This window comes from Pseudomonas sp. GM48, assembly GCF_000282335.1.
Lineage (GTDB): Bacteria > Pseudomonadota > Gammaproteobacteria > Pseudomonadales > Pseudomonadaceae > Aquipseudomonas.
In genome coordinates this window covers 1-51,902 of sequence record NZ_AKJM01000073.1, presented here as the reverse complement: position 1 = coordinate 51,902, position 51,902 = coordinate 1, and the positions used below count along the sequence as shown (strand labels likewise).

Annotated in this window: 47 protein-coding genes and 1 pseudogene; 17 read left to right on the top strand and 31 right to left on the bottom strand. The window is 58.0% G+C overall.

Features of this window, described 5'->3' with window-relative positions:
* Positions 1-114: 114 nt before the first annotated feature.
* The 13 genes and pseudogenes from PMI28_RS0128495 to PMI28_RS15425 all read right to left on the bottom strand — a co-directional run.
* Positions 115-344, bottom strand: a pseudogene (locus tag PMI28_RS0128495) (Lrp/AsnC ligand binding domain-containing protein); the annotation flags it as partial.
* A gap of 358 nt (positions 345-702) precedes the next feature.
* A complete protein-coding gene (locus PMI28_RS15370; protein WP_007986627.1) occupies positions 703-1,725 on the bottom strand; it encodes an ABC transporter permease in 1,023 nt (340 codons plus the stop codon).
* 160 nt (positions 1,726-1,885) lie between these two features.
* Positions 1,886-3,451, bottom strand: coding sequence for a sugar ABC transporter ATP-binding protein (locus tag PMI28_RS15375; protein WP_007986626.1), 1,566 nt, complete (start codon positions 3,449-3,451; stop codon positions 1,886-1,888).
* A 70-nt stretch (positions 3,452-3,521) separates the two neighbouring features.
* Entirely contained in the window at positions 3,522-4,448 is a 927-nt protein-coding gene (locus tag PMI28_RS15380) for a sugar ABC transporter substrate-binding protein (RefSeq protein ID WP_007986624.1), read from the bottom strand.
* 157 nt (positions 4,449-4,605) lie between these two features.
* Complete coding sequence (locus tag PMI28_RS15385; protein WP_007986622.1) at positions 4,606-5,658, bottom strand: Gfo/Idh/MocA family protein; 1,053 nt, start codon at positions 5,656-5,658, stop codon at positions 4,606-4,608.
* Positions 5,659-5,810: 152 nt separating this feature from the next.
* Positions 5,811-6,671, bottom strand: coding sequence for a sugar phosphate isomerase/epimerase family protein (locus PMI28_RS15390; protein ID WP_007986620.1), 861 nt, complete (start codon positions 6,669-6,671; stop codon positions 5,811-5,813).
* Positions 6,672-6,816: 145 nt separating this feature from the next.
* Entirely contained in the window at positions 6,817-7,842 is a 1,026-nt protein-coding gene (locus PMI28_RS15395) for a Gfo/Idh/MocA family protein (protein ID WP_007986618.1), read from the bottom strand.
* Positions 7,843-7,874: 32 nt separating this feature from the next.
* Positions 7,875-9,806 (bottom strand): 3D-(3,5/4)-trihydroxycyclohexane-1,2-dione acylhydrolase (decyclizing), encoded by a 1,932-nt coding sequence (gene iolD / locus PMI28_RS15400; protein WP_007986616.1) that lies wholly within the window; start codon positions 9,804-9,806, stop codon positions 7,875-7,877.
* A 172-nt stretch (positions 9,807-9,978) separates the two neighbouring features.
* Positions 9,979-10,800, bottom strand: a complete 822-nt coding sequence (locus PMI28_RS15405; RefSeq protein ID WP_007986614.1) for a TIM barrel protein — start codon at positions 10,798-10,800, stop codon at positions 9,979-9,981.
* Positions 10,801-10,825: 25 nt separating this feature from the next.
* Complete coding sequence (locus tag PMI28_RS15410; RefSeq protein ID WP_007986612.1) at positions 10,826-12,328, bottom strand: CoA-acylating methylmalonate-semialdehyde dehydrogenase; 1,503 nt, start codon at positions 12,326-12,328, stop codon at positions 10,826-10,828.
* 44 nt (positions 12,329-12,372) lie between these two features.
* On the bottom strand, positions 12,373-13,182 hold the full coding sequence (gene iolB, locus PMI28_RS15415; protein WP_007986609.1) for a 5-deoxy-glucuronate isomerase: 810 nt from the start codon (positions 13,180-13,182) through the stop codon (positions 12,373-12,375).
* Positions 13,179-14,072 carry a myo-inosose-2 dehydratase gene (iolE, locus tag PMI28_RS15420; RefSeq protein ID WP_007986606.1) on the bottom strand — a complete coding sequence of 298 codons (894 nt, stop codon included), beginning with the start codon at positions 14,070-14,072 and terminating at the stop codon, positions 13,179-13,181. Before iolE ends, iolB begins: the two co-directional genes overlap by 4 nt.
* A 160-nt stretch (positions 14,073-14,232) precedes the next feature.
* Positions 14,233-16,170: a bifunctional 5-dehydro-2-deoxygluconokinase/5-dehydro-2-deoxyphosphogluconate aldolase gene (locus tag PMI28_RS15425; protein ID WP_007986604.1), complete on the bottom strand. Its 1,938-nt coding sequence runs from the start codon at positions 16,168-16,170 to the stop codon at positions 14,233-14,235.
* Between the two features lie 311 nt (positions 16,171-16,481).
* Between PMI28_RS15425 and PMI28_RS15430 the strand changes: the two genes are divergently transcribed.
* Both PMI28_RS15430 and PMI28_RS15435 read left to right on the top strand, forming a co-directional pair.
* Entirely contained in the window at positions 16,482-17,402 is a 921-nt protein-coding gene (locus tag PMI28_RS15430) for a MurR/RpiR family transcriptional regulator (RefSeq protein WP_007986602.1), read from the top strand.
* Between the two features lie 135 nt (positions 17,403-17,537).
* A complete protein-coding gene (locus PMI28_RS15435; RefSeq protein WP_007986599.1) occupies positions 17,538-18,653 on the top strand; it encodes a Gfo/Idh/MocA family protein in 1,116 nt (371 codons plus the stop codon).
* A 43-nt stretch (positions 18,654-18,696) separates the two neighbouring features.
* Here PMI28_RS15435 and PMI28_RS15440 read toward each other — a convergent pair whose 3' ends face one another.
* A complete protein-coding gene (locus PMI28_RS15440) occupies positions 18,697-19,149 on the bottom strand; it encodes an Lrp/AsnC family transcriptional regulator (protein WP_007986598.1) in 453 nt (150 codons plus the stop codon).
* Positions 19,150-19,296: 147 nt separating this feature from the next.
* Between PMI28_RS15440 and PMI28_RS15445 the strand changes: the two genes are divergently transcribed.
* The 3 genes from PMI28_RS15445 to gfa all read left to right on the top strand — a co-directional run bounded on the left by PMI28_RS15445 (position 19,297) and on the right by gfa (position 21,460).
* A complete protein-coding gene (locus PMI28_RS15445) occupies positions 19,297-19,914 on the top strand; it encodes a LysE family translocator (protein ID WP_007986596.1) in 618 nt (205 codons plus the stop codon).
* Positions 19,915-20,015: 101 nt separating this feature from the next.
* The gene (locus PMI28_RS15450) at positions 20,016-20,489 is read left to right on the top strand and encodes a MaoC family dehydratase (RefSeq protein WP_007986594.1); all 474 of its coding nucleotides are present in this window, start codon (positions 20,016-20,018) and stop codon (positions 20,487-20,489) included.
* 392 nt (positions 20,490-20,881) lie between these two features.
* Positions 20,882-21,460, top strand: a complete 579-nt coding sequence (gene gfa, locus PMI28_RS15455) for an S-(hydroxymethyl)glutathione synthase (RefSeq protein ID WP_007986592.1) — start codon at positions 20,882-20,884, stop codon at positions 21,458-21,460.
* Between the two features lie 155 nt (positions 21,461-21,615).
* On the opposite strand, the gene PMI28_RS15460 is transcribed toward gfa, so the two are convergent.
* Together PMI28_RS15460 and PMI28_RS15465 are read right to left on the bottom strand one after the other, a co-directional pair.
* Positions 21,616-22,542, bottom strand: a complete 927-nt coding sequence (locus tag PMI28_RS15460; RefSeq protein WP_007986590.1) for a LysR family transcriptional regulator — start codon at positions 22,540-22,542, stop codon at positions 21,616-21,618.
* Positions 22,539-23,513 carry a quinone oxidoreductase family protein gene (locus PMI28_RS15465; RefSeq protein ID WP_007986588.1) on the bottom strand — a complete coding sequence of 325 codons (975 nt, stop codon included), beginning with the start codon at positions 23,511-23,513 and terminating at the stop codon, positions 22,539-22,541. The genes PMI28_RS15460 and PMI28_RS15465 overlap by 4 nt, the downstream gene beginning before the upstream one ends.
* Positions 23,514-24,280: 767 nt before the next feature.
* Between PMI28_RS15465 and PMI28_RS15470 the strand changes: the two genes are divergently transcribed.
* From PMI28_RS15470 to PMI28_RS15485, 4 genes are all read left to right on the top strand, one after another.
* Positions 24,281-24,559, top strand: a complete 279-nt coding sequence (locus tag PMI28_RS15470; RefSeq protein ID WP_007986586.1) for a DUF2790 domain-containing protein — start codon at positions 24,281-24,283, stop codon at positions 24,557-24,559.
* 278 nt (positions 24,560-24,837) lie between these two features.
* Entirely contained in the window at positions 24,838-25,488 is a 651-nt protein-coding gene (locus PMI28_RS15475; RefSeq protein ID WP_007986585.1) for a hypothetical protein, read from the top strand.
* Between the two features lie 86 nt (positions 25,489-25,574).
* Positions 25,575-25,781 (top strand): co-regulatory protein PtrA N-terminal domain-containing protein, encoded by a 207-nt coding sequence (locus PMI28_RS15480; RefSeq protein ID WP_007986583.1) that lies wholly within the window; start codon positions 25,575-25,577, stop codon positions 25,779-25,781.
* A gap of 131 nt (positions 25,782-25,912) precedes the next feature.
* The gene (locus PMI28_RS15485) at positions 25,913-26,377 is read left to right on the top strand and encodes a thiol-disulfide oxidoreductase DCC family protein (protein WP_007986581.1); all 465 of its coding nucleotides are present in this window, start codon (positions 25,913-25,915) and stop codon (positions 26,375-26,377) included.
* A gap of 37 nt (positions 26,378-26,414) precedes the next feature.
* Here the strand turns inward: PMI28_RS15485 and PMI28_RS15490 are convergent, their stop codons facing one another.
* The 3 genes from PMI28_RS15490 to PMI28_RS15500 all read right to left on the bottom strand — a co-directional run bounded on the left by PMI28_RS15490 (position 26,415) and on the right by PMI28_RS15500 (position 28,777).
* On the bottom strand, positions 26,415-27,413 hold the full coding sequence (locus PMI28_RS15490; protein WP_007986579.1) for an acyltransferase family protein: 999 nt from the start codon (positions 27,411-27,413) through the stop codon (positions 26,415-26,417).
* A gap of 219 nt (positions 27,414-27,632) precedes the next feature.
* Positions 27,633-27,848, bottom strand: coding sequence for a hypothetical protein (locus PMI28_RS15495; protein WP_007986577.1), 216 nt, complete (start codon positions 27,846-27,848; stop codon positions 27,633-27,635).
* 155 nt (positions 27,849-28,003) lie between these two features.
* On the bottom strand, positions 28,004-28,777 hold the full coding sequence (locus PMI28_RS15500; protein WP_007986574.1) for a ParA family protein: 774 nt from the start codon (positions 28,775-28,777) through the stop codon (positions 28,004-28,006).
* A gap of 320 nt (positions 28,778-29,097) precedes the next feature.
* On the opposite strand from PMI28_RS15500, the gene PMI28_RS15505 reads away from it, so the two are divergent.
* Positions 29,098-30,270 carry a DUF1624 domain-containing protein gene (locus PMI28_RS15505; protein ID WP_007986572.1) on the top strand — a complete coding sequence of 391 codons (1,173 nt, stop codon included), beginning with the start codon at positions 29,098-29,100 and terminating at the stop codon, positions 30,268-30,270.
* A 283-nt stretch (positions 30,271-30,553) separates the two neighbouring features.
* Here PMI28_RS15505 and PMI28_RS15510 read toward each other — a convergent pair whose 3' ends face one another.
* The 5 genes from PMI28_RS15510 to treP all read right to left on the bottom strand — a co-directional run bounded on the left by PMI28_RS15510 (position 30,554) and on the right by treP (position 37,990).
* Positions 30,554-30,865, bottom strand: coding sequence for a PTS transporter subunit EIIB (locus PMI28_RS15510; RefSeq protein WP_007986570.1), 312 nt, complete (start codon positions 30,863-30,865; stop codon positions 30,554-30,556).
* Positions 30,866-30,867: 2 nt separating this feature from the next.
* On the bottom strand, positions 30,868-33,402 hold the full coding sequence (ptsP, locus tag PMI28_RS15515) for a phosphoenolpyruvate--protein phosphotransferase (protein WP_007986568.1): 2,535 nt from the start codon (positions 33,400-33,402) through the stop codon (positions 30,868-30,870).
* Positions 33,403-33,463: 61 nt separating this feature from the next.
* Positions 33,464-34,687 (bottom strand): maltoporin, encoded by a 1,224-nt coding sequence (locus PMI28_RS15520; protein WP_007986565.1) that lies wholly within the window; start codon positions 34,685-34,687, stop codon positions 33,464-33,466.
* Positions 34,688-34,781: 94 nt separating this feature from the next.
* Positions 34,782-36,431 carry an alpha,alpha-phosphotrehalase gene (gene treC / locus PMI28_RS15525; protein WP_007986563.1) on the bottom strand — a complete coding sequence of 550 codons (1,650 nt, stop codon included), beginning with the start codon at positions 36,429-36,431 and terminating at the stop codon, positions 34,782-34,784.
* 116 nt (positions 36,432-36,547) lie between these two features.
* Complete coding sequence (gene treP, locus PMI28_RS15530; RefSeq protein ID WP_007986561.1) at positions 36,548-37,990, bottom strand: PTS system trehalose-specific EIIBC component; 1,443 nt, start codon at positions 37,988-37,990, stop codon at positions 36,548-36,550.
* A gap of 227 nt (positions 37,991-38,217) precedes the next feature.
* Between treP and treR the strand changes: the two genes are divergently transcribed.
* Entirely contained in the window at positions 38,218-38,922 is a 705-nt protein-coding gene (treR, locus tag PMI28_RS15535; RefSeq protein ID WP_007986558.1) for a trehalose operon repressor, read from the top strand.
* Between the two features lie 130 nt (positions 38,923-39,052).
* On the opposite strand, the gene PMI28_RS15540 is transcribed toward treR, so the two are convergent.
* Positions 39,053-39,805 carry a tetratricopeptide repeat protein gene (locus tag PMI28_RS15540; protein WP_033063307.1) on the bottom strand — a complete coding sequence of 251 codons (753 nt, stop codon included), beginning with the start codon at positions 39,803-39,805 and terminating at the stop codon, positions 39,053-39,055.
* 317 nt (positions 39,806-40,122) lie between these two features.
* Here PMI28_RS15540 and PMI28_RS31075 point away from each other — a divergent pair, with 317 nt between their 5' ends.
* The 3 genes from PMI28_RS31075 to PMI28_RS15550 all read left to right on the top strand — a co-directional run bounded on the left by PMI28_RS31075 (position 40,123) and on the right by PMI28_RS15550 (position 42,699).
* Positions 40,123-40,521, top strand: a complete 399-nt coding sequence (locus PMI28_RS31075) for a hypothetical protein (protein ID WP_238540689.1) — start codon at positions 40,123-40,125, stop codon at positions 40,519-40,521.
* A gap of 232 nt (positions 40,522-40,753) precedes the next feature.
* Positions 40,754-42,181, top strand: a complete 1,428-nt coding sequence (locus PMI28_RS15545; protein ID WP_007986555.1) for a GGDEF domain-containing protein — start codon at positions 40,754-40,756, stop codon at positions 42,179-42,181.
* 32 nt (positions 42,182-42,213) lie between these two features.
* Entirely contained in the window at positions 42,214-42,699 is a 486-nt protein-coding gene (locus tag PMI28_RS15550; protein WP_007986552.1) for a DUF6130 family protein, read from the top strand.
* Positions 42,700-42,706: 7 nt separating this feature from the next.
* Here the strand turns inward: PMI28_RS15550 and PMI28_RS15555 are convergent, their stop codons facing one another.
* Entirely contained in the window at positions 42,707-43,702 is a 996-nt protein-coding gene (locus tag PMI28_RS15555; RefSeq protein ID WP_007986549.1) for a carbon-nitrogen hydrolase family protein, read from the bottom strand.
* Positions 43,703-44,099: 397 nt separating this feature from the next.
* Between PMI28_RS15555 and PMI28_RS15560 the strand changes: the two genes are divergently transcribed.
* Both PMI28_RS15560 and puuE read left to right on the top strand, forming a co-directional pair.
* Positions 44,100-44,972: a GNAT family N-acetyltransferase gene (locus tag PMI28_RS15560; protein ID WP_007986548.1), complete on the top strand. Its 873-nt coding sequence runs from the start codon at positions 44,100-44,102 to the stop codon at positions 44,970-44,972.
* The gene (gene puuE, locus PMI28_RS15565) at positions 44,972-45,865 is read left to right on the top strand and encodes an allantoinase PuuE (RefSeq protein WP_007986547.1); all 894 of its coding nucleotides are present in this window, start codon (positions 44,972-44,974) and stop codon (positions 45,863-45,865) included. The genes PMI28_RS15560 and puuE overlap by 1 nt, the downstream gene beginning before the upstream one ends.
* A gap of 154 nt (positions 45,866-46,019) precedes the next feature.
* On the opposite strand, the gene PMI28_RS15570 is transcribed toward puuE, so the two are convergent.
* Positions 46,020-47,678 (bottom strand): arylsulfatase, encoded by a 1,659-nt coding sequence (locus tag PMI28_RS15570; protein WP_007986546.1) that lies wholly within the window; start codon positions 47,676-47,678, stop codon positions 46,020-46,022.
* Between the two features lie 390 nt (positions 47,679-48,068).
* Here PMI28_RS15570 and PMI28_RS15575 point away from each other — a divergent pair, with 390 nt between their 5' ends.
* Positions 48,069-48,848 carry a hypothetical protein gene (locus PMI28_RS15575; protein WP_086805305.1) on the top strand — a complete coding sequence of 260 codons (780 nt, stop codon included), beginning with the start codon at positions 48,069-48,071 and terminating at the stop codon, positions 48,846-48,848.
* Between the two features lie 102 nt (positions 48,849-48,950).
* On the opposite strand, the gene PMI28_RS15580 is transcribed toward PMI28_RS15575, so the two are convergent.
* From PMI28_RS15580 to PMI28_RS15595, 4 genes are all read right to left on the bottom strand, one after another.
* Entirely contained in the window at positions 48,951-49,841 is an 891-nt protein-coding gene (locus PMI28_RS15580) for an HAD family hydrolase (protein WP_238540687.1), read from the bottom strand.
* 251 nt (positions 49,842-50,092) lie between these two features.
* A complete protein-coding gene (locus PMI28_RS15585) occupies positions 50,093-50,551 on the bottom strand; it encodes a glycine zipper 2TM domain-containing protein (RefSeq protein WP_007986542.1) in 459 nt (152 codons plus the stop codon).
* Positions 50,552-50,565: 14 nt separating this feature from the next.
* On the bottom strand, positions 50,566-50,994 hold the full coding sequence (locus PMI28_RS15590) for a hypothetical protein (RefSeq protein WP_007986540.1): 429 nt from the start codon (positions 50,992-50,994) through the stop codon (positions 50,566-50,568).
* A 64-nt stretch (positions 50,995-51,058) separates the two neighbouring features.
* Entirely contained in the window at positions 51,059-51,736 is a 678-nt protein-coding gene (locus PMI28_RS15595; RefSeq protein WP_007986538.1) for a DUF3313 domain-containing protein, read from the bottom strand.
* Positions 51,737-51,902 lie beyond the last annotated feature (166 nt).

The following is a 51,902-nucleotide window of genomic DNA, read 5'->3' as shown; positions in this document are numbered from 1 at the left end:
GCCGAACGCAGCCTCGCGGGCTCGGCAGCTGCTACAAAGGGTGTCGCGGCTGAAATTGCTTAACTGACTGGCATTAGTCACAAGCCCCCCTATTTCTGGCGTTTACCACCGCCATCACAAAGGAAGAACTCTGTCCTGAATGACCCGTTTCATAACGAGGGTCGAGGTCAACCGTTGTACGTTGGGTAAGGTCGAAAGGCTCTCATCGTATAGCTGAGCTGTTGGAAGGCTGGCAAACCCTGAGTGATGACGCGCAGCGGGTAGTCCGGCTCCCCGAACACCCCTTGGGCATCGACCACTTGCGGGATCTCCAGGAGCGCCGTCTCGAAAGTTTCGACAGCTTGCGCAATGGGGATGAGTCTCGCGTTCAAACGACCGGTGTATGCGGGAGAACAGATCACTTGCCACTGGCTCATCGCTGACATCGATGAACGCGGTCAAGCAAAAGCCGACATCAGAATACTCAACGCAGAGGGAATCATAGTGCTGGAGGCGACTACGACCTGAGTGCTACCCGGAACTGAAGAACGTGAATGCCTTAAACAGATGATTGCTGGCAGAGATCCCGCCAACGGTGCTGCCGGATCCCCCAGTTGATAGCCTGGAATCGATGGCAAGCAGTTTGTAGGCTTATTTCAATGCATGATGGGGGGGTATTGCGAAGCGAGAGCCAGAACAGGCCCTCGCTGTTTGCAGTCAAACTCAGCGCTTGAGTTTGCGCTTGTTGCGGTATTGGTCGATGACCACCGCGACCACAATGATCAAACCTTTGATGATGTCCTGGATGTAGGCATCGACCCCGACGAAGGTGAATCCGCTGGCCATCACCCCAAGGATCAGTGCACCGATGACCGTGCCGGTGATGCGCCCCACCCCGCCCGCCAGGCTGGTACCGCCGATGACCGCGGCGGCAATCGCATCCAGTTCATAGGACATGCCCATCCCGGCCTGCCCGGTGGCGGCACGGGCCGAAGCCACCACGCCCGCCAGTCCCGCCAGCAACCCGGCGATGCTGTAGACAATGACCAGATGGCGTTTGACGTTAATACCGGACGTACGCGCCGCCTGCATGTTGCCGCCAATGGCGTAGGTGTATTTTCCGTACTTGGTGTAACGCAGCGCGATATGGAAGATCACCGCCACCACCAGAAAAATGATCACCGGCATCGCGCCGTGACCGATGGCCGTGTAGGAATCCGATAGCATGCTCACCGGCTGGCCTTCGGTGTAGTACCGTGCCAGGCCACGGGCCGAGACCATCATGCCCAAGGTAGCAATGAACGGTGGTATCCCGGTGATCGCAATGATGCTGCCGTTGATTGCCCCCGCCAGCAGCCCGACGCCGAGCCCGACAATCACTGGAATCCACACCGGCAAATCAGTCAGGGACGGGAACACCGCACGGGCGAAGTCCGAGGTCTGAGCCAGGCTGGCGGCAATCATTGCCGACAACGCCAGCACCGAGCCTGAGGAGAGGTCGATGCCAGTGGTGATGATCACCTGGGTCACGCCGATGGCCAGCAGGCCGATTATCGACACTTGCAGGATCATCAGCACCAGGCGTTGAGAGTTCATCAGGAAGCTCTGGTCGCGCACGATCCAGCCGAACACCTCGAACACCAGGCCGATGCCGATCAGCACCAGGAAAATACTCAGTTCAGTCGGAAAGCGCCGGCGACTCTTGACCGGTGCCGTTGCCGGTTTGTTTTCCAGTATCGCGTTCATAACCACTCACCCTTCAAATGAAATCCATGTGGCGAGGGAGCTTGCTCCCGCTCGAGTGCGCAGCGCTCGCCAGTTCGACGGTAAATCCGAGACCTTGGGGCCGCTTCGCAGCCCAGCGGGAGCAAGCTCCCTCGCCACAGAAACTGTGTTCATCCTTGCATTAGTGAACCGCGGACATGCCCGAGGCCAGTTGCATCACTCGCTCCTGAGTCGCTTCACTGCGGTCGAGGGTACCCATCAGGTCGCCCTCGTGCATGACCATGACCCGATCACTCATGCCGAGTACTTCCGGCAGCTCCGAGGAAATCATGATCACCGCCATGCCTTCGCTGGCGAGGTAGGAGATAAGCCGGTAGATCTCGGCCTTGGCGCCGACATCGATGCCGCGAGTCGGCTCGTCGAGAATCAGGATTCGTGGATTGGTCATCAGCCAGCGCGCCAACAATGCCTTCTGCTGATTACCGCCTGAAAGCGTGTCGATGCATTGCTCGAGCGACGGGGTTTTCACCCGCAGCTTCTTGCACATGTCTTCGCACAGGGCGCGCAGGGCTTTTTGCTGGATGAAACCGTGGCCGGCGAAGTGCGGCAGCACCGCCATTTCCATGTTCTCCAGCACCGACAGACACGGGAACAGGCCGCTGAGCTTGCGATCCTCGGTCAACAGGGCGAAGCCCTTCTCGATGGCCATGTGCGGATCGGTAATGCGCACCACTTCACCGTCGAGGCGAATCTCGCCACCGTCGCTCGGGGTGATGCCAAAGATCGCCTCGGCGACGTTAGTCCGCCCCGAGCCCATCAACCCGGCAATGCCGAGGATCTCGCCGGAATGCAGATCGAAGGACACGTCCTTGAAAATGCCATCGAGCTTGAGGTCGCGCACCGACAGCAGCAGCTCGCCGATCGGCGTCTCGCGCACCGGGAACAACTGGCTAAGTTCACGCCCGACCATCATCGAAATCAGGCTGTCGCCGTCCATGCTGTCGGCCCGTTGCAGGCCGATGTAGGCGCCGTCGCGGAACACTGCCACTTCGTCGGCGATGCTGAACACTTCATTCATTTTGTGGGTGATGTAGATGATGCCTTTGCCCTGGCTCTTGAGGTCGGCAATGATCGAAAACAGGTGGGCGACTTCCTTGTCGGTGATGGCCGAGGTCGGTTCGTCCATGATCAGGATGTCGGAATCGTAGGACACCGCCTTGGCAATCTCGACCATCTGCCGTTCGGCGATGCTCAGGTTGCCGACCTGTTCTTCCGGATCAAGGTTGATGCGTAGGCGCTCCAACAGCTTCGCCGTGCAACGGTGCATTTCCCGATGGTCGATCATGTGGAAACCGTTGAGCTGCTCACGGCCGATCCAGATGTTCTCGGCGATGCTCATGTGCGGCATCAGGTTGAGCTCCTGATGGATCATCGCGATCCCGGCCTGCAGCGCCGCCAGGGGCGTTTCGAAGACCACCGGCTTGCCCCGCAGGCGCAGTTCGCCGGCGTCCGGCTGGTAGATGCCGGCGATGATTTTCATCAAGGTGGATTTGCCCGCGCCGTTCTCGCCCATCAGGGCCAACACGGAACCGGGGCGTACCCGCAGCTGTACGTCGGACAAGGCCACCACCCCGGGGAAACCCTTGCTGACGTTGACGATTTCCAACAGGTACGGCTCATCGACAGGTGTTGCGGTTGGCTGGACACCCATCAACGGGGTGCTCGAAGCAGTCGCTGAAGCGAACATGATCAGGTACTCCATCAGCAAGGTCGCAGTTGCCACCTTGCGTGTTTATTGTTGTTATTGAACGGACGGACTATTTGAACTGGTCAACGTTTTGCAGCGTGATCAAGCGATACGGCACCCACACGGCCGGTTCGACCGGCTCGTTTTTGGCCATTTTCACTGCCGTCTCGATCGAACCGTCTGCCTGCCCCTTGGCGTCCTGGAACACCGAGACGACCAGAGAGCCCTTCTTCACCGCGTTCAAACCGTCAGGCGTACCGTCGACACCGGCGATCAGGATGCTGCCCTTTTCCACTCCGGCCTGTTGCAGGGCCATCGCGGCGCCAATCGCCATCTCGTCGTTGTTGGAGACGACCGCGTCGAACTTGCGGCCCTGGGTCAGCCAGTCGTTGACCAGGGTCATGCCCTTGTCCCTCAACCAGATGCCTGTTTGCTCTTGCTCGATCTTGATGTTCGGGTATTTGGCCAAGACCTCTTTGACACCCTTGGTACGGTTGGTGGTGGAGTTGTTCGCCAGGTCGCCCAGCAGGATCACGATGTCACCCTTGCCACCCATTTTGTCGGCCAGGTATTGCATCTGCATCTGACCGGCTTCCAGATCGTTGGAGGCGACAGTGACCACGCCTTTGGGCAGGTTCAGGTCATCGGGACGGCGGTTGACGTACACCAGCGGAATGCCGGCCTTGACCGCCGATTCGGTGATTTTTTTGGTGGCGGCGGTATCCACAGGGTTGACTACAATGGCGTCGACCTTCTGACTGATGAAGCTTTCTACCTGGCTCAACTGCCTGACCACGTCGCTGCGCGCGTCTTCGAACTGTAGCTTGACGCCATCGGGATAGGACTTGGCTTTGGTGTCCATGGACTGACGCAGGTAGGTCAGCCAGGTGTCATCGAACTGCGACATGCTGACGCCGATCTTCATGTCAGCGAGTGCAGCGCCGCTGGCGAACATCAGGGACAAGGCGAGTGAGGCGAAACGGATCTTGGTCTTCATGAAAAGTCTTTCTCCACATTCTTGTTGGTTTTATGGATAAGGCGTGACGATTTTCAGTAAGCGGACAAGCGGGAAAAGAGTTGGAACCGGGTGCGAGGCAGCTCGCTGGAAATGACTTTATTGGAAAATATTTTCCACATCAACTCATTTTAGAATTTTATTCTGATTTTGTTCCATGACTCTCGAACGGGGTCAATTGCACCACTTGATGGCGCTCGAAACTCAGTCGCGCAGCGTCTAGCACGCGGGTAGTCGCCAGTGCATCACGGGCCTCCACAGGCAGTGGGCCACCGCTCTGCAATGCGGCTTGCAGCTGTAAATAGAACTGATTCCAGCAACCGCGCTCGGAGGGAACCCTTTCGCGCTCCTCGCCCTGTTCGAACCAGCCCCAGCGGCGATGCTCTTCCACGCCCCAGCGTTCACCTTCGGATTTCGGTGTGAGCCCGGCGAGAGCCAACGCCTCCTGCCCGTCCAGACCGTCGACGCTGTAGCAGCCCCGAGTGCCGGTCACACGAAAGCGCGGGCCGGGGGTGTTTTGCAGGCAACTGCCGCCCAGGTGCGAGGTCACGCCGTTGGCATGGGTCAGGGACATGAAGAAGCCGTTGTCGAAGGACTGGCCTTTTTCGAGGTAATCCAGCTCGGCGTAAACCCGGATGACGGGGCCGAACAACAGCAGCGCCTGATCCACCAGATGGCTGCCCAGATCCCGCAGGAAACCACCGCCACTGCCGTTGTTCACCGACTGTGGCGAATAACGCTCGATCCGCGATTCAAAACGGGTGACCTGGCCCAGCGCCCCGGACTCGATGAGTTTGCGCACCGTGAGGAAGTCCGAGTCCCAGCGCCGGTTCTGGTAGACGCTCAGTTGCACACCCTGGCGCTCGGCCATGGTGATCAGGGTTTGCGCCTGTTGCGCGTCAGCGGCGAACGGCTTGTCGCTGACCACTGCCACATTGTGTTCGATAGCGTCGAGCACCAGCGCCGGGCGGCCTTTGAGCGGTGTGGACACTACCAGCACATCGACCCCGATTTCGACCAGTTGACCGATGCTGTCGAAGGCCGGCACGCCGGGGTGTTCTGCCGCCAGCAACTGGCGCCGCTCCGTTGAACGGGTAACCACACCAACGAAGGTCGCACCCGGCAAACTGCTGATCAGTGGAGCATGGAAAAACCGGCCGCCATGGCCGTATCCGACAAGTCCGATGCGCATGAAAACATTCTCCTTATAGTTAATTACCGGATATACACGGACCTTGTGGGAGCGGGCTTGCTCGCGAAGGCAATATGTCAGGCGACATCAATGTTGAATGTGCCGCCGTCTTCGCGAGCAAGCCCGCTCCCACAGGTTTTGTGTAAGGTCGGTTATTGGCAGAGTTCGCGGGTCACGCGTTCGAGCATCATCCGGTTGGACTCGTCCGGCCGGTCCTCCCAGGCGAACACCGAGACGGTGGCGATGCCATCGAACTTGATCTCGCGCAAGGTGCCGAAGAACGCGTCCCAATTGACCTCGCCCTGGCCGATGTCCAGATGCTGGTGCACGGTGGCGGTGACGCCCGGCGGGTTGACGATGTAGCGCAAGCCCGAAGACGCCTTGTGGTTGTAGGTGTCGGCGATGATCAGGTGGCTTAGCTTGGAGCCGGCGTACTTGAGCATCGAGGCGATGTCGCCGACGCCATCGTCATAGAAGAAGGTGTGCGGCGCCGCGTAGAGGTAGTTGATCCAGTCGCGATCCAGTCCGCGAATGATGTCCACCGACTCGTTGTTGCGCTCGCAGAAATCGTAAGGGTGCGCCTGGATGTCGAGTTTGATGCCTTCGCGTTCGAACTCCGGAATCAGTTCATCCATGGAGCGCATGAACTGGTTCTCGCACACCAGCGGGTTGTCCGACTGGCCGGTGAACTCGGTGTTGACTAGCTGGCAGTCCATCTCCACGGCAATCTGGATCGCGCGCTTCCAGTTGCGGACGGCGGCCATGCGCAGGCCTTCGTCGGCGGCGGCCCAGTGGTACATCGGTAATAAGGACGAGAGTTTGACCCCGGTATCGCTCAGGGCTTTGCGAAACTCCTTGATCCGCGCCTTGTCGACCCGCGGGGCTTTGTAGAACGGCAGGAAATCCTCCCGGGGCGACAACTCGATGTGTTCGTAGCCGAGTTCGGCGACTTTGTCGACCATCTTGCCCAGGGACAGGGTGCGGTACATGTAGGGATCTAGTGCGATACGCATATTGTTGTTCTCCTTAACCAGGACCCAAGCTCGGACACCAATCCTGTGGGAGCGGGCTTGCTCGCGAAAGCGGTGTGTCAGGCAACATTGATGCTGACTGTGTAACCGTCTTCGCGAGCAAGCCCGCTCCCACATTGGGTACGGATTAACCGTAGAAGTGTGGGCGCTCTGGCAGGCCGACTTTTACGATCTGCCCGCTGTTCTGCGCCTCGATGCACGCATCGGCCGCCACCGCCGCTGCGAAACCATCCCATGCCGAAGGCCCGCCAACCTGCCCGGCGCGCACGCCGTCTATGAACGCCTGTAGCTCAACGTCATACGCCGCGATGAACCGGTCCTTCCAGTCCATCAGAATCGCATTGGACAACTTCGCGCCGCTGCGCAACTGCACCTGGGACGGTTCCGGCAGTTTGGCGATGCCGGTCTCCCCCACCACTTCGCACTGGATGTCGTAGCCGTACTGGCAGTTGACGAACACTTCCACATCGATGCGCGTGCCCTTGGCGGTTTCCAGCAACACGATCTGCGGGTCTTTCAAATGGGCGTGGGCCTTGCTGGTCTTGCGCGGGAACACCACCTGTACCGATACGTAGTCGTCATCGAGCAACCAGCGCAGCACATCCAGCTCATGGATCAGGGTGTCGGTGATCGCCATGTCGGTCTTGTAGTTCTCGCCCACGGTCGGGTTGCGGTGGGCGCAATGCAGCATCAACGGCTCGCCGATCTGGCCGCTGTCGATCACTGACTTCAGCGCCCGATAACCCTCGTCGTACGGACGCATGAAACCGACCTGTACCAGCCGCTTGCCGTGAGCCACTTCGGCTTCGACGATCTTGCGGCAGCCTTCGGCAGTGACCGCCAGTGGCTTCTCGCAGAACACCGGCTTACCGGCGGCAATCGCTGCCAGCACGAACTCTTCGTGGCTCGGCCCCCAGGAGGTAACGAGGATTGCCTCGACTTCCGGTGCATTGATCAGGGCGTGACCGTCGGGATAGACCTCGGCGGTCAGCTTGAGATCGGAAACGACCTTGGCCGCTTGCTGCAAATTGATGTCGGTAACCGCGACGACCTGGCTGTTGAGCAAGGTCTGGCTGCAACGACGAATGTGGTCCTGGCCGATGGCCCCGGTGCCGATGACGCCAACCCGCAACGAATTAGAGAGCAAAGACATATAACAACTCCTGTTTATTGGTTTCAGGGCAATCAGTATTGACGGGCCTTGGCCAGTCGTTCGTTCAGGGTCTTGGCCACCGCATCGGTACAGGCACTGGTGGAAACCTGCGCCACACCGACCCGCCACCACGACAGGTATTTGTGAATCATTGTCTTGGGCAAAACCTTGATATCGATCAGCGTCGAAACCGTCTGCAAGCGCGCATCCGCCAGTGCAGCCTTCAGCTCTTCAACGGTGTTCACTTTGTAAGTCTTGCAGCCATAGGCCGCCGCGCTCATGGCGAAATCCACCGGCACAAAGCCGCCATCGAGCTTGCCGGTTTGCGGGTTGCGGAAGCGGAACTCGGTGCCGAAGCTGTCCATGCCGTGTTCCATCTGCAGGTTGTTGATGCAGCCAAAGGTCATGTTGTCGAGCAGCACCACGTTGATCTTGCGCCGCTCCTGAATCGAGGTCGCCAGCTCCGAGTGCAGCATCATGTAGGAGCCGTCGCCCACCAGCGCATAGACCTCACGATCCGGCTCTGCGAGCTTCACGCCCAGCGCGGCGTTGACCTCGTAACCCATGCAGGAATAGCCGTACTCGACGTGGTAGGTGTTCACGCCTTTGCTGCGCCAGCTGCGCTGCAAGTCGCCAGGCAAGCTGCCGGCGGCAGCGACGATCACCGCGTCATCGGCCAGGGTTTCATTGAGCACACCGAGCACCCGGCTCTGGGTCAGGCAGGAGCCGGTCAGCTCGATGAATTCGCGCAGTACTGCCGGGTCCATGTGGTCGTTGATTTCCGGGACGAAGTCCTGGGTCTGGTATTCGACCTGATAGAGGCGATCGACTTCCTCATCCAGTTGTGCCTTGGCCTGACGGGGTTGATCGCCCCAGCTCGAGCGATAATCACCCAGCGCTTTGGCCAGCGCCGACAAACCGGTTCTGGCGTCCGCCAGTAATTGCACGCCGTCGAGTTTCAGGGCATCGCAGGGGCTGATATTGAGGTTGAGGAATTGCACCTCAGGGTGTTTGAACAAGGATTTCGAGGCGGTGGTGAAATCGCTGTAGCGAGTGCCGACTCCGATGATCAAATCAGCGTCCTTGGCCAAGAGGTTAGCCGCCAGGCAACCGGTTTCGCCGATACCACCAACATTCAGCGGATGGCTGGACGCCACCGCACTCTTGCCAGCCTGGGTTTCGGCGAAGGGAATATCGAAGCGCTCGGCGAACGCCTGCAACGCGGAGTTGGCGCCAGAGTACTTGACCCCGCCGCCGCAAATGATCAGCGGTTTGCGCTTGCCTTTGAACAGCGCCAGCGCATCACCCAGCATCGCTTCGGTGGCCGGACGTCGTTCGATTCGGTGCACGCGTTTTTGCAGGAAGTAATCGGGATAGTCGTACGCCTCGGCCTGCACGTCTTGCGGCAGGGCCAGGGTCACGGCGCCGGTTTCCGCAGGATCAGTGAGCACACGCATGGCGTGGATCGCCGCCGTCATCAGTTGCTCGGGACGGTTGATGCGGTCCCAGTATTTGCTGACAGCCTTGAACGCATCGTTGGTGCTGATGCTCAGGTCGTGGAACTGCTCGATCTGTTGCAGCACCGGGTCCGGTTGACGACAGGCGTAGACATCACCGGGCAACAACAGCAATGGAATGCGGTTGGCTGTCGCGGTGGCGGCAGCGGTCAGCATGTTCGCCGCGCCGGGCCCCACGGATGAAGTACAGGCGTAGATCTTGCGCCGCAGATGCTGCTTGGCGAAACCGATAGCCGCGTGGGCCATGCCTTGCTCATTGCGGCCCTGATGGACGATCAGGTCACCACTGTCCTGCTCCAGAGCCTGGCCCAGGCCCAGCACGTTGCCGTGGCCGAAGATGGTAAAGATCCCGGCGACGAATTTACTTTGAACGCCATCAACCTCGATGTATTGGTTGTCGAGGAATTTCACCAGGGCCTGGGCCATGGTCAGTCTTGTTGTGGTCATGCTTGCACCTTCCTTTGAAGCCAAATCCGGTATGTGCTGTGAAAATCGGTCCCTGTGGGAGCGGGCTTGCTCGCGAAAGCGGTGTGTCAGGCGACTTAACCATTGAATGTGCCGCCGCATTCGCGAGCAAGCCCGCTCCCACATTGGATCTCCATCAGGATGACGAACGATGTCAGGCCAGGGACTTCTGCAGGTGATCCATGCTCGCGCCGATCGCCTGTTCGATATCCGCCAGCCCATGCACGCTGTCGGCGAACGGTTCGAACGACAGGTAGCCGCTGTAGCCGGTAGTGAGCAAGGTGTCGATCTGCGCCGCATTGCCGAGAATGTCGCCTTCGCCCACCAGCACCCGATGGCCGTCGCGAATGCTCGCCAGTGGCGCTTCGGCATCTTCTACCCCGGAAATGTGCACCAGTCCGGTCAGCTCAGCGAAGAACTCTTGCTCGCCGGCCAGGTGATGGTGAAAGGTGTCGTGAACCAAACGGAACACATCCAGCCCGCCGATGGCCTTGATCGAGTCCACCGCCGTGCGTTTGCGGCGCAGCGAGCACTCTTCGAAACCCAGTGGTTCGATGAAACCGAGGATGCCGTGATCGCGCAGGATCGGCGCCAGTTCACTCAGTGCCGTACGCAGCCCGGAAGCACGCTGCGCCTCGGTTCGAGGATCAGCGCGGTCATTCAACGGGCACATGACCAACCCCTGCGCGCCGCAATCACGGGCATAAGCGGCGAGCTTCAGGGCTTGTGCCCGGCGCTCGTCACTCCAGACATCAAACGGATATAGCGCGTTGATCGACAGCACGGTGATGCCTTTGGCAGCGCACAACTCACGCACGCGTTCGGGTGCGGTGCCGTCTTCGATCTCCACACCTTTAAGGTCGTTGCGGATCTCGATGGCGTCAGCCTTGAGGGTCACCGCCAACTCGATGAACGCGGGCAGGGACAAACGTGGGGCGACCATACGGTTCAAGGCGAAACGCAGGGGTTTGCTCATTATTTTTGTTCTCCGCACAAGTGAATTATTTGGCTGTTGGCATACTGAATTCAGGGCCCTTGGCGATACTGTCGGGCCAGCGTTGCATCACGCTTTTGTAGCGACTGTAGAAGCGGATACCTTCTTCGCCGTAGGCATGGTGGTCGCCGAACAGCGAGCGTTTCCAGCCACCGAACGAATGCCAGGCCATGGGCACCGGAATCGGCACGTTGATACCGACCATGCCGACCTTGATGGTGCGGGCGAAGGCGCGGGCAATCCCGCCGTCGCTGGTGAAACACGACACACCGTTGCCGAACTCATGGGAGTTGATCAAAGCAACGGCGCTGGCGAAGTCAGGGACACGGACGATGCCCAGCACCGGGCCGAAGATTTCCTGCTGATAGATGCTCATCTCCGTCGTGACGTTATCGAACAGCGTCGCGCCGACAAAGAAACCATTCTCGGCCCCCGGCACCTTGAAGTTGCGACCGTCGACAATCAGCTGTGCGCCCTGCGCCACGCCTTCGTCGATAAAACCTTCAACCTTGGCCTTGTGCTCCGCGGTGACCAACGGCCCCATGTCGGTGTCACCCTGCAGGCCGTTACCGACCTTGAGCTGATCAATGCGCGGCAGCAGTTTGGCAATCAACCGGTCGCCGACATCGCCGACCGCCACAGCAATCGAGATCGCCATGCAACGCTCACCGGCCGAGCCGTACGCCGCCCCAATCAAGGCATCAGCGGCTTGATCCAGATCTGCATCGGGCATGACGATCATGTGGTTTTTCGCCCCGCCCAGGGCCTGCACCCGCTTGCCCCGCGAGGTGGCCTGCTGGTGGATGTACTCGGCGATCGGCGTCGAACCGACAAAGGAAATCGCTTCGATGTCCGGGTGTTGCAGCAGCGCATCGACCGCAGCCTTGTCGCCCTGCACCACGTTGAACACTCCATCCGGCAGACCGGCTTCAGTCAGCAACCGCGCCATCAACAAACTCGCGGACGGATCGCGTTCGGACGGCTTGAGGATGAAGCAGTTACCGGTAACCAGCGCCAGCGGGATCATCCACAGCGGCACCATCACCGGGAAGTTGAACGGTGTAACTCCGGCACAAACACCCAGCGGCTGGCGCAGATTCCAGTTGTCGATGCCGCCGCCGATGTTGTCGCTGAATTCGGTTTTCAACAGGTTCGGCGCACCGCAGGCGTATTCGACGATTTCGATGCCACGGGTGACTTCGCCCTTGGCGTCGGAAAACACCTTGCCGTGTTCGCGGCTGATGATTTCTGCCAGTTCATCGTGATGGCGGTCGAGCAATTCCTTGAACTTGAACATCACCCGCGAACGCCGCAGGGACGATTGCTCGGACCAGGCTGGAAAGGCTTTGAGGGCCGATGCAACTGCCGCGTCCACGGTCTTCTCGCTGGCCAGCCCGACTCGTGCCTGCACACTGCCGGTGGCCGGGTTGAAGACATTGCTGAACCGCTCACTGCCGGTGTCTTGCACCTGACCGTCTATGTAATGGCCTACAACCTGGGCGTCGCTCATCGTTATTGTTCTCCGTGTAGATAGTGGAATTCGGACGTTGGAATTCAGAGATCCAGCAGCCAGCTGTGCTGCGGATCGTTATGGAACTGCCAGACGCGTTTCGGGCCGGCCATCACGTTCAGGTAATACGACTCGTAGCCGTACGGCACACTGACCGGGTGATAACCCTTGGGCACGACCACCAGGTCGCTGTTTTCCACGGCCATGGCCTGATCGATGCTGCGATCGTCGGTGTACACCCGCTGGAACACGAAGCCCTGGGGCGGGTTGATCTGGTGGTAATAGGTTTCTTCGAGAAAGCTCTGGTGCGGCAGGTCGTCAGTGTCGTGCTTGTGTGGCGGATAGCTCGAGGAGTGTCCGGAGGGCGTGCGCACTTCGACCACCAGCAGTGAATGGGCCGGCTCGGTGTCCGGCAGGATGTCGCAGACGTAACGGGTGTTGGCGCCCTTGCCGCGCACGCTGCGCTTCATCGTGTCGGGTTTGATCAGGCGGGGGCCGAGGCCGTTGCTCGTCGAACCGGGCGCGGCGCATACAACAATTTGCACATCGCTGAGCGCGACCACTTGCGCCTGACTGCCCGGCGGCAAGTACGCGGCGAAGGGTGATTTGTCTTCGAACACAGATTGGCGATCACCTATGTTGTCCCAGTCGAACGCGCCCTGCCCCGGCGCTTCGCCCTTGATGCTGACCCGGCCGCTGAGCAGCACCAGGCACAGTTCTTTATTGCCCGCAGAGACCGGCAAGGTTTCGCCCAGGCTCAAGCGGTACGCGGCGAAGCCTACATATTCCAGTTCACCTTTGCCCAACTCGACCATGGTGCGGCCGCGGGCGTTGCTTTTGACCAGCAGGCTCATGACGCGATCCTCTCGTCGAGCAACGCACGCAAGGTGTCGTAGCCTTTTTTCGCGTAGACATAACTCGGCGCCACCGCCGGATCCTGCTCGGCTTCGACCACCAGCCAGCCGTGGTAATCGGCGGCCAGCAGCACGTCGAGCAATGAACCGAAGTCGATATCACCATCGCCGGGCACGGTGAAGGTGCCATTGATGATGCAGTCCGGGAAGCTCCACAGATTGTTGCGCGCCAGCTGCACCACCGGTTTGCGCACGTCCTTGAAATGCACGTGGCAGATGCGTTCGATGTGTTTGCGCAGCACCTGCAAGGGTTCGCCGCCGCCCATGTAACAATGGCCCGAATCGAACAGCAGGCCGACTTCGCTGCCGGTCAACGCCATCAGTTTGTCGATGTCCGCCGGGGACTCGACGTAAGCGCCCATGTGGTGGTGATAGGCCAGACGCACGCCCTGGGACAGGGTGAAACGCGCCAGCTCGGTGAGCTTGTCGGCGTATTCCTGCCAGGCCTGTTCAGTGTGGAAGCGCGGGCGCTCCACCAGTGGAATGCATTGCCCCTGGATCGAGTCAGCAACTTCTCCGTAAACCAGCACCTTGGCACCGTTCCTGGCCAGCAGCTCGACATGACTGCCGATGGCGTCGATTTCCTCGGCCACCGAGCGGCGGGCCAGGCGACTGGAGTACCAACCGGAGACTAGCGCCAGATCGTAAGGCCGCAGTACGTCGCCGACGCCCTTGGCGTCCTTGGGAAATTTACCGTTGAGTTCGAAACCTTCGTAACCGATTTCCTTGCCTTCGCCGAGGGCGGTGCTCAACGGCGTCTCGCCACCGAGGGACGGCAGGTCGTCGTTGCTCCAGGAGATCGGGTTGATGCCAATTCGGATAGCGGGCATGGCTGCACCTTTTATTGTTTTACACACATCAGTAAGAACGACACGGAACCCTGTGGGAGCGGGCTTGCTCGCGAAAGCGGTGTGTCAGGCGACATCAATATTGACTGTCAGGCCCCCTTCGCGAGCAAGCCCGCTCCCACATTTGAACTGCGGTGTCACGTCATGCGCGGGCCGTGCGCCAGGCATCGATCAATTCGACAAAGGTGCCTTGCACCTGGTGAATCAGCGCCTCATCGTCGATTTCCCCGGCCAACCACGCACGGCTTGGCTCCTGGAAAATCGTCCGGCCCACGGCAAACCCGCGGCAGGTCTGGCTCTTGCTGGCCTGTTGAAAGCCTTCGGCCAATGCTGATGCCGGAGCATTCAAGCCCAGCAGCACCACGCCTCGGCAGTACGGATCGCGCTCCTGAATCAGTTCGTCGAGTTGCTGCCACTCCTCGGCGCTTTGCGCTTCGATCTTCCACCACGCCGGGTAGATGCCCAGGTTGTAAAGGCGTTTGAGGGCGCGATACAGCACGTCCGGATGGGCCGAGGGGTGATCCTTGGGCGGGATGATTTCCAGCAGCAGTTCATGACCGCTGACCTGGGATGCCTGATACAAACCCTTGATCTGTGCTTCCTGTTCCAGGCGCAGCAACGGTTCGTCATCGGGATGAAATTGCACCAGGCACTTGATGATCTGTTCCTGTGGCCAGGCAACCAAATTGCTGCCGATAGAGCGACCGTGTTCGAAGGCCAATGGCCGCGAACCCTGCACTTCCACCGGCCGCGCCACCCACCAGCCGCGACCGGTGGCGGCGTTCAGTGAGTCCTGGCCGAAACGTTGATCGGCCAGCAGCCCGACATCGGCATCGATACCTTGCTTTTGCAAATCGGCGTCGACCCGCTCCACGGCCTGAATAAAAAGTTGCTTGAGTTCGCTGATGGCGTTGAGGTCACGGCCGCCCTTGTGGGCCAGTTCCACCAGTTGCCCGCGATGGTCGAAGGCAAAGATGAACAGTTGCTTCCACTGTTTGCGCGGCACGCTGACCTGATGCAGGCGCTGCAACACCCCATCCTGGTCCGGACGGGTAATCGGCACCGGACTGTTGAACAGGTAATCGAGTTCGGCGCGGGTCGGCATCGCCGGGGCGCAGGCATGGCGCGAGACCACCAGACCACCACAGGCATTGGCCAACTGGCAGCAGCGCTCATCGCTGGCATCCTCCAGCCAACCACTAAGGAAGCCCGACATGAAGGCATCGCCGGCCCCCAGCACATTGAGCACTTCCACACGCACACCGGGATAAATCGAGCCGTCTTCGAGACGGGCCGGGATCTCTCCATGAATCACTGTGCAGCCTTGCGGACCGAGTTTGACCACTAATGTCGCAGCACTCAGCCGCCGGACGTTGCGCAGCGCAGTGAGCAAATCCTCGGATCCGCCGGCAATCAGAAACTCCTCTTCAGTCCCGACAATCAGGTCGAAACGCGGAAGGATTTTCTGCACATGCTGGCTGACGTTCTGGTCGGCGACGAAACGGGTTTCACCGTCCGCCTTGCCGGCCAGACCCCAGAGCACCGGGCGGTAGTCGATGTCCAGCACCCGTTTGACGTTGTGCTTCTGTGCATAGTCCAGGGCCTGGATGCTCGCCTTGTACACGCCATCGGTGGAGAAATGGGTACCGGTGATCAGCAAGGCTTTACTGGAAGCGATGAAGGCTTCGCTGATGTCTTCGGCCCGCAGCGCCATGTCGGCGCAGTTTTCGCGGTAGAAGACCAAGGGAAAAGTTTCGCGGTCCTTGAGACCCAGCAGGACCATGGCGGTCAGGCGCTCCGGATCGACCTTGATGCCACTGATATCGCAGCCTTCACGGGCCAGGGATTCAACGAGGAAGCGCCCCATATGGTCGTCCCCTACCCGGCTCAGCATCGCCGACTTGAGCCCCAACCGCGCGGTGCCGAAGGCGATGTTGGCGGACGAGCCGCCGAGGTACTTGGCAAAGCTGCTTACATCCTCCAGCCGCGCCCCGACTTGCTGCGCATAGAGGTCGACGCCTAGGCGCCCCAGGCAAATCAGATCCAATTGACGCCCACTGGCAAAACGAGTCTGGCCCATGCTGGCTCCTGTTATTTTTATCAGCCTGCGTTCGGGGCGATGACCGCGCCGAACACTCTTGGTGGAGGCAGACTAAAACGACCGGGACCGAACAATCAATAATTATTCCAAATATTTTTTACATGGAATTATTTTTCCAATAAGCTTTGGCACAGGCGTTCCAGAAGCAGTGCATCGTTTCAGCAAGCTTCACACTGCTGCAAGCTCAAGATTTTATTCGGGCCTACCCTGTAGACTGCGCACAGCCAACCTATTGTCGGGGGACGAGGTGAAAAATCGTCCCTATAAGAACAAGCCAGAAGGATTTCCTAATGTCCCGCACCGATCAGCCGGCTACGACCGAGAGCACGCCCGAGAGCGACCTTGTCACCCCCCCGATCAATGCCGAGCGCCTGCTGCAGCTGATCACTAACGAATACGAAAGCTTGCCGCGCCAGCTCAAACGCATCGCCAGCTACATGAGCCAGCAAAGCGACCGGATCATGGTCGACCGCATCAGCGACATCGCTCGCGAGTGCGAAGTGCATCCGTCGGCCATCGTGCGGTTTTCCCAGCGTTTCGGCTTCAGCGGCTTCAGCGAAATGCAGGCCCTGTTCCGCGAGGCCTACACCCACAAAACCACGCCGGTGCAGAACTACCAGCAGCGCATTCGCAGCATGATCACCAACAAGTCGCAGAAAGCCAGCGGCGGCGACCTGGCGCGCGAATGCATCAACGCCACCCTGTCGGGCATCGAACGGCTGGGGCTGGAACTCGATGACCAGGCCTTCGACAAGGCCGTGGACCTGGTGGTGAATGCTGACAACATCTACGTGGTCGGCGTGCGCCGCTCATTCGCGGTAGCCGATTACCTGGTCTACAACCTGCAACACACCAACAAGCGCATCCACCTGGTCTCAGGGCTCGGCGGCAGCTACCGCGAGCAGATGCGCAGCGTGCGCGCCAATGATCTGGTGATCGCCATCAGCTTCACGCCCTACGGCAAGGAAACCCAGCACTGCCTGCGCATCGCCCAGCACCATCAAGCGAAAACCCTGATCATCACCGACAGTAATCTCTCGCCACTGGCCAAACGTGCGAACACGGTGCTGCTGGTCAATGAAGGTTCCTCGTTTGCGTTTCGCTCGTTGAGTGCGACCTTGTGCCTGTGCCAGGCGCTGTTCATTGCCGTGGCTTATCGCCTGGAGTTGAAGGTCGATGAGATTCACGAGCAGGTCGGCTTCGAAGACTGACCAGGACACTGGCGTTACGACTCCGCGCGCAGCGACTCAATGGCCCGCTGTAAATATTTATTCCGTTAATTGATGAAAAGGAATATTTATTCTATAAACAGGATCTCTGAAAACAAAAATCCAAAGGATCCTGTCATGCGCGAACTCGGAATCGGACTTATCGGCACGGGCTTCATGGGGCGTGCCCATGCCCTGGCCTTTCGCAACGTCAGCGCAGCATTCGAACTGCCCTTCACGCTTCGCCTCGCCGCCCTGGCCGACGCCGATTCCGTCCGTGCCCAGGCATGTGCCACCGCCTGGGGCTTTGAGCAGGCCTATGGCGACTGGCAGCAATTGATCGACGACCCCAAGGTCAACCTGATCGCCATCACCACACCCAACCACCTGCACTATCCGATGGCCATGGCCGCTATTGCCGCTGGCAAACCGGTGTACTGCGAAAAACCGCTGGCGGTGAGCCTTGAACAGGCCAATGCCATGCACCTGGCGGCCAAGGATGCTGGCGTAGTCACCCGTGTCGGCTACAACTACCAGCACAACCCGATCATCGGCCTGGCGCGGGAGTTGATTCAGAGCGGCAAACTCGGTGAGATCATCAGCTTTCAAGGCGAATTCAGCGAAGACTTCATGGCCGATCCAGCGTCCCCCTGGTCATGGCGCTGTGAGACCGAACATGCCGGTGGCGCGCTGGCGGACCTGGGCAGCCACTTGCTGGGCATGGCGCGCTATCTGCTCGGCAATGTCGAAGCGGTATGCGCCGATTCCCAGACCGTGCACCGCCAGCGCCCGGCCACAACCGGTAGCCAGGAACAACGCACCATTGCCGTCGACGATCAGGTCCATGCATTGCTGCGCTTCGCCAGCGGTGCGCGTGGCACCTTCAGCAGCAGTTGGCTCAAGCACGGTTACAAGAATCATCTGAGTTTCGAGATCAGTGGCACCCAAGGGACCCTGTCATTCGATCAGGAGCGTTTGAATGAGTTACGCCTGTGCCGTGTCGGCCAGGACGGTTTCCAGCGTTTACTGGCCGGGCCGAACCTGCCCGGATATGCAGCGTTCAGTCCAGCGCCGGGGCATCAGCTGGGCTACAACGAGTTGAAGACACTGGAAGTGCATGAGTTGATCATGGCCTTGGCCGGCCACGGACAAGCCGGCACTGATTTCGAGCGAGCCCTGGAAGTGGAGCGACTGGCGACGGCGATTCGATTGGCGGCGCGGGAACAGCGCTGGGTCAATATCAGCGAGATCTGATCGCGGATAAGGCGACCAGCCAATCCTGACGCTCTGGCCCCGATCAAAAAGAAAGGGGCCTGTCCTGAACGACCCGTTTCATTACAAGCGTTGAGGTCAGACGTTGCACGTTGGGCAGCGTCGAAAGGCTCTCATCATAGAGCCTTTGAAACGCAGGCAAATCCTGAGTAATGACATGCAACAGGTAGTCCGGCTCGCCAAACAATCGTTGAGCGTCGACGACTTGCGGGATATCAACAAGTGCCCTCTCGAAGGCATCAACGGCCTGCCTGTCACCTTCACGCAATGTGGCAAACACCATGGCGGAAAAGTTAAGGCCCAATGCGCCTGGATCAAGTTGTGCCCGATAGCCGAGCAACACACCTGACTCTTCCAGTGCCCGTACCCGTCGATGGCAAGGGGAAAGGCTCAGCCCTACCCGTTCGGCGAGTTCGGTGACCGAAAGGCGACCGTCCTTTTGCAGCTCAGAAAGAATCTTGCGATCAATCCTGTCCATTTAGAAGAATCTCCCCGCCTGCAGCAATCAGATGATTATCTTTGGAAGTAAATTCTAACAAGATTTCATTATTCTTCCCCGTACCAATAATTACCGGAGCGGGACGATGCAGCACGCGGTGAGTCAGTGGCAGAGGTGGGTAGCACCATGACCTTGAGCGTTTTTGTTGCCTTTTGGGCAGTGTCGATTCTATTCGTCATTACGCCGGGCGCAGATTGGGCCTATGCGATTTCGGCGGGATTGAAAGGCCGAGTGGTCATACCCGCCGTGGGCGGGCTCTTGTCCGGCCATTTGATCGCAACCATGATTGTTGCCGGTGGTGTTGGCACGCTGGTTGCCAACCACCCCACTACCTTGACCGTACTGACCGTTGCCGGGGCGGCCTACCTGCTTTGGTTAGGTCTAAATATGCTTGCCCACCCCGCTACGCCACACTCTGATGATGTCCAGACGTCGGGTTCCTGGAAGCGCTGGGCGATCAAGGGTCTTTGCGTGAGCGGGCTGAATCCGAAGGTGTTCCTGCTGTTCCTGGCGCTTTTGCCCCAGTTCACCGATACCACCGCAGCCTGGCCTGTGCCGATGCAGATGATTGCACTGGGGCTCATCCACACCGTCAGTTGCGGTGTGATCTATCTGCTGGTCGGATTTGGCTCACAGGTGGTACTGCAAGCACGTCCAGTTGCGGCTCGCTTCGTCAGCCGTTTCTCCGGCGCGGCCATGATCATCATTGCAGTCGTTCTGCTCACCGGGCAGGTGCTGGATTGATCCATTTTCAAAATGAGTTTGCGCTTGAGGTGAATGCAGGAACATTTCCGGGCCCCGAACATACTTTTTAGGCGCCTCCCCTGACCTTCCAAGGAGTTGTGATGAAAAGTCCAAGAGAACGTGCTGCCGAAGGTCTTGAGGTCGGAGACCGATTCACGATAGTCCGCTGTTTTTCAACTGATGATATTTGTCAATTCGCGCAGATTTCTCGGGACTACAATCCGGTTCACTGCGATGTACGCTATGCGGAACTGCGCAGGTTCAAGGCGCCCATTGCCCATGGTCTTTTGACAGCCACCCTCGTCACCGAAATTGGCGGGCAGATCGGATGGTTGGCAACCGGGATGAGCTTCGAATTTAAGAGGCCGGTTTACGCGGGGGAGCAGCTCACCTGTCATTGGTATATCGCAGAAATTGATGATCGTGGACATGCGATGGCTGAAGTACGGGTACTCAATGCAGAAGGTGTCTGTGTGCTAGATGCCAAGACCTCTGGTGTGCTGCCCGGAGCCCAGGAGCGCGGTTACCTCAAACAAATGCTTGCTGAAGGAGATCCTACGAATGGAGCTACCTAATCTGTGAGTTGATCCTTTGGGATGGGTGGCAGCTGTTACGTCGACCGGTTGAATCCACAGTTCAGGCTGTGTGAAAACACCCTTGATACGTTCAACGTTGAGATTTTCTTGGATTGCCTGCGAAGTCGGCAGTAGAACGTATGGATTGCTCCGTGCGCTGGCCCGAGCCGCGCTCGAGGCGCCAACGCAGACTATTCTTGATCTGGGTAACCGACCGCTCGCACCGAAGGAGGTCACTCGTTTATGCACTGTGTCCTTTTCGAAATCCGCCGCGGTTCGATCTGATGCATGAACGCCGATCGATCCGCGCCGTCATCGAGTTCCGATGAACTACCGGTCTGGGGCACGGCCCCAGGCACTTTTGTCTGACACCTTGAAACGGAGACGCCAGCATGAGCACCTTGCAACTTCACCCGGCACTGGACAATGGTATTCAACCCGCCGCCGCGAATTTCGCCGGTGGCACCCTGCAATGCCTGTGTGCGACCGACAAGGTCGTGGTCAAGATCGACGCACAAACTCTGTATAACCACGCGTGCGGCTGCAGCAAATGCTGGAAACCACAAAACGCGACATTCGCGGTCATCGCGGTGGTGCCTCGAGATAAGGTCAGCGTCATTGCCCACGGCGAAAAACTGGAGATTGTCGACAAAACCGCCACCATCCAGCGCCACGCTTGCAAGCAGTGTCACGCCCATCTCTTTGGGCGCATCGAGAACAAGGACCATGCGTTTTATGGCCTGGACTTCGTCCACACCGAGCTTTCGCCACAGAGCGGATGGGCTGCGCCGGGATTCGCGGCGTTCGTGTCCTCCATCATCGAAACCGGCACTCCGCCAGCACAAATGAAGGCTATCCGCGAGCGCCTGCGCTCGATCGGCCTGGAACCCTATGACTGCCTGTCCCCGGACTTGATGGACGCACTGGCGACTCATGTCGCCAAACAGAAAGGCCTGCTCCCCGCCGCCTGATTGATCGGTCGCCGCGGTTTCTTTTCCGGACCGCGGCTGCGATCCACCTTTGATATTTTGCGTCTCGCATCATTAACGGGGGGCTGTGGTCATTAAGACAACGGGCCGGGCCGGACGGTACAGAATCGATCAATCAGAGAGATACCGTTTTTTTTTCAAATGGCCCATGGAGGCGCGGGGCTAAACTTTGACTCGATCCATTGTTTGAACGCGACAACCACGGCCCCCGGAAATTTGGCCGATGGCCTGACCAGATAGACCCCACCAGCGGTGTCCAATTGCCAGTCAGGAAGGATATGCAGCAGCCTCCCGGCAGCAATATCACGGCTCATCAACCAGTCACCTGCCCCCAGAATTCCGGCATCGGCGCGAGCCGCTGCAAGTAATGATTCACTGTCATTGGCAGTCAGGTTTCCTTTCGGAGAAACCGCCTGCAGCTCATTGCCGCGATGGAGTCTCCACTGAGGAAAAGACGCAAGGCCACTGAAGCGAAGGCAATTGTGCCTGATCAGATCCTGTGGAGTTTCGGGCATGCCGTGCTTTCTGATGTAAGCGGGCGAGGCACACAGTATCCTGCGATGGTCACTCAGTTTTCTGGCTATCAACCGGTTGTCTTCCAATTCACCGATTCGGGTCGCAGCGTCAAAACCTTCATCAATGATGTCGACCAGACGCTCGCTATAGTCTGCGAGGATCGAGACATGCGGATGATCCTTGAGAAACTCCGGCAGCATCGGGCCAAGCCAAAGCCTGCCCATGGCTGCCGGCAATGCAAGCCGCAAAGTACCGCGAATTTCGCTGGCGCCCTCGGACGCTTGCTGCTGCGCCTCATCCATCAATTCGATGGCTGAGCGAAGGCGCTGCTCCAGCTTGGCACCCGTTTCAGTAATTCGAACCTGCCGGGTTGAACGCTCCACGAGCCGAACGCCAAGGCGCTTTTCCATGGCGGCGAGTCGTTTAGAGACGACTGTAGGGTGCCGCTGCAATAGCCGGCCAGCCCCGACAAATGAGCCTTGCGAGGCAACGGCCAGAAACGCAGCGATTTCGTCACTGTGCTGATTGTTCAGAACATCAGGATTCATGGTTTTAGAATGATCGCCCCCGATGAACGCCCCGACTCCAGGTCGGCGTGCGCCAATGCTGCGTCCGCCAGAGAGTAGCTTGCCCGGACCCGCGGTTTGATAATACCCGCGCTTATGGCTGCCAACACATCCTGCGCTCGTTCCTGGTACTCGGATGCACTCGCCGTATGAGCGGCCAACGAAGGACGTGTCAGGTACAGGGAGCCTTGGGAGTTGAGTGTCGACAGTTCCACGGCTGAGGGTGCACCGGATGAAGCTCCGAACGATACCATCAGACCTCGTGGTCGCAAGCTATCCAGGGACGCCTGGAAAGACACACGCCCTATCGGGTCATAGACGACGTCGACCTTTTGACCACCAGTGATACGAGCGACATCCGATGCCAGGCTCGCAGCATCAAACACCAGAACTTCATCGCACCCCAGCAGCCGAGCCTTTTCGACACTGGCCGACTTTGAAACGACGCCGATCACAGTGGCCCCCAAGTGCTTCGCCCACGGCACCATAATTTCCCCCAACCCTCCCGCCACACCGTAGAGGAGAATGGTTGTGCCGGGCCCTACGGGATAGGTGGCTTTCAATAGGTACTGTGCGGTGATGCCCTTGAACATGACGGCGGCTGCATCATCAAACGACAGTGCATCCGGAATTTTGACCAGGCGCTGCGCAGGATAAAGCCGGGCCGAAGCATACGAGCCAATTGGGCCGGTGGCATAGGCGACGCGATCCCCTGTTCGCACATTGCTGACGCCTGCACCAACAATAGCGACCCGCCCCGCGCCTTCCAGCCCGAGTCCGGATGGCAACGCAATGGGCACCGCTCCCTTACGTTGGGTAACGTCGAGAAAATTGACACCTATAGCCTCTTGCTCAAGCCACACCTCACCGGGCCCAGGCGATTGTTCGCTCAGGGTCTCCATTTGCAGTACTTCAGGATTACCGAACTGGCTAAACCGGATCGCAGAAACCATGGTCATTTCTCCTTCAGTCAGAAACCGCAATCAAATTAGTGGCCCCAGTGTGAGAACTGATCTCCAGATGAACAAGACTGGTTGACTGCAGGACATTAGTGCATTGATTGCAGCAATATAGTCGCTGATAGCACGCGTTTCTACGTTGAGCATATTGGTTTCATTGCGATCATGGAGATGCCAAAGGTTGTCTCCGAGAGTCCGCCATGGATCGGATACAGCCCTCGATGACAGGTAGAAATCGGCCAATACCCTAATGCCCAGACGCTACGCCTTCCTTGTAGCAGCTGCCGAAGGCTGCGTTCGGCTGCGCAGCAGTCGTAAAATCAGAGTTCGCGGTACGTCAGAGAGATCGTGCAGCCGGATTTACGACTGCTGCGCAGCCGAACGCAGGCTACGCCAGCTGCTACAGATTGCGTTGTGGCTTAACTGATCGGCATTAGCCGATATCCGCCATTTTTCCCCTGGCTCAATAGCAGGTGTTTTCGGTCGTCAGGATTCGGCCTACTGAATAGAAATCACTGATTCACCTAGCGTGAAAATCCACCATGACATGTCATGACATCCTTCAAAAACGGACTTTGACCAACAAATACGGGGGTTAAAGGACGAATGGTCGAAAGGCGTCAAGCGCGGGGAATTGCCGGGAGTTTGCAGCCACTACAGGCTTTTCAGGAAGGCACGTTCGTCGAGGTAAACTGAACTTCGCGTTCATCATGTGTCACATTAAGTCCCCGTTAAGCGAACTTCAGAAGAGGTACAGCCTTATGAATATAGCTACAGTAGTAAGTGCCGTGATTTCCAGTCTCGCGCCAAGTGTCTTTGACCAGAACGGCCTGCAAGAACCCGGCGCGCATGTCTCAGCCGTCGAATACCACTATGGGATGGATATTGATGTGCAGAGAGTTCTGCAGCGTACCGATACATCCGACAAGACCGGCGTGGTACCGGTGACCCTGGTCTATGAAGACAGCGAGGGTGAGGTTCACAAGATTCGTTTCCTCGAATGGGGCGGAAGTCCGGCCAACCCTACCAACATTGCCTGATCCGCTCTCCGATAGAGTTATGGGCCTCGTCTGCCCCCCCAGAAGTGGAAGTTAAACCTCATATGCACTCAGTGCGGATGATGTTTTTTGTTACCTGAATATGGACATGATCGAATGATTAAAAAATCATTCGCGAATATCGCTATTATCTTGGCTGCGTAATGCCGCAAGATTAATTGATAAAAATTGCTGGATCTAAATGGCAGTCAGCAACGGCAAACTCCAATTAAGCCGTGCTGAGGGCTATATTGATTCACTATTGAATCCAAGAGGTAACCATGGAACTTAGTATGCTTTCTTCGTCCACCGTGGAATATTTGCGCTTGGGCGTTGTATATTTCCACCTTATCGCCTGCTGCGTGGCAATCGGGCTGGTTTTGACCAGTGACATTGCAATGGTCAAGCAACTTCTGAAGGGTGATGCGTCAGGTCATCATGATGACGCGCATATGGAAAGCCTTCAAAAAACCGTATCGCTTGCACTTGTAGCGCTTTGGATTACGGGCATCGGTATTATCGGGATCGATTATGCCGGCAAGGGGATGGAGTATTTCCTCAATCCAAAACTGCAAGCCAAAATCGGCATAGTTGTGCTGTTGACCTTTAACGGCTTCCTGTTGCACAGCGCTGTATTGCCGGCGCTGAAAAAAGCCGGTTCGTTACTGAATCTCTCCTTCAGCCTGCGCATGCTGGCGCTGTTCTCGGGCGCGCTCTCTGGCGTGTCGTGGTTCTATGCCGCCATGCTGGGTGTTGGTCGTCCGCTGGCCTGGAAATACTCGCTGGTAGAGTTGCTGGCAGCCTATCCGGTTCTCATCGTCGGTGGATTCGGAATGATGGTACTGCTCACTGCCTGGGCAAAAAGCAAAGGCACCGAAGGTCGCATGGAGCAAAGCGCCTGGACAACAAGAAACACCGCACTGGCTGGATGATGAGCCCAAGTTGAACAAGGAAGTTCAGCTTTAGTAAATAAATCCCGCTGTTAGCTGTTCACAAAATCTCACTTGAGGATACCCTAATGAAATCCATGAAAGTTCTCTTCGTAGTCGCCACTCTGACCGCTTCTTCTCTGGCGATGGCCACCGGTGGCGGTGATCGAACCTTCGCACGCATGGAGTCGGCCCGGACAGTCTCGATGAAAGCCTTCCAGGTTGCACAGAAACAGAAGGCTGAAGCCGCTGTAGCTGTAAGCAAAGCCAAGGCGGCCGATCACGCCAACGGCTGATCGCTGTAGCGCGTCCCCAAGCTGGCAGAAGTGTGCGGCCTCGAGCCTCAAATGCAGCACTCAAGGTGCTGCTAGCGCCGGTTTAACCGAGATCCCGCTTACACAAACCAGGTTCCCTTGGACCCACACTTATGCCAGCCTCGCAAATCCGCCCCTCACCCGCGCCACTGCTCAAACCCGGAGAGACGGTGCTCTTGTTCGACGGTGTCTGCAAGCTATGCAATGCCTGGGCGAAGTTCTTGATTCGCCATGACCGCCAGCGGCGCGTGCGATTGGCGGCGGTTCAGTCACCCGAGGGGCAGGCTCTGCTCGCCTGGGCAGGTTTGCCCGTGGATCAATTCGACACCATGGCGGTGATCCGCGACCGACACTACTGGACGCGTTCGGATGCATTTTTCGAAATCATCGGCCAGTTTTCCGTAGTCTGGCGCCCCGTAAGTCTGTTGCGCATCTTCCCTCGCAAACTTCTAGATTGGGCATACGACCGCATTGCGCTCAATCGTTATCGGCTCTTCGGGAAATACGACACATGCCTGTTGCCGGATCCTGATCATGAGCAGCGCTTTTTAAAAGCGCCCCCATCTGTTTTCACATAGAGCAAAAGAATTACAGCGACTGCAACCACCACGGCCACTAAGCCGCAATTTCGCTGCCCCGCACTTGACCCACTTCAGACTTCGCGCCGGCTCGAAGCGCATGCCGAAGCTTCAAGGCTGGCCGCTCGACGCAGTAGTACGAAACGCCACTCAGTAAAAACGACAGAGCCAGCACCGTTGCAACGATGTGGCCATCGTATGCAACCGGCCAAAAAGCGCGCAGGAAGTACATCACCACAAAGTGATTCAGGAACACTCCGTAGCTGATATTCCCGAGGAACTCGTCAGCCCGGTGAAACTTGAGTTTCGTCAGCAAGTACACGGCGGGTACGCCCAGCGCAATGCCGGCGGTCACCTCGGCGTTGAACGGTCGGCGCTCGATCAGCCCCGCCATGATCGCCACAAAAATCAATGCTGCCGCTACGGCGGTGCCCGCAGCGATCGCTAAACCCTTCGCCTGAGGTTTGTAGAGGTAGCTGCCGCACAGGAACATGAACAGGACGCCCGGGAGCAAGCGGTAGCCGTACAGGTCGGTGTTGATGAAGCCAAGGCACGCAGCCATGAATACGGCAACGGACAAGGCGAAGGCAACGCCCCGCGCCCTGTAGATGATCAGGAAAGGGATCACCAGGTAGAAACACATCTCAAGTCCCAGCGACCAGGCGGGCGGCAGGATCTCCACCCCGGCGGCACCGAACATGTAGAACCCGAGGGGAATCATAGGAAGGCTTGCGGCAATGTTCCTGAGGGTCAGCTCGGCCGCTTGAGGCGTGTCGGGCAACAGGAAATAGATCACTGTGCAAGAGACCACGAAGTAGAACAGGAACTGAGGGTAAAGGCGCAAGACCCTGTCCAGGTAGAACAGGCCGACTTTCTCCGACGCCTTGTAGTTGCGCTCGATCAGCGAGGTCATCACGAAACCGCTGATGATCAGGAAGGAAATCACGGCAACGACGCCGGGGTTTAACCCCATGAACGTCTTGCCCATATGAGAAACAGCGACCAGAACGGCCAATAACAGACGATAAGCTCCCACTTATACCCCCAACGTCCTTCTAGTTATGGCGCGTAAACTACGACGCTTTGCGGCCGGAGAACAGGTTTTTTCTCCGCGCTCGCGCTTTGTTCATCCTCTTTAAACTCGATTAAAAACCGCCGCCGAGCCACTTTCGCATGATGGGCGCATGACGACGGCCATTCCCTTTACCAGCATCGCTTCCACTATATTCGGGGTTTAACTGACTGGCATCGCGGGTCACGCGAGCTTGATGGCTCCGCCCTGGATATCGTCCCGCGCCATTCGCAAGTCATTGGCGTCTTGGTTGAGCCGATGAATCAGGTTGAGCATTCGTTGGCGCAATACCTCATCTTGAAGCTGCTCGGCAGCACGCATCACCTCAAGCGCTGCTGCCTCATTGTTGCTGGCAACGGCGTCCAGCAGTTTGCGCATACTTCTTGATGGCCGATTCATTTCCAACCCTCCCAGGTTTCAGTGACGCGAATCATATGGCCGGAATGTTTCGTCAGTGTTTCAGCTGTACAAACTGGCCTTGAATCACCGGCGCCGGCAGATCTGACACTGGCTGAAGGGGCGATTACGCTTGTAGCGACCCTTCTGTGATGAAGCTAAGCGGCCCGCTCCAGGGCATCCAGCAAGCCAGCAAACTCCAGCGAAAGCTTATGGCGCGGGGCCAAATGGACGATGGGAACTGACACTTCGTGAGATTCACGCATCTTGACGGAGCTGCTCAGGTAAACCGGCAGAACAGGCAAACCTTCGGCCAACAGCTCATTCACAAGAGATTGGTGCAGGCTGGTATGCCCGGTGAACTGGTTGACCACCACCCCTTCCACTTTCAGTGATTCATTGTGATCAAGACGTAGCTCTTCTACCTGTGCGATGACACGGTACATCGCCTGACGTGAAAAGCTGCCGCAATCGAATGGAATCAGCAACCGATCTGCTGCCACCAGTGCACTGAACGTATAGAAGTTCAGTGAAGGAGGCGTATCGATATAGATGCGCTCATAATCCTCGGACAACTCAACCAGTAACTTGCGCAGCTTGTTGATCTTGAATTTACTCTCCAGTTTTGACTGGAGGTCTGACAGTTCAGGGCTGGCGGTCACCAGGTGAAGGTTGTCGTAGTGGGTCTCGGTGATGGCCACTCGATTTCTTCTGCCTTCGAAGCCGCTGGACAGTGTTTGTTTGAAAAAGTCGGCTATGCCGGCGGGAATGTGCTCGTTGATCAAGCCCGTGAGGTAGTGAGTCGAGTTGGCCTGGGGATCGAGGTCAACCAGCAGCGTTCGGTAACCTTCGGCAGCACTGACGGCGGCAAGATTACAGGCAATGCTGGATTTTCCAACGCCCCCTTTCTGATTGAATACGACACGACGCATGCGGCTTGCTCATCCATGAAAAAGGCCAAAGGCCAGCTGAGGTAAAGTGTAAGAGGTCGTTTCAATTCTATGACCGTAACATTACAGTTTTACGACATAGATCAGTCAAAGCGACGGACTAGAGCGTTTGACTGCCAACGCAAGGTGGCAGCAAAGGACTCATACGGATGAGCAATCCCCCGGGTTTGCCAGTGACGCCGGAATGAGCTGACCCATTGGAATGTCTTCGAAATAGAGATGAGTGATATGTTATAACGAATGTGAATTCGAACTGCCGGTTATCACTGGCAGAGCCATCCACTCCCTGCTTGCGACATTCGATGACAGCTACCACTCATATCCCGCCCATCACAAACCTGAACCAGCGCCTACTGTCCATCGATGCGCTAAGGGGATTGGTAATCCTCCTTATGCTGTTGGATCACGTGCGCGAAACGTTCTTTTTGCACCGTCAAGTAACAGACCCAATGGACATCGACTCCACTGAACCGGCGCTATTTATCAGCCGTACACTCGCCCATTTATGTGCGCCAGTGTTCGTACTGCTGACTGGACTCTCCGCTTACCTTTATGGCCAAAAACATCAGGGTAAGCGCGATGTGTCAGCCTTTTTATTCAAGCGCGGTCTATTCCTGGTGCTACTGGAGTTCAGCCTGGTGAACTTCGCCTGGACATTTCAGTTCCCGCCTACAGTGATTTACATGCAGGTGATCTGGGCCATTGGCGTATGCATGATTGCCCTGGCCGGACTGGTTTGGTTGCCTAAAGCTATTCTGTGCTCACTGGGCCTGGTGATCGTGGCAGGGCACAATCTGCTGGATAATGTGCACTTCTCGACAGGTTCGCCAATACATATACCTTGGGCGATTCTGCATGATCGCGGCTGGATCGTTTTCTCCGACAGCTTGCGTCTGCGCACCTCCTACCCGGTGCTTCCGTGGATCGGTGTGATCGTCCTTGGATTCAGTATCGGCCCTTGGTTTGCCAGCCAGGTTTTGGCCGAAAAGCGTCAGCGCACTCTGCTACTTGCAGGGGCCGGGACATTGATCGGATTTGCCGCCCTGCGAGCAGTCAACGGTTATGGCGAGGCCCACTGGGTAACCCATGAAGGCATCACACAAACCCTAATGAGTTACTTCAACATTACAAAATACCCGCCCTCCCTGCTGTTCCTTTGTCTGACTCTGGGAGTCGGTTTGTTACTGCTGCGTGCCTTGGAGCGGGCTCAACAACGCAAGTGGGTCAATACATTGGCAGTATTTGGCGCGGCGCCGATGTTCTTCTACTTGCTCCACCTTTACGTACTGAAAGCGCTGTATCTGATCAGCGTGGCATTGTTCGGGTTGAACCAAGGCAATTTTTTCGGTTACGACAGCATTTGGGCTGTGTGGCTGACAGCGCTCATCCTGGCTTTAGTTCTGTATTTACCAGTGCACTGGTTCTCGGCATTGAAGGCACGCCGTCGCGATATCGGATGGCTCAAATACTTCTGACTGGGCCATTCTCTTAATGACAACGGGCCCTTGGAGGGCCCGTGTACTTATCAAGATAAGCTCATTTCCTCGCTCCCCCTTCGGAGATGCTCGCAGATTGGTGTGTACCAAGTCTTGTTCAATGACCGGGTACTGCTACCGAGAAAGTCCTGGCACTACAGCTTGCCGCGCCTTTGGCCGTGATGATGGGCGTGCTGACCAGCAGTGCGCGGATTTGTCGGTGTGAGTGTTTGCATCCACCAGAGGTTTCACCTCGCTCCGCACGCCCGGTCATCTAAGCGGATCACGCGCAGACAGTCGGTCCCACCTTGGGCACTGGCATTAATACATGCACCACGCCATCCGCCAGCACCATCACCCCCGGCACACCCGCCGCACGCAAGGCCTGTTCGTCCAGTCGGGTTACATCATGCAACTGGACCCGCACTCGCGTTATCGCAATGTGCTGTTGCGACGCCAGGTTATCCAGCCCTCCCAGTGCGGCGATCACACTCGACGGCAGGTCAGTAGAAAGCAGAGCAGTCACCTTCGGCTCATCCACCAGCAGATCCGGGGTCAATGCCTTCCAGAACGCCCGTTGCATTTTCTCGAACATGTTTAGTTCTCCAACACCTGTGAAGTTTCGACCATCGCCTGCTGCTGCAAAGACAAGACCTCGCGGACCTGCTCTGCACTCTCCAGCCCAAGTACCTGATGCGCGACAGCCTGACAGTCGCTGAGCTCGACCTCGCGAATCGCGGCCTTGATCGCCGGAATCAGCGGCACGCTGACCGACAATTCATCCACCCCTAGCCCTAGCAACAGCGGCACCGCCAGAGTCTCCGAAGCCAGCGCGCCACACACCCCGACCCACTTGCCATGGGCATGGGCGGCCTTCACGGTGCTGGCGATCAGACGCAATACCGAGGGGTGAAAACTGTCGGCCTGGCTGGCAAGGCGTGGGTGATCACGGTCCATGGCCAGGGTGTATTGGGTCAGGTCGTTGGTGCCGATGGAGAAGAAGTCCACCTCGGGGGCAAACAGGTCCGCCATCAATGCTGCAGACGGGACTTCGATCATGATGCCCAGTTTCGGCAGCTCCTTGAGCCCGAGCGCCAGCGCCTCTTCTTCCAGCATCTGCCGCGCCAGGCGCAGCTCCGACAACTGGCTGACCATCGGCAGCATGATGTGCAGCCGGGCCAGACCGGCGCTGCTCAGAATCGCCTGAAGTTGTTCGCGCAACAGCTGCGGACGCTCCAGGCACAAGCGAATCCCGCGGATGCCTAGAAACGGATTGGCCTCGCTGTCCATTGGCACATAGGCCAGCGGTTTGTCGCCGCCGACATCCAGCGTACGCACTACCAGATTGCGCTGCGGACCCAACGTGCGGGCAATGGCGCTGTAGATGCTGGCCTGTTCATCAAGGCTCGGCGCCAGACTGCGCTGCTGATACAAAAACTCCGAACGCAGCAGGCCGACACCTTCAGCCCCGAGGTTCATGGCCTGCTCGGTTTCGGCCAGCGAAGCGACGTTGGCCGTGACCTCGAAGTGATGACCATCACGGGTGCAGGCCGCCTGCGAAGCCTGCTCGAGTTCGTGCAGATGCCGTTGCCGTTGCTGCTGAAGTTTGGCGTGCAGCTGTTCGATAGCCGACGCCGCCGGGTCTACGTGTAATTCGCCCTTGTCCGCATCGAGCAACACCCGAGTGCCACTGGCCAGCGACAGCACCTGAATCGGCAAACCACACACCGCCGGCAAACCCAGGGCCCGGGCAAGTATTGCCACATGGCTGGTGGCACCGCCGCCCACGGTGGCGAAACCCAACACCTTGTCGGTATCCAGGGCAGCGGTCTGCGACGGTGTCAGTTGTTCGGCAATCAAAATCGCCTGATCCGGCAACTCCCAGATACCGTCCGGCACCCCAAGAATCAGCTTGAGCACACGCTGGCCGACATCCATCAGGTCCAACGCCCGCTCGGCCAACAACGTATTGCCCAGCGACTTGAACAGCGTAGCGGTGGCTTCAGTTGCACTGTTCCAGGCAAACGCCGCGCTCTTGCCCTCGGCAATCAGGGCCTGAGCTTGTTCCAGCAGACTCGGGTCTTCCAGTAACTCCTGATGTGCCTTGAAGATATCCCCCTGCGCCTTACCTTGCGCGTTGTCGCGCAAGTGTTGCAGTGCCTGCGTCGCGCGGGTCAGCGCACGCTCCAGCGACTCACGCTCCAGAAACTGATCCGCGGCAAACTCAGGCACCTCCGGGGCGCGCTCAGCCACCTGCACCACGTGCCCAAAGGCCGTCCCCCCCGAAGCACAAACACCGCGCAACAGCTTCGTCGACACCTCCTGCGCCTGAACTACCGGCGCTACGACCGCCAACGCCGTCACGGCCTCACCGCAGCCATCCGCCAGTAGTTGGGTCAGCGTGCGGATTGCCAATTCGGCATCCTCTCCCACCGCGCTGACCTGCAGCGCATCGCCGTGAACCGTCTGCAACGCCATGATCGCCACCAGGGACTTGGCGTTGGCGCTGTCCTGCTGCTTGTGCAGACAAATACTTGCCGTAAAACCTTTCGCCGCCTGCGCAAAAATCGCCGCCGGTCGTGCGTGCAGACCATTGGGGTTAGGCAGACGGACCGGTTTGGAGAACAGCGCTTCGCCCTCCTCCTGCGCAACACTGGACCGCGGATCGCCAAGGCTCAGGCGTAATACGGGCTGCGCGCACGCCACCAGACCATTGTCCGGTGTCAGCAGGCTGAAGGGCTCGCCACTGACCAGCAGCATCAAGGTCAACAGGCTGCGGGCATGCAGGGCTACATAGTCGGCATCGAACTCGATCAACGGCTGTCCGGCCTCAACACGCTGGCCCTGCTCGACCAAGGCGCTGAACCCCTTACCCGCCAGGTTCACGGTGTCCAGACCAATGTGCAGCAACACCTGTACGCCGCTGTCATCGGTGATGCTGATCGCATGGCCACTGTGTTGAAGATTGCTGACCACGCCGGCCAACGGCGCGCAAAGGGTCTGCGAGGTCGGATCGATGCACAGGCCGTCGCCGATCACCCGGCTGGCGAACACCGGATCCGGCACGTGATCAAGTGGCACCAGCACCCCGGACAGCGGCGCCAGCAATTGCAATGGTTGGGTTATGGTCATGACTTCACCTGCGGTTTTGTTCTTTGAAGTGCCGATGGAGCGCGAGCTCCGACAGCATCGCTTATTTCCACCAGTACTCGACTTGCAATCCGACGTTCGCACCATGCAGCGCCGTGCCGAACGCGCCGGTATCGGACAACGCTGAACCTTGTGCCAGTTCATTGGCCGCACGCTTGGCCGCTTCGTTCCAGCTGGCATAGGTGTAGTACAAACGCACCTCGGGACGTTCCCAGAATCCCGGGCCATTTGGCGACCAGGTCGGGACAAAGGAGAATTTACTCAACTTGCGCGTACCTCCTGAGGCCTCGACCTGATCGTGTCCCAGCTCGGTCACCAACTTGAATTGGTCGGTGATCGCGTAAGCCGGGCGAACGCCCAGGGAGATCCAGTTCTGGCCGTTGCCGTCCGGGCGGATATCCTTCTGATAGACCGCTTCGACCTGGCCACCAAAACGCGGTGTCACTTGCCAGTCGAAGAACTCCACCAGCCGGTAGCTCTTGTTGCTGTCGTCCAGGCCCACATCGCCGGTATAACCCAACCCGGTACCAGGCCCTTCGCCGTATTGCAGCGCCAGTTTGTTCTTACCGCCGAGGAAGTTTTTCTGCACATGCTGGGCAGTGATTGCCCAACCTGCGTGCGCATCGCTACGGTCAGGTTTTTCGATGTAACTCAGGCCAAACTCCAGTTCACCGCCGGGGTTGGTTTGAAAACCCGCGACGTTGAAATCCTGCCGGGTGACATAATCTTTCTGGTACAGGTTGTCCTTGCGCGAAAAGGCGTAGCTGTATTTCAGGTCGCCGATCTTCACATCCTCGATACCACCACCCGTGGCGCTCTGGTTCCAGTAGTAGAAGTCGGAAATATGGATGTCGTTTCGTTTGTAGTAGCGACGACCGGCCCACAACGAACCGCCATTGAGACTCGGCAAGTTCGACCATTGTGCGTACATCTGCGGCATGCGCACCGAACCGTTATCACCGTTGAACGTCAGGTCTTTGTCGTATTGGTTGTACAACGAGGCCATGCCGTCGACGCTCAGCACCGAGCCGTCGTCCAGGGTGTACAAGTCCTGACGCAACTCCAGCTCCGCGTACTGCTCGCATTCGTTGCCCAAGCGGTATTTCGACTGGGCACCCTGCAGTTGAAAACACTGCTGAGAACCGCTGTTGACCGAGGTCCCGACGCCGCTGCGCAAGTAACCGGCGAACTCCAAAGCCTGGGCCGAGAACGGCAACATCAGACACACGCACGATGTTGCAAGGTTGCGGTTAATTGTTGTTTTCAAGAGCCGCCTCATTATTTTTATTGTGCTCATCCGGCAAAATCTGCGCGCAAGAAACCCCGCGCAGTGCTCTGCGAGTTGTTTGAAGATGGTTTTTTTAGTGGTTGGTCAGGTGCAGGACGAACGACTCGTACGGCCGCAGAAACAGCTGTCGACTACGTGTCTCACAATCCGGGAAATTGCTAATCACCAGGCGTTGCAACATGCAGTCGGTGATTACCCGCTCCGGCAACTCGACTTCACACGCTGTGCCATAGAAGTTATTCACCACCAGCAACCGCTCGCCTTCGCCTTCACGCAGGTACACCCAGACCTGCGGGTGCGCGGGTAAGAGCTGGCGATACACGCCGTCCTGAATCAGCGGTTCGCTGCGGCGCAGGGCAATCAACTGGCGATAGTGGTGCAGCACCGAAGTCGTGTCGTCGAGTTGGTTTTCGACGTTGATCTGCGTGGCGTTGGCCGGCACGCCAATCCATGGTTCGGCACTGCTGAAACCGGCATTGGGTTGCGTGTTCCAGTGCATCGGGGTGCGACTGTTGTCACGGGATTTCTGCATGATCGCGCTCATGCTCGACGCATCGGACTCCCCGGCATCACGCTTGAGCCGGAAAATGTTCAGCGTCTCGACATCGCGGTACTGCTCGATGCTCTCAAACCCCGGGTTGGTCATGCCCAACTCTTCACCCTGATAGATGAACGGCGTGCCCTGTAGAAAATGCAGCGCGGTGCCGAGCATCTTCGCCGACACCACGCGGTGTTCGCCGTCATCACCAAACCGCGAAACCACTCGCGGCTGATCGTGATTACACCAGAACAGTGCATTCCAGCCGCCACCGGCCTGCATGCCGGTCTGCCAGTCGGAAAGGATGCGCTTGAGTTCGAGGAAGTCGAAGTCAGCACGAACCCACTTCTGCAAGTTCGGGTAATCAACTTTCAGGTGATGAAAGTTGAAGGTCATCGACAGCTCTTTCGAGTCCGGCCGCGAGTAACGAATGCAATGTTCCAGGTTGGTGGAAGACATCTCGCCGACGTTGATCAGGTCATGGCCTTCGAAGACTTCACGGTGCATTTCCTGCAAGTAGTCGTGCACGTTCGGGCCATCGGTGTAGAAGCGCCGACCATCGGTGTTGTCCTCGGGAAAGTCTGCTGGCTTGGAGATCAGGTTGATCACGTCCAGGCGGAAACCGCCCACGCCCTTGTCACGCCAGAAGCGCATCATCTTGAAGACTTCAGCGCGCACCTGCGGGTTATCCCAGTTCAGGTCGGCTTGAGTGTGGTCGAACAGGTGCAGGTAGTACTGACCGGTTTGCGCCTCGTATTCCCAGGCGGAACCACCGAACTTGGATTCCCAGTTGTTCGGCTGATCACGCCAGATGTAGAAGTCACGGTACGGGTTATCAAGGCTGCTGCGCGCTTGCTGAAACCAGATGTGCTCGACGGAAGTGTGGTTGACCACAATATCGAGCATCAGCTTGATGCCCCGCCTGCCGGCCTCGGCGATCAGCAACTCGCAGTCAGCCATGGTCCCGTAGCTTGGATCGATAGCGTAGTAGTCGCTGATGTCGTACCCGTTGTCGCGCTGGGGCGAACGCAGGAACGGGGTAATCCACAGACAATCGACACCCAGCCATTGCAGGTAATCGAGCTTGGCCACCACCCCGAGCAGATCGCCCGTGGGGTTGCCGGCGTGGCTGTGAAAACTCTTCGGGTAGATCTGGTAGATCACCGAACGCTGCCAGTCTTGCATGGCGGATTCCTTTAATAAGTTTTGCTGTGTCTGGTCTGGCTTCTTCGCGGGCAAACCCGCTCCCACAGGGCTACGCATTGAAAATGTGGGAGCGGGCTTGCCCGCGAATGGATCTATCAGGCGACTCGATATCCAGGCCGGACAATCTTCATGCTCAAGCCACAGGTCAAAACGAACGGCACAACCATGGCGATGACCATCCCGACCACGAACATCGGGATGTATTGCGGGATGATCGAGATGAAACCGGGCAAACCACCGACACCGATCGCCGAGGCCTGAACCTTGTTCAGCGACAGAAACATGCAGCCCAGCGCCGAGCCGATCAACGCTGCGTAGAACGGAAACTTGTAGCGCAGGTTGACGCCGAACATGGCCGGTTCGGTGATGCCGAAATAGGCGGAAATCGCTGAGGTCGAGGCCATGCTTTTATCCCGCGCACTGCGGGTCATGTAGAACACCCCGAGTGCCGCGCTGCCTTGTGCGAGGTTGGACATGACGATCATCGGCCAGATGAAGGTGCCGCCCTGAGTGGAAATAAGCTGTAAGTCGACGGCGAGGAACATGTGGTGCATGCCGGTGATCACCAGCGGCGCATACAGCAGACCGAAAATCGCCCCGCCGACCATAGGCGCCAAGTCGAATAAGGTCACCACGCCTTCGGTGATCAGAATCCCCAGGTGACGGGTCACCGGACCGATCACGGCCAGGGCCAACACCCCGGTGACGACGATCGTGGTAATCGGCACCACCAGCAGTTGAATGGCATTGGGTACCCGCGCCCGCAGCCATTTTTCAATGACGCTCATGACGTAGGCGGCCAGCAGGATCGGCAGAATCTGCCCTTGGTAGCCGACCTTCTCGATCTTGAACCAGCCAAAAATATCGAAATACGGCAGGCTCTGGCCGTCGAGCCCGGCCACCGCCTTGCCGTAGTTCCAGGCGTTGAGCAGGTCCGGGTGAACCAGCATCAGGCCAAGCACGATGCCAAGGATTTCACTGCCGCCAAAGCGTTTGGCTGCCGACCAGCCGACCAGCGCCGGGAGGAAAACGAACGAGGTGTTGGCCATCAGATTGATCAAGCTCCAGACACCGTCCAGTGTCGGGTAAGCCTCAAGCAGGGTCTTGCTGGCAATGAACATGCCTTTGGCGCCGATCAGGTTATTCACTCCCATCAACAGGCCAGCAATGATCAGCGCCGGTAAAATCGGCATGAACACATCGGAGAACACCCGCACCAGACGCTGCATGGCATTGGTTTTATCAGCGCCCTTTTGTTTCACGTCGGCGATGGTCGACGCAGCAAGCCCCGTCTGCTCGCGCAGCGCGGCATAGACCTTCTCGACCTCGCCAGGACCGATGACGACTTGAAACAGTCCGCCCGTGAAAAACGAGCCTTTGACCAGGTCGACCTGATTCAGCGTCGTACTGTTGACCCGCTGTGGGTCTTTGAGGGCCAGGCGCAGGCGCGTGACGCAATGTGCGGCCTGTTCAAGGTTGTCAGCACCACCGAGGCTATGAAGCAGCTCGCTGGCGATAGTCGCGTAATCGTGGCTCATGCTTTTCCATCCACTGTGTTTTTTGTTGTTTGGCAGCACACCGAAGCGAAAAATACTCGTCTGTACGAGTTAAAGCAACAACTCGTACAGACGAGTTTGATTTTTTTATCCACGTCCCGCCCAACGGCGATGTTTCTGACAGCCAGGACTACCCCGCCATTTGTGCAATAGACAAACCCTCACGCGTTCCCTAAGGTTCCTCCCTTGAGCACAACGCAGCCATTCCCATGAGCAAATACAACCAGATCTACAGCGATCTGCTTACCAGCATCACCACCGAACGACTGGAACGCGGTGCCCGACTGCCTTCCGAAACCGAGTTGATGGAGAGTTACCGGGCCAGTCGCGGTACCGTGCGCCAAGCCATAGAACTGCTTCAGGAACGCGGTTTCGCGCAAAAAATTCACGGTAAAGGCACCTTCGTGCTGTCGCCCAATCCGATCGAATTCCAGCTAGGCGGCATCGTCAGTTTCCAGGAAACCCACCCAAGGCTGGGCAATGACGTCAGCACCGAGGTGGTGGCGTTCGAGCAATTCCCCCTGCAAGGTGCCTTGCGTGAACACCTGAAAGCGGAAGAAGGTAGCCTGATCACGCGGATCAAACGCGTGCGTCGGATCGATGGCAAACGGGTCATCCTCGACATCAACCACTTCGTCGCCGATCTCATTCCGGGGCTGAATTGCGAGATTGCCGAGCATTCGATCTATGCCTTCATCGAACAGACACTGCACCTGCAAATCAGCTACGCCCAGCGCACCATCGAAGCCGTACCGCGAGGCAAGGACGACCAGCAGCACCTTGATCTTGAGGGGCAGAGCCATGTGATCGTGGTCAGCAACCAGACCTTTTTGCAGGACGGCCGGCAGTTCGAGTACACCGAGTCGAGGCATACCCTGGACAAGTTTTATTTTTCGGACGTGGCTAGACGATGAAAGCATCCGCAGCTGGCTCACGCTGCGGCGGATGCAGAGCCCTGACATGAAAAAACCCGGAAGGTCCGAACGATAGTTTCTGTACTACGCGAGCGGCCTCGACGCCTGACCGTGAATGACACGCAGAAACTCAACCGCGCACCAGGTAGGCCCCTGACGGAACCCGGTCTCGCAGTTTCTTGCATTTGCCGGGTGCGGGCTGATGCCCCGGCGGACGATCAGGAAACCAGATCCGGCATTTACCTGGAGGCGGTAAATGGCCGCGGGGAATCTCAACCTCATCGTGCGCAGGCTCTGGCTCGACGGAAGCCATTTGCAACTCTCCTTCGGGCCGAGGCCTGCCAGCCGTCGGTGAATCCAATACCCGGTCTGCCTTTGCGCGGGCGAAGCTGCCAGTGTCCTGTGTGGATTGTTCAGCAACGCCCTTTTCTGCTTCGTGGCGCCACTGGGCTTGCTCATCCTGCCCCTTCTGTACTGCGACCGGGTTTCCTGTGGTTTGGGGCGGGGTACCCGAAGACTGGGCCTGCTGCGCCGCCTGGATCAATTGGAAGTTACGGTTGCGTAGTTCGACGTTGCGACCAACCCGCATGTTCGAGCGCGCCGCCAGGGTTTCAGCCTGCTGGTACTGCCCCTGCTGAAGACGCAACACACCGAGGTAATGCAGCGTCGCAGGATTATTCGGCTGAATATGCAGGGCACGTTCCAGCGTCGCAGCGGCTTGGTCCAACTGGCCATTTTCATATTGCCGCGAGGCGGTTTCGATCAGGGTGGTGGATGCGTTGTTACTTTGCGCTGGCACTCTCCGCTCGGCAGCAACCGAAGAAAGCGACGCGAAGGCGCAGAGCGCCATGAGGAGACCCGGTAGTAAACTTTTTGTTGGCATCAGGGGTGGACTCGACTGATCTCGGACGGCACTGCCGTAAAACAGGCCACCAGCGCTGTTCGGCATTTCCGATACAGGGCCCCTATCGACCTGGCCAGCGACCTGAAGTTCCTGCTGCAACGACCGTCGCACCAGCATCATTTTCCAAAAGACCGCTCAGTGACGCCGTTGGCTATTTAAGCAGCGGCCCCCTAGAACTTTTCCTTATTTATCGGTCTATGTGGACAGGCACATTCGCTCGGTGAGCGCCCCCCCACACGGGTTCCCGCGGCCAGATGGTCACACGTCAAAATGTCAATCAGAGGTAGTCTTCGTTCATGAAATTCCATGACCCACGGATGGTGCTCTTCGGCCTGTTCGCGTTCGCGGCAGTGGGCTCGGCATCAGCAACACAGATGAAGACCTCAACCCCTGTTTTCGCAACTGAAGTCGCAGTAGTTCAGGTTCCGGTCCACGATGCCGGCAACCCTTGGCCGACCTTGGTCAGTACGGCCGGCAAGCAGCCAGGGCCGTTGCTTGTCCATGACGACCGGTACTGGCATGACGGCCATTGGCACGATCGTAGAGACGATTGGCGCCGAGACGACTGGCGTAGAGATAACTGGCGTAGAGAGCAAGCCCGCCGAGAAGCAGAACGCCATCGTTATTGGGAGCGCCACCAGGATCGGGCCATGCGGTACCGCTACGAGGACGATCGCCGCTACTATCGTCGCTAGCACTAGCTAATCATAGGCCGATGAAACCAACGAGACATTCGTCATTAGCTAACTGCGTTCGCGTGAGCATTTTTACCGGCTTCTGCAGCAGAAATTGGTAAGGAGTCTAATATTGAAATGCCAAAGATCGCTCCATCCCATGTTTGCGTAATGTAGCGAGAGACCGTTGGCATGCAGGCGGCGCCAACACCCGACCGGTGCTGGCTTAATGGATTCAACCCTGGAGGGAACCATGAGCAACCTCATCGCCACTGGCGAGCCACCTGAAGCCGTTCGCCTCATAGTCAAGGTTTACGCCTTCTTGCTGCTCGCAGGTTTTGCGCTTGTTCCCGCCTATCTGATTGGCTACTTATACTTCTTTCAGGACCCCACGCTTATATTCGAGAATCACCTGTTCCATATAGTTGCGATCACGGCAGCCACCTTGGCGGGCTCGTTTGTTACTTACGTAACGTGGCGCTGCTATCAATCATCGGGAGATGCGCTACTGCGATGGATGACGCTTGGTTTTCTCGGTTTTGTCCTGATCTACGCGTTGCACGGTGCGTTCACTGGGCAAGCACACCACAATATCTGGCTTTTCCTGCTTTATGGGCCGGCCTCTCGACTGGTCATGTCGATTCTGTTGTTAGTCGGAATGCTGTCGTACCACCGTCCACCGGATGCCGCGGACCAACGAATGAAGGCCCGCTCCTGGTTGATCTGGATAGGACTGTTCCTGCTGGTTGACGCGGCAGTGGCGTACGTCGCGAATACGCCGATCGCCGGCAATCTCGCGGTGCGCCTCTCGATGGAAGGTGGCGCCCTCGTTCTTTCCACATTGACCGTGACAATGCTCCTGCTGCGCCGTATCCGTTCGCCGCTGATGATGATTTTTGTCATCTCGGTCACCGCGTTCGCGCTGTCATCTCTGGCCTTCATCCTTGCACGCCCGTGGAACCATATGTGGTGGCTCGCTCATGCGATCTTCGCCGGTGGATTCTTCATGTTGAGCTATGGGGTAGTGCAAGCGTTCCTCACCACACGGTCGTTCTCGAAAATTTACAGCCAAGAGGAGTTGATGGTGCGTCTTGCCGAATCGATGGCGTATACCGAGAGCGCCCTGCAGGAACTCCAGCGCGCCAATCAAGAGCTTGGACACCTTGCAGCGACCGATCCACTGACAGGCGCTGATAATCGGCGTCGGTTCATGGAGCGGGTCGAAGTCGAAATTGGCCGGACACTACGCGGCGGTGCACCGTTCTCCGTTTTGGCACTCGATCTGGATAATTTCAAGTCCATCAACGATCGCTTCGGGCATCAGGTTGGCGATGACATCCTGAAGAGTTTCGTGGAGATATGCCTCGATTCGATCCGGCCGTATGACGGCGTAGCCCGAGTCGGCGGGGAAGAATTCATGATACTGCTGCCTCAAACTTCACTTGAAGGCGCGCACGTAATCGCTGAACGTCTGCGCAGCACCGTTGCTGATAATTCTTTTCATGGCCTGCAGCGGTCAACCACGGTCACAGTGAGCATCGGCGTATCGCAATCCGGCCGCGACGGCGACACCATCGGGGCAATTCTGCGTACAGCCGATCAACGCCTGTATCACGCTAAACACGAAGGTCGTAACCGTGTGGTCGCTACCATCAAAACCAGCCTTCAATCTCTGCCCTGACTATCGTCTCGAAGTTGCTGGGAGAAAACACCATGTCCCTCGCTCTCAGAAATCTATTCGCCCTTGCTTTGGGTGTGTTCTTTTGCACAGCAGCGTGCGGTCAAGGGGCAGCAGACCCCGATCACCCGCCGGCAATACTTCCATTGGAATCCGAGACAGCGCCAAAACTCATTGCCTATCCGCCGCTTGCCGAGCCGCTCGCTCGCGGGGTCGTCATTATCCAGTATCGAACAGAGCACGCCAGGATCATGCCGGTATTTGGTAAAGCGGCTGCTGATGTATCACCACGTCTCGGCCACCTTCACGTGACCGTCGACGACTGGAAAGGTACATGGGCGCATACCAGTGAAGACCCGATTATCCTGGTCGGACTGAAACCCGGCACTCACAAAATTCTACTTGAAGTGGCCGACCCGACTCACAAAATCCTCACCAGTACGACAGTGAGCTTTATAGTTCCGGAGAAGAAATCAACGGACGCCCCTCACATTGACGATGGTCATGCGGTAAAACCATAACTGCTGTTCACAACACAGTTGTGGCGCGCGGCTCGTCCGCGCCCTGCTCCGCGCTCGTTGCGGCCTGCCCGGTGCGTTCGTGAATGTGCGCGGTCGGCGTGCGGTCGATCAGGAGACTGAGTAATTCCGGACGATTGTAGTGACCGGCCGAGTCCATCAACATCTTGCGGCGATCGATCAGCGTGAAATCCAGATCGGCAATGACCTCACCTTCACCAGACCGCAATGGTTCGCCCAGCAGCATGCCGTCGGGTGCCACGATCGCGGTGAAGCAACCGCCCGAGATCGGACCGATCTCGCAGCCGGTGTCCTTCATGATTTGCGCCTGCTGATCGGCGTCCAGCCAGGCCGTTGCATTCACGACGAAGCACCCGGACTCCAGGGCATGCTGGCGAATATTGATTTCCATCCTTTGGGCAAACCCTTCGCCGAAGGCAGAACCCGGGTACATGGCTGAATGGATCTGCTCGCCGTCAGCAATCAACGCATAGCGCGCCAGCGGATTGTTGTGTTCAAAGCACGCCAACTGACCAATGCGGCCGATCTTGCTGTCGACGGCGCATAAGCCCGACCCGTCGCCCTGCCCCCAGATCATGCGCTCGAAATGGGTAGGCGTGATCTTGCGGCGGCGCTGGATCAGCGTGCCGTCGGCGTCGAAGAGCAATTGTGTGTTGTACAGGGTTCCACCGTCACGCTCATTGACGCCGATGGACACCACCATGCCCGCCTTGCGCGCAGCCTCGCCAATCGCGTCGGTCGCGGGGGACGGAACCGTCACGGCCTGCTCGAGCAGCTTCAGATACTCGGTTCCGGCCAACAGCTGCATGGGCGTCTGAACTGCCGAAAAGTACGGGTAGTACGGCACCACGGTCTCCGGGAAGGTGGCGAACTGCACCCCCTGCTGGCCAAGCTCGAGGATCTTCTGCACGACCTTTTCGACGGTTGCCTCACGGTTGTAGAGAACAGGGCTTATCTGAACTGCGGCGGCTTTGACGATTTTCATTGCAAACTCCTTGACTGGTAAGGACATCTCGATGCTCACCTCACCAGCCGCTTCGTGTTGAATGTCTAAAGTCACGCTCGACCTAATGTTGCATGTGCAAATACCGTGTGGTGCGAGCCCAACTCCCGATGACCGTATTCGAACGCCCGGATGTATCCCGCATGTGTCGGGGAAGGTGTTTTTTGTTCGCACGTGTTTCGAGATGTACTGCAGATACATTGCAATACAAAGAGGCGCCGCGGTCTGTCTGATACATCGCGTCGTCTGCATCGCGGGCAGGCCCGGCTCCTGCAGATGACATGACGAGCTGGATCAATACTCGGGTTGAAGCTATACCGAAAGGGTTCAGAGTGGGCATGAGCCACACGCTCGATTAGCGACTGAGGAGAACTTCGCGGTGTCGAATCAGCTGGTCATACGCAACATGACCCGTCCCGAACTGGACGAGCTCGTCGGTTGGGCTGCCCGTGAGGGTTGGAATCCCGGCCTTCACGATGCCGAGCTGTTCTGGGCCACGGACCCTGCCGCCTTTATCGCGGCGTCCCGGGGCGGCGAGTTGATCGGCGGCGGTGCCATCACCTCCTACAATGGCGAATTCGGTTTCATGGGCTTTTTCATCGTCCGGCCTGAATATCGCGGTCAGGGTCTGGGCAATACCCTCTGGCACGCACGCCGCGAGCGACTCCTCGCCCGCCTGCGCCCAGGCGCGAGCATCGGCATGGACGGCGTCTTCGCGATGCAGGACTACTACGCCAAGGGTGGTTTCGCTTTCTCCCATCGCAACCTGCGTTTTCGTGCCGAGATCACCGAACGCCCGGCGACCTCGCAGGCAGACGACCTGGAGATCGTCCCGTTGGCCACCTTCCCGTTCGATCAGGTGGTCGATTACGACCGCACCTGCTTCCCCGCCGCTCGCGCAACCTTTCTGAGTGGATGGATAACCCAAGCCGATGCACTCGCCGTGGGTTGCCGGCGCGAAGGCAGGCTTAGCGGCTATGGCGTAATAAGGCGCTGCCGGGAAGGCTGCAAGATTGGCCCCTTGTTCGCCGATGACGCCCTGGCGGCCAATGCCCTCTACGCGCACCTGGCGGAATTTGCGCAGGGTGGCCCGCTGTTTCTCGATGCCCCGGAGAATAACCCCGCCGCCATGGCGCTCGTGCGCCAACAGGGCATGACCGAGGTGTTCGGCTGCGCACGCATGTACCTCGGCCCTCCTCCAGCGATCGCGCACGAACGTGTGTTCGGCGTCACGACCTTCGAGCTCGGCTGATGTCCGCTCGCGACCTCATCGGTTATGGCGGCCGCCCACCCCACCCGCGATGGCCCGATGAGGCGCGCGTCGCGGTCCAGTTCGTACTCAACATCGAAGAAGGTGCGGAATCATGCATCCTCAATGGCGATGCGCAGTCGGAGGCCTGGCTTCACGAGCTACCGGGCCGTCCACCGCGTGTGGGGGAACCGGACTTGAGCGTCGAGGGCATGTACGAATACGGATCGCGCGCAGGTGTGTGGCGCATTCTGGACCTGTTCAGCGCCCGAGGCCTGCCGCTGACCGCCTTCGCCGTCGGCCGGGCACTGGAACTCACCCCGGCGATTGGCCATGCGCTCTGTGCGGCCGGGCATGAGATTGCCGGGCATGGCTACCGTTGGCTGGACTATCGCGACATGCCTGAAGACCAGGAGCGGCGCCATATCCAACTCACCCTCGACGTGATCAAGCAGATCTGCGGTAAACGCCCCGTAGGTTGGTACACAGGAAGGGTCAGCCAGAACACCCGCCGCCTGTTGCGTGAGGAAGGCGGGTTTCTCTATAGCTCAGACGCCTACAACGATGACCTGCCCTATTGGCTCCCAGGCTCGCCCGCCCACCTGGTGATCCCTTACACGCTGGTCAACAACGACGCCCGCTATCTGCTGCCGAACGGTTTCGCCTGCGGTGAAGACTTCTTCCGGCTGCTCAAGGATGCTTTCGACCTGCTGTGGCAGGAAGGCGCGCAACACCCGAAGATGATGAGCGTCGGCCTGCATGGGCGGATCAGTGGCCATCCCGGTCGAGCGATGGCGCTGGCGCGTTTTCTCGATTACGTGCAAGGCCACGACGCGGTGTGGATCTGCCGGCGCGAAGAGATTGCCAGGCACTGGATAGCCCAATTCCCCGCCTGAGTGGCAAGTGGTCCGGATTCTGCGCGTTTCTAACAGGTTTCGAAGGCCACTGAATTCGCGCCGCTTTCCGTTAGGATCTCGAACTGCCGACTGCGCGCAAACGTCAAATTGAAGTGGCGACCCCGGATGAGGCCGCCATTTTTCGGCTGATTGATCAGTTGCCGGCTGGCATCGGCAGGTTAATGCCTTCTTTTTTCAGGACTTCACGCACGGATTGGAATTTCTGGTACTGCGACAGTTCGATCGGCCCGTCGTAGCCCATGCTTTGCAATTTGCGTGGTGGATAATCGACGTAGGTCTTCATCAGTTTCATGATCGCGCCCGTAATCGGCACCATCGTCCAGGTGCGCTCGGTAAAGTTGTTCATGAAGAGGTCATAGCGTTCTTGCGGGTCTTGCCACAAGTCAAAGACCTGCGGCACGGTGGCCACATATTTTTCTGCGCCTTTCCAGCCCAGGTTAGAGTCCACCGCCAGACCACCGGTCTGCGCGCCATCATCGCCGCGCAGGTTGAACACGGCCTTATAGTTCCCGACACGGGCCGCACCCGGGGACAATTCGTTCTCGGTAAAATAGAACCACTCCTTGCGCGGCGAAGGGGCACTACCGGTGAGTACCGGCGTCATGTCGTAGCTGTCGAAGATGATCGGCTGACCTTCACGATCTTTCTCGGGCAGCTTCACGCCAGCCACAGAGGCGAACGTCGCCATCAAATCCAGGCCACCGAGAATCTCGTGATTTTTCGTGTCCGGCTTGATCTTGTCTGGCCAGACGGCAATGGCTGGTACCCGGTTACCGCCCTCACGCACCGTGCCTTTTGTCCCACGGAACGGGGTGTAGCCGGCATCCGGATAAACGTCCTGCCAGGCGCCGTTGTCAGTGGTGTAAACCACCAGCGTGTTCTTATCCAGGCCCAGCGCCTTGAGCTTGTCCATGATGCGGCCAATATGGGTATCGAGTTCGACGATGGAGTCGGCGTACTTGGACTTGGACATGGACTTATGAACGAACTCCGGAGCCGGCATGTTCGGTTGGTGGACTTTCATGAAGTTGACGTTGATGAAAAACGGCTTGTCGGATTTGGCCGCCGTGTCGAGAAACTCAAGTGCAGCTTTTTCGACATAGTTGTCAAAGAACGGAATGCCGACCACGCCGGGTTTACCGTCTACGACAGGCGTGTCGACGTACTGGCCATTGACCTTGAATTCTTCGATCGGTTTTTCACCCGCCTTGCCGGACAACGCGCCCTTGGTCACCTTTTGAAACATCGCGCGGGTTTCCGGGTCCATGTCGGGGAACCATGTCGGGTCGGCATAGGTGTAGGCATTGAGGTGGTACAGGCCGACGTATTTCATCACGTCATAACCTTGTGCATTGGGCAGCGCGTAGTCGGCTTCGCCCAAATGCCATTTACCGGTGAAGTAGGTGTCGTAACCACCGGTTTTCAGCACCGATGCCAGCGTCCACTCGGCTGCCGGCAAGCCACCGCCCTGGCCCTGGAAGGCCACGGTAGTCATGCCGCTACGATTGGGGATCCGCCCGGTTTGCATGGCCGCCCGGCCAGGCGTGCAGCTCGGCTGGGCATAAAAAGAGTAAAAAGTGACGCCTTCTGCCGCCAACTCATCGATTTTGGGCGTGGGCATGCCGCGCCCGATCCCACCTCCGTAGGGACCCAGATCGCCGTAGCCCGTATCGTCGGAGACGATAAACAGAATATTGGTCTTTTCCGTTTGAGCCGCATGGGCAAGTCCGTTCAATGACAAAAGCGCAGCAAACACGATAGATAACCTGAAACGATCCGATAGCTGTTCCATACCAGAACTCCTCGCTATTTCATGGTGTTGGCAACCGGGTGATGAGTGCACATCAACATTGACCCTTGGTGCATTGACCACCGAGTAATTAGCCTAGGTACTGCGTACAGAATCATTTCCCCCTTAATTGCATGACCATGCACGGGTTAAGGCGCACGAAAGAGTCTAGTGCGGTTTTTCCAGTTGACGTGATAATTGTCCGGGCCGCATCTACTGCCCTTTATCCAATCTGAACACGCTTCAACAACCTGATCTAAGCTCAACCGCGCCAGGGTTAACTCTCAGCCTCAGTCTTACAGTAGCGTCGCGGTGGTCCAGACTTTCAATTCCCGAGAAAGGAGCAGGCAAATGAACAAAGGCTTCCAACTTGCCCGTTTTATTGCCTTGGCGATGGTATGGTCTGAATCTGGCGTCGCTGCCGATGCCGATAGCCAGGCGGAGTTAGCCAAACAATCCCTGAACCCGGTCGCCGCGCTATACAGTTTGCCGATTCAATACAACTGGAACCAAAAACTCGGACCCAGTGGTGAGGGCTATCAGAGCGTCACCAACATCCAGCCGGTGCTGCCCTTCAGTCTCAACGAGGAGTGGAACCTCATCTCCCGCACCATCCTGCCCGTCATCGATCAGCATGGTCTGGTCCCCGGCGGGATTGCCGACAAATCAGGTGTGGGAGACACCACGCAAAGCTTCTTTTTTTCACCCAAGCAGCCCACCGCCAGCGGTTGGATCTGGGGCGCAGGCCCGGCCATATTGGTGCCCACCGGCAGCGATGATCTGCTGAGCAGCGAGCAATGGGGGTTGGGGCCGACGGTGGTGGCGCTCAAACAAAGCAATGGTTGGACTCGCGGCATTCTGGCCAACCATATCTGGTCGCTGGAAGACAGCCCGCCGGATGACAAAGACAAGGTCAATCAGACGTTTCTGCAACCGTTCTTCAGCTTTACCACCCATACCTACACCACGTTTGGCATCAATACCGAGTCCACCTACGATTGGCAGACCAGGCAGTGGTCTGTGCCGATCAATCTTTTCGTTACCCAATTGTTCAAGGTGGGTCACCAGCCCATGAGCCTGCAGGCGGGGCCGCGCTACTGGGTCGAAAGTCCGGACAATGGCGCCGAAGGCTGGGGGTTTCGGGTAGCGTTTACGCTGTTGTTTCCCAAGTGAGGTGATGAAACAGCACGTTCAAGTGGCTGCTTTTGGCCGGATAGAGACGGATTGGTTGCGACCGGCGCTGGTGGATTTAATCTGCGTCTGAATGCCGGCTATTCACTCGAATGCAAATACCTTTTTCCAGTCGTTCTTCATGCTGATGACCGTCCAACCGTCTCTCTTTGCCTGATCATAGAGTGACTGAGTAAAGGCGCCTACCTTGGTATCGGGCAACGCTTGAGCCGGGCCGTAGGCGTATTCGCGCTTGGCGTCGTCATGCAGCACTAGCATTACCAGTCGCGCGCCCTGGCCGGCCTTGGTGTACTCCAGCATTTGCTTGTCACCGGTGGAGTTGCCGAAGGCTGCGTTCGGCTGGCGGCCGGTCATCAGGTAAATGTTCTCTGGCTTGCCTGCATCGTTGTCGTTGAGCACGATCTTGGGCTGCTTGATCAACTGCGGCTTACCGCTCTTGTCGTAGCCATACTCAGTTGCGCCGGCACTACCGACGACCTGTTCTGATGGCACGCCATAGACCTCCTCGGAATAGGTGCGAACGAAGTCCTGACCACCTCCGGTGACAATGTAAGTCTTGTAGCCATTGTCACGCAGGTATTGCATGACTTCCTTCATCGGCTGATACGTCAGCTCGGTGAAAGGACGCTTCCAGCGAGGGTCCCGGGCTTCGGCCAGCCAGGCATGGACTTGTTGCTTGAACTCACCCGTGGGCATGCCGCTCAGAGTCACCATGGCAATTTTCAGATAGTCATCGAGGGTCAGTTTTGCCATAGCGGCACGGTCACCCGACAGCACAGTCTTGAAGGGTTCGACGCTGGCCAGCTCCGGCTTTGCCTTGACCACCGCAGGAACGCGGCTCAGGCAATAAAACAATTGGCTATAGGCCGGATGTTCGACCCACAGTGTGCCGTCCTGGTCGAAGGTTGCGATGCGTTCGGCTGGCGACACGAACTGGTTACCACCTTCCTGGGTTGTCGCCTTGACGAACTCCATTATCGCCTGCTTGGCCGCACCTTCATTCCATGATGGCAAGGGATCTGCGGCCCATGCGGCGGTCGTTACAATGAAACTCAGGCCTAGTACGGCAAGCGACGGACCATAACGCCGTGCAGCAAAACCATAAGGGCGAATCGGAGACGTAGCGGCGTTCCATGCACATTTCCCCAAGCCTGAAAGCTTCATGAGGTGCACCTCTGTGTTGAATTTGTTTGACTCGATTAGGAGTCTCGGGGCCTGACCGGCCCTTAACCGCCCTGCGGTAGCACCCGGGCATTATTCCCCGAGCCCTCGATGTAAACGTTCATGCCTTTACCCAGGGCTGGGTTGATCGGCTGAGTCACCGATACCAGCACGCCACTTTTTACCCGCACGATGACCTGTTGCGCCGCGACGGGCTGGTCATACTTTTTCTTCTCCGCATAGTTACCGCCAACCGCACCGGCGAGTGCGCCAGCGACCATGGCGACGTCGCGCCCGGTGCCACTGCCGATCAGGCTGCCGATACCAAGTCCGCCCATGCCTCCGAGTACGGCGCCGACACCACTGTCGTGATTGGTCTTCATCTGCGTCAGCGATATCTGCTCGATCTTGCCCGAGCGAATCTCCATTTCACCGGCACCACCGTCGTTTGACCCCACGGCGGCGCAGGCACTGATCAATACAGTCGCCAACGTCACCGTCAGCCAAGTCAAGATAGCTTTCATTGCTGTTTACCTCGTCATTGGTATTTGATGGCAATGCCTTTCAGCTTGCGCCCTTGGATCGTATCGATGTTGCGGCTCCACAAAGGACCGGTTACGTAAGCGGCGACGGGTTGAATCCGGTCGTAAACCACCACCACCGCGTCTGCACCCAGTTTGGCACCCTCTTCACGCAGCTTCTGTTCGACCTGGGTGATGGGGGGCGCCGGGTCGACCGTGGCATCAATCAGGATTTCGCCCAAACGCACATTGGGTCGCGTCGGTTCTGTACGTAATATCTGGACTTCGCCGGGTAGGGTCGGAGCGGGATGTTCGACTCCGACGTAAGCGGTCGTCTGCGCATCCACTGACGCGCAGGCGCTTAAAGCAAGCACGCTGGCGATGAACGCTGCGAGGCGTAAGGGCCTCTGCCATCTTGAGAGTCGAAGCAGTGCACGGGAAGCCATGTCAGCGATTCCTCTACTAAGGGGCGATCCAACTGCCAACGTCTATTGGCGGCTGGTTCAGGGTTCAACTGCGGATGAATGCCCAGAGATCGGCGTTCAACTTGTCGATCGCCGCCTTGAAATCCTGGGCGGTGATTTTCTGACTTTCGTTGGAAAGCTGCTTGCCGAATACCTTGCGCACGACCCTGGCCACGGTCTGGTTATCTTTCGCGTCGATGAGCTCGGCCTCGATATACAGTTCGGTGTCCTGATCACGGTGACCGGTGGCAGCCTGTGTCGCCCCGACGACAGCCGCGATGGGCACCACTTCATACCATTTCATCCCCTCGTTCGAAGCGCTTACACCGGTAATGGCTGCGCGCAAGATCAAGGTTTTCGAGCCCTTTGACGCAGCGCTCGCACGGGAGACCATCCGGTATTTCTGCCCCAGTGTCGCCTTGACCTTGTTGGTCATGTAGTCCTGGATATCATTGAGTGTCTGCTGATTGACCCGCTCATTGGGCTTGGGCGCCGGGTACAGTTCCAGTCGGTCGAACGCTACCGTGTCATAGGCGTTGGGGTTCCATGAGGGGCTCACCCAGCGCATTGCCGTGCCGCCGCTCGGCGTCTGGACTTCCTGCAGGTTGTTGTAGTTGGACAGGTAACCGGAGTACTGCTCCATTTCGGTGACTTTCGAGGTGCAACCACCGAGTAGAAGCCCGGCCACCGCGGCACCGATGAGCAAGTTTCGGGACAGATTCATGATGCTGTGTGCTCCTTGGCTGAAGTCGGTTTTGTGTGGCAAGACACTCAAAAGCGCCAGGTCATGTTCCCGGTCACGGCTTGTATCCAGGCGCTGTCGAATTGACCGGAAATTCGATCGCCCGATGCGGACTTGCTCTGGTCCACCGGCATGTCGCCGAGCCAGA

Bases quoted from the DNA above. Each gene is read 5' to 3' on its own strand.
- PMI28_RS15370 (WP_007986627.1), bottom strand. From the start codon at position 1,725: ATGAACGCGATACTGGAAAACAAACCGGCAACGGCACCGGTCAAGAGT.
- PMI28_RS15375 (WP_007986626.1), bottom strand. From the start codon at position 3,451: ATGTTCGCTTCAGCGACTGCTTCGAGCACCCCGTTGATGGGTGTCCAG.
- PMI28_RS15380 (WP_007986624.1), bottom strand. From the start codon at position 4,448: ATGAAGACCAAGATCCGTTTCGCCTCACTCGCCTTGTCCCTGATGTTC.
- PMI28_RS15385 (WP_007986622.1), bottom strand. From the start codon at position 5,658: ATGCGCATCGGACTTGTCGGATACGGCCATGGCGGCCGGTTTTTCCAT.
- PMI28_RS15390 (WP_007986620.1), bottom strand. From the start codon at position 6,671: ATGCGTATCGCACTAGATCCCTACATGTACCGCACCCTGTCCCTGGGC.
- PMI28_RS15395 (WP_007986618.1), bottom strand. From the start codon at position 7,842: ATGTCTTTGCTCTCTAATTCGTTGCGGGTTGGCGTCATCGGCACCGGG.
- iolD (WP_007986616.1), bottom strand. From the start codon at position 9,806: ATGACCACAACAAGACTGACCATGGCCCAGGCCCTGGTGAAATTCCTC.
- PMI28_RS15405 (WP_007986614.1), bottom strand. From the start codon at position 10,800: ATGAGCAAACCCCTGCGTTTCGCCTTGAACCGTATGGTCGCCCCACGT.
- PMI28_RS15410 (WP_007986612.1), bottom strand. From the start codon at position 12,328: ATGAGCGACGCCCAGGTTGTAGGCCATTACATAGACGGTCAGGTGCAA.
- iolB (WP_007986609.1), bottom strand. From the start codon at position 13,182: ATGAGCCTGCTGGTCAAAAGCAACGCCCGCGGCCGCACCATGGTCGAG.
- iolE (WP_007986606.1), bottom strand. From the start codon at position 14,072: ATGCCCGCTATCCGAATTGGCATCAACCCGATCTCCTGGAGCAACGAC.
- PMI28_RS15425 (WP_007986604.1), bottom strand. From the start codon at position 16,170: ATGGGCCAGACTCGTTTTGCCAGTGGGCGTCAATTGGATCTGATTTGC.
- PMI28_RS15430 (WP_007986602.1), top strand. From the start codon at position 16,482: ATGTCCCGCACCGATCAGCCGGCTACGACCGAGAGCACGCCCGAGAGC.
- PMI28_RS15435 (WP_007986599.1), top strand. From the start codon at position 17,538: ATGCGCGAACTCGGAATCGGACTTATCGGCACGGGCTTCATGGGGCGT.
- PMI28_RS15440 (WP_007986598.1), bottom strand. From the start codon at position 19,149: ATGGACAGGATTGATCGCAAGATTCTTTCTGAGCTGCAAAAGGACGGT.
- PMI28_RS15445 (WP_007986596.1), top strand. From the start codon at position 19,297: ATGACCTTGAGCGTTTTTGTTGCCTTTTGGGCAGTGTCGATTCTATTC.
- PMI28_RS15450 (WP_007986594.1), top strand. From the start codon at position 20,016: ATGAAAAGTCCAAGAGAACGTGCTGCCGAAGGTCTTGAGGTCGGAGAC.
- gfa (WP_007986592.1), top strand. From the start codon at position 20,882: ATGAGCACCTTGCAACTTCACCCGGCACTGGACAATGGTATTCAACCC.
- PMI28_RS15460 (WP_007986590.1), bottom strand. From the start codon at position 22,542: ATGAATCCTGATGTTCTGAACAATCAGCACAGTGACGAAATCGCTGCG.
- PMI28_RS15465 (WP_007986588.1), bottom strand. From the start codon at position 23,513: ATGGTTTCTGCGATCCGGTTTAGCCAGTTCGGTAATCCTGAAGTACTG.
- PMI28_RS15470 (WP_007986586.1), top strand. From the start codon at position 24,281: ATGAATATAGCTACAGTAGTAAGTGCCGTGATTTCCAGTCTCGCGCCA.
- PMI28_RS15475 (WP_007986585.1), top strand. From the start codon at position 24,838: ATGGAACTTAGTATGCTTTCTTCGTCCACCGTGGAATATTTGCGCTTG.
- PMI28_RS15480 (WP_007986583.1), top strand. From the start codon at position 25,575: ATGAAATCCATGAAAGTTCTCTTCGTAGTCGCCACTCTGACCGCTTCT.
- PMI28_RS15485 (WP_007986581.1), top strand. From the start codon at position 25,913: ATGCCAGCCTCGCAAATCCGCCCCTCACCCGCGCCACTGCTCAAACCC.
- PMI28_RS15495 (WP_007986577.1), bottom strand. From the start codon at position 27,848: ATGAATCGGCCATCAAGAAGTATGCGCAAACTGCTGGACGCCGTTGCC.
- PMI28_RS15500 (WP_007986574.1), bottom strand. From the start codon at position 28,777: ATGCGTCGTGTCGTATTCAATCAGAAAGGGGGCGTTGGAAAATCCAGC.
- PMI28_RS15505 (WP_007986572.1), top strand. From the start codon at position 29,098: ATGACAGCTACCACTCATATCCCGCCCATCACAAACCTGAACCAGCGC.
- PMI28_RS15510 (WP_007986570.1), bottom strand. From the start codon at position 30,865: ATGTTCGAGAAAATGCAACGGGCGTTCTGGAAGGCATTGACCCCGGAT.
- ptsP (WP_007986568.1), bottom strand. From the start codon at position 33,402: ATGACCATAACCCAACCATTGCAATTGCTGGCGCCGCTGTCCGGGGTG.
- treC (WP_007986563.1), bottom strand. From the start codon at position 36,431: ATGCAAGACTGGCAGCGTTCGGTGATCTACCAGATCTACCCGAAGAGT.
- treP (WP_007986561.1), bottom strand. From the start codon at position 37,990: ATGAGCCACGATTACGCGACTATCGCCAGCGAGCTGCTTCATAGCCTC.
- treR (WP_007986558.1), top strand. From the start codon at position 38,218: ATGAGCAAATACAACCAGATCTACAGCGATCTGCTTACCAGCATCACC.
- PMI28_RS15540 (WP_033063307.1), bottom strand. From the start codon at position 39,805: ATGCCAACAAAAAGTTTACTACCGGGTCTCCTCATGGCGCTCTGCGCC.
- PMI28_RS31075 (WP_238540689.1), top strand. From the start codon at position 40,123: ATGAAATTCCATGACCCACGGATGGTGCTCTTCGGCCTGTTCGCGTTC.
- PMI28_RS15545 (WP_007986555.1), top strand. From the start codon at position 40,754: ATGAGCAACCTCATCGCCACTGGCGAGCCACCTGAAGCCGTTCGCCTC.
- PMI28_RS15550 (WP_007986552.1), top strand. From the start codon at position 42,214: ATGTCCCTCGCTCTCAGAAATCTATTCGCCCTTGCTTTGGGTGTGTTC.
- PMI28_RS15555 (WP_007986549.1), bottom strand. From the start codon at position 43,702: ATGAAAATCGTCAAAGCCGCCGCAGTTCAGATAAGCCCTGTTCTCTAC.
- puuE (WP_007986547.1), top strand. From the start codon at position 44,972: ATGTCCGCTCGCGACCTCATCGGTTATGGCGGCCGCCCACCCCACCCG.
- PMI28_RS15570 (WP_007986546.1), bottom strand. From the start codon at position 47,678: ATGGAACAGCTATCGGATCGTTTCAGGTTATCTATCGTGTTTGCTGCG.
- PMI28_RS15575 (WP_086805305.1), top strand. From the start codon at position 48,069: ATGGTATGGTCTGAATCTGGCGTCGCTGCCGATGCCGATAGCCAGGCG.
- PMI28_RS15580 (WP_238540687.1), bottom strand. From the start codon at position 49,841: ATGGAGTTCGTCAAGGCGACAACCCAGGAAGGTGGTAACCAGTTCGTG.
- PMI28_RS15585 (WP_007986542.1), bottom strand. From the start codon at position 50,551: ATGAAAGCTATCTTGACTTGGCTGACGGTGACGTTGGCGACTGTATTG.
- PMI28_RS15590 (WP_007986540.1), bottom strand. From the start codon at position 50,994: ATGGCTTCCCGTGCACTGCTTCGACTCTCAAGATGGCAGAGGCCCTTA.
- PMI28_RS15595 (WP_007986538.1), bottom strand. From the start codon at position 51,736: ATGAATCTGTCCCGAAACTTGCTCATCGGTGCCGCGGTGGCCGGGCTT.